Source organism: Conexibacter sp. W3-3-2 (assembly GCF_009707605.1).
GTDB lineage: Bacteria > Actinomycetota > Thermoleophilia > Solirubrobacterales > Solirubrobacteraceae > Paraconexibacter > Paraconexibacter algicola.
In genome coordinates, this window is sequence record NZ_WLYW01000001.1 from 673,661 (window position 1) to 728,984 (window position 55,324).

The 55,324-nt window shown below is 74.2% G+C and carries 56 protein-coding genes and 1 pseudogene (2 of these 57 cut by a window edge); 14 read left to right on the forward strand and 43 right to left on the reverse strand.

Features of this window, described 5'->3' with window-relative positions; all coding sequences use genetic code 11:
* From ilvC to GKE82_RS03370, 4 genes are all read right to left on the reverse strand, one after another.
* A protein-coding gene (gene ilvC, locus GKE82_RS03355) for a ketol-acid reductoisomerase (RefSeq protein WP_349016830.1) crosses the window boundary here: on the reverse strand, positions 1–334 show its 5' portion. Its footprint begins 677 nt before the window's first position; 334 of the gene's 1,011 nt are visible here — the first part of the coding sequence; it begins with the start codon at positions 332–334; the stop codon falls past the left edge of the window.
* Between the two features lie 46 nt (positions 335–380).
* Positions 381–1,106, reverse strand: a complete 726-nt coding sequence (locus GKE82_RS03360; protein WP_154732324.1) for a class I SAM-dependent methyltransferase — start codon at positions 1,104–1,106, stop codon at positions 381–383.
* Between the two features lie 135 nt (positions 1,107–1,241).
* Complete coding sequence (locus tag GKE82_RS03365) at positions 1,242–3,341, reverse strand: PKD domain-containing protein (RefSeq protein ID WP_154732325.1); 2,100 nt, start codon at positions 3,339–3,341, stop codon at positions 1,242–1,244.
* A 50-nt stretch (positions 3,342–3,391) separates the two neighbouring features.
* Positions 3,392–4,696: a class I adenylate-forming enzyme family protein gene (locus GKE82_RS03370; protein ID WP_154732326.1), complete on the reverse strand. Its 1,305-nt coding sequence runs from the start codon at positions 4,694–4,696 to the stop codon at positions 3,392–3,394.
* Between the two features lie 24 nt (positions 4,697–4,720).
* Here GKE82_RS03370 and menB point away from each other — a divergent pair, with 24 nt between their 5' ends.
* The 3 genes from menB to GKE82_RS03385 are packed head-to-tail and all read left to right on the forward strand — an operon-like array spanning position 4,721 to position 7,511.
* Positions 4,721–5,554, forward strand: a complete 834-nt coding sequence (gene menB, locus GKE82_RS03375; protein WP_107571427.1) for a 1,4-dihydroxy-2-naphthoyl-CoA synthase — start codon at positions 4,721–4,723, stop codon at positions 5,552–5,554.
* Complete coding sequence (locus GKE82_RS03380) at positions 5,551–6,447, forward strand: 1,4-dihydroxy-2-naphthoate polyprenyltransferase (protein WP_107571426.1); 897 nt, start codon at positions 5,551–5,553, stop codon at positions 6,445–6,447. The genes menB and GKE82_RS03380 overlap by 4 nt, the downstream gene beginning before the upstream one ends.
* 29 nt (positions 6,448–6,476) lie before the next feature.
* Complete coding sequence (locus GKE82_RS03385) at positions 6,477–7,511, forward strand: enolase C-terminal domain-like protein (RefSeq protein WP_154732327.1); 1,035 nt, start codon at positions 6,477–6,479, stop codon at positions 7,509–7,511.
* Positions 7,512–7,520: 9 nt separating this feature from the next.
* Here GKE82_RS03385 and GKE82_RS03390 read toward each other — a convergent pair whose 3' ends face one another.
* Entirely contained in the window at positions 7,521–8,240 is a 720-nt protein-coding gene (locus tag GKE82_RS03390; RefSeq protein ID WP_158277007.1) for an alpha/beta fold hydrolase, read from the reverse strand.
* On the opposite strand from GKE82_RS03390, the gene menD reads away from it, so the two are divergent.
* Positions 8,239–9,420, forward strand: a complete 1,182-nt coding sequence (menD, locus tag GKE82_RS03395; RefSeq protein ID WP_154732328.1) for a 2-succinyl-5-enolpyruvyl-6-hydroxy-3-cyclohexene-1-carboxylic-acid synthase — start codon at positions 8,239–8,241, stop codon at positions 9,418–9,420. The two genes, GKE82_RS03390 and menD, sit on opposite strands and share 2 nt — an antisense overlap.
* Before the next feature lie 71 nt (positions 9,421–9,491).
* A complete protein-coding gene (locus tag GKE82_RS27800) occupies positions 9,492–10,001 on the forward strand; it encodes a thiamine pyrophosphate-binding protein (RefSeq protein WP_230316396.1) in 510 nt (169 codons plus the stop codon).
* Positions 10,002–10,004: 3 nt separating this feature from the next.
* On the opposite strand, the gene GKE82_RS03405 is transcribed toward GKE82_RS27800, so the two are convergent.
* The 19 genes and pseudogenes from GKE82_RS03405 to GKE82_RS03495 form a co-directional block, all read right to left on the reverse strand.
* The gene (locus GKE82_RS03405) at positions 10,005–11,477 is read right to left on the reverse strand and encodes an isochorismate synthase MenF (protein ID WP_154732330.1); all 1,473 of its coding nucleotides are present in this window, start codon (positions 11,475–11,477) and stop codon (positions 10,005–10,007) included.
* A 39-nt stretch (positions 11,478–11,516) separates the two neighbouring features.
* The gene (locus GKE82_RS03410; protein ID WP_154732331.1) at positions 11,517–13,052 is read right to left on the reverse strand and encodes an alkaline phosphatase PhoX; all 1,536 of its coding nucleotides are present in this window, start codon (positions 13,050–13,052) and stop codon (positions 11,517–11,519) included.
* 102 nt (positions 13,053–13,154) lie between these two features.
* A complete protein-coding gene (gene ilvN / locus GKE82_RS03415; RefSeq protein ID WP_146175503.1) occupies positions 13,155–13,649 on the reverse strand; it encodes an acetolactate synthase small subunit in 495 nt (164 codons plus the stop codon).
* 69 nt (positions 13,650–13,718) lie between these two features.
* Positions 13,719–15,395 (reverse strand): biosynthetic-type acetolactate synthase large subunit, encoded by a 1,677-nt coding sequence (ilvB, locus tag GKE82_RS03420; RefSeq protein WP_154732332.1) that lies wholly within the window; start codon positions 15,393–15,395, stop codon positions 13,719–13,721.
* 129 nt (positions 15,396–15,524) lie between these two features.
* Positions 15,525–15,803 (reverse strand): hypothetical protein, encoded by a 279-nt coding sequence (locus tag GKE82_RS03425; RefSeq protein WP_107571418.1) that lies wholly within the window; start codon positions 15,801–15,803, stop codon positions 15,525–15,527.
* 13 nt (positions 15,804–15,816) lie between these two features.
* The gene (locus GKE82_RS03430; protein WP_154732333.1) at positions 15,817–15,987 is read right to left on the reverse strand and encodes a hypothetical protein; all 171 of its coding nucleotides are present in this window, start codon (positions 15,985–15,987) and stop codon (positions 15,817–15,819) included.
* A gap of 129 nt (positions 15,988–16,116) precedes the next feature.
* Entirely contained in the window at positions 16,117–16,290 is a 174-nt protein-coding gene (locus GKE82_RS03435) for a hypothetical protein (RefSeq protein ID WP_154732334.1), read from the reverse strand.
* A 98-nt stretch (positions 16,291–16,388) separates the two neighbouring features.
* Positions 16,389–17,045 (reverse strand): hypothetical protein, encoded by a 657-nt coding sequence (locus GKE82_RS03440; protein WP_146175499.1) that lies wholly within the window; start codon positions 17,043–17,045, stop codon positions 16,389–16,391.
* A complete protein-coding gene (locus tag GKE82_RS03445; protein ID WP_146175498.1) occupies positions 17,042–17,266 on the reverse strand; it encodes a hypothetical protein in 225 nt (74 codons plus the stop codon). The genes GKE82_RS03440 and GKE82_RS03445 overlap by 4 nt, the downstream gene beginning before the upstream one ends.
* A gap of 356 nt (positions 17,267–17,622) precedes the next feature.
* Positions 17,623–18,258, reverse strand: a pseudogene (locus GKE82_RS31185) (phosphotransferase); the annotation flags it as partial.
* On the reverse strand, positions 18,255–19,682 hold the full coding sequence (gene gatB / locus GKE82_RS03455) for an Asp-tRNA(Asn)/Glu-tRNA(Gln) amidotransferase subunit GatB (RefSeq protein WP_107571416.1): 1,428 nt from the start codon (positions 19,680–19,682) through the stop codon (positions 18,255–18,257). The gene gatB and the pseudogene GKE82_RS31185, both read right to left, overlap by 4 nt.
* Positions 19,679–21,112 (reverse strand): Asp-tRNA(Asn)/Glu-tRNA(Gln) amidotransferase subunit GatA, encoded by a 1,434-nt coding sequence (gatA, locus tag GKE82_RS03460; RefSeq protein ID WP_154732335.1) that lies wholly within the window; start codon positions 21,110–21,112, stop codon positions 19,679–19,681. The genes gatB and gatA overlap by 4 nt, the downstream gene beginning before the upstream one ends.
* A complete protein-coding gene (gatC, locus tag GKE82_RS03465) occupies positions 21,109–21,393 on the reverse strand; it encodes an Asp-tRNA(Asn)/Glu-tRNA(Gln) amidotransferase subunit GatC (protein WP_154732336.1) in 285 nt (94 codons plus the stop codon). Before gatC ends, gatA begins: the two co-directional genes overlap by 4 nt.
* Before the next feature lie 39 nt (positions 21,394–21,432).
* The gene (locus GKE82_RS03470; RefSeq protein WP_154732337.1) at positions 21,433–21,846 is read right to left on the reverse strand and encodes a hypothetical protein; all 414 of its coding nucleotides are present in this window, start codon (positions 21,844–21,846) and stop codon (positions 21,433–21,435) included.
* Entirely contained in the window at positions 21,843–22,376 is a 534-nt protein-coding gene (locus GKE82_RS03475; protein ID WP_154732338.1) for a hypothetical protein, read from the reverse strand. Before GKE82_RS03475 ends, GKE82_RS03470 begins: the two co-directional genes overlap by 4 nt.
* Positions 22,376–23,236: a bifunctional methylenetetrahydrofolate dehydrogenase/methenyltetrahydrofolate cyclohydrolase FolD gene (gene folD / locus GKE82_RS03480; protein WP_154732339.1), complete on the reverse strand. Its 861-nt coding sequence runs from the start codon at positions 23,234–23,236 to the stop codon at positions 22,376–22,378. Before folD ends, GKE82_RS03475 begins: the two co-directional genes overlap by 1 nt.
* Before the next feature lie 41 nt (positions 23,237–23,277).
* The gene (locus tag GKE82_RS03485; protein WP_107571410.1) at positions 23,278–23,712 is read right to left on the reverse strand and encodes an SRPBCC family protein; all 435 of its coding nucleotides are present in this window, start codon (positions 23,710–23,712) and stop codon (positions 23,278–23,280) included.
* A 73-nt stretch (positions 23,713–23,785) separates the two neighbouring features.
* The gene (locus GKE82_RS03490; RefSeq protein ID WP_230316082.1) at positions 23,786–24,667 is read right to left on the reverse strand and encodes an SDR family NAD(P)-dependent oxidoreductase; all 882 of its coding nucleotides are present in this window, start codon (positions 24,665–24,667) and stop codon (positions 23,786–23,788) included.
* Positions 24,668–24,700: 33 nt separating this feature from the next.
* Entirely contained in the window at positions 24,701–26,953 is a 2,253-nt protein-coding gene (locus tag GKE82_RS03495) for an ATP-dependent helicase (RefSeq protein ID WP_154732340.1), read from the reverse strand.
* Positions 26,954–27,006: 53 nt separating this feature from the next.
* Here GKE82_RS03495 and GKE82_RS03500 point away from each other — a divergent pair, with 53 nt between their 5' ends.
* Both GKE82_RS03500 and GKE82_RS03505 read left to right on the forward strand, forming a co-directional pair.
* Positions 27,007–27,903, forward strand: a complete 897-nt coding sequence (locus GKE82_RS03500; RefSeq protein WP_309233373.1) for a queuosine salvage family protein — start codon at positions 27,007–27,009, stop codon at positions 27,901–27,903.
* Between the two features lie 4 nt (positions 27,904–27,907).
* Positions 27,908–28,657: a class I SAM-dependent methyltransferase gene (locus tag GKE82_RS03505; RefSeq protein ID WP_154732342.1), complete on the forward strand. Its 750-nt coding sequence runs from the start codon at positions 27,908–27,910 to the stop codon at positions 28,655–28,657.
* An 18-nt stretch (positions 28,658–28,675) separates the two neighbouring features.
* Here GKE82_RS03505 and epsC read toward each other — a convergent pair whose 3' ends face one another.
* Positions 28,676–29,323, reverse strand: coding sequence for a serine O-acetyltransferase EpsC (gene epsC / locus GKE82_RS03510; protein ID WP_375336985.1), 648 nt, complete (start codon positions 29,321–29,323; stop codon positions 28,676–28,678).
* 133 nt (positions 29,324–29,456) lie between these two features.
* Here epsC and GKE82_RS03515 point away from each other — a divergent pair, with 133 nt between their 5' ends.
* Both GKE82_RS03515 and corA read left to right on the forward strand, forming a co-directional pair.
* A complete protein-coding gene (locus GKE82_RS03515; RefSeq protein ID WP_309233374.1) occupies positions 29,457–30,023 on the forward strand; it encodes an alpha/beta hydrolase in 567 nt (188 codons plus the stop codon).
* Positions 30,020–30,997 (forward strand): magnesium/cobalt transporter CorA, encoded by a 978-nt coding sequence (gene corA / locus GKE82_RS03520; protein ID WP_309233375.1) that lies wholly within the window; start codon positions 30,020–30,022, stop codon positions 30,995–30,997. The genes GKE82_RS03515 and corA overlap by 4 nt, the downstream gene beginning before the upstream one ends.
* Positions 30,998–31,031: 34 nt before the next feature.
* On the opposite strand, the gene cysK is transcribed toward corA, so the two are convergent.
* On the reverse strand, positions 31,032–31,970 hold the full coding sequence (gene cysK, locus GKE82_RS03525) for a cysteine synthase A (RefSeq protein ID WP_154732344.1): 939 nt from the start codon (positions 31,968–31,970) through the stop codon (positions 31,032–31,034).
* A gap of 134 nt (positions 31,971–32,104) precedes the next feature.
* On the opposite strand from cysK, the gene GKE82_RS03530 reads away from it, so the two are divergent.
* Both GKE82_RS03530 and GKE82_RS03535 read left to right on the forward strand, forming a co-directional pair.
* Positions 32,105–32,548 (forward strand): hypothetical protein, encoded by a 444-nt coding sequence (locus tag GKE82_RS03530; protein WP_154732345.1) that lies wholly within the window; start codon positions 32,105–32,107, stop codon positions 32,546–32,548.
* A 68-nt stretch (positions 32,549–32,616) separates the two neighbouring features.
* On the forward strand, positions 32,617–32,781 hold the full coding sequence (locus tag GKE82_RS03535; RefSeq protein ID WP_154732346.1) for a hypothetical protein: 165 nt from the start codon (positions 32,617–32,619) through the stop codon (positions 32,779–32,781).
* A gap of 351 nt (positions 32,782–33,132) precedes the next feature.
* On the opposite strand, the gene GKE82_RS03540 is transcribed toward GKE82_RS03535, so the two are convergent.
* Positions 33,133–33,525, reverse strand: a complete 393-nt coding sequence (locus GKE82_RS03540; protein ID WP_107571400.1) for an Rrf2 family transcriptional regulator — start codon at positions 33,523–33,525, stop codon at positions 33,133–33,135.
* A 35-nt stretch (positions 33,526–33,560) separates the two neighbouring features.
* Here GKE82_RS03540 and GKE82_RS03545 point away from each other — a divergent pair, with 35 nt between their 5' ends.
* Entirely contained in the window at positions 33,561–33,932 is a 372-nt protein-coding gene (locus GKE82_RS03545) for a VanZ family protein (protein ID WP_154732347.1), read from the forward strand.
* Between the two features lie 7 nt (positions 33,933–33,939).
* Here the strand turns inward: GKE82_RS03545 and GKE82_RS03550 are convergent, their stop codons facing one another.
* Both GKE82_RS03550 and gltX read right to left on the reverse strand, forming a co-directional pair.
* A complete protein-coding gene (locus tag GKE82_RS03550) occupies positions 33,940–35,028 on the reverse strand; it encodes an HDOD domain-containing protein (protein ID WP_154732348.1) in 1,089 nt (362 codons plus the stop codon).
* Between the two features lie 125 nt (positions 35,029–35,153).
* Positions 35,154–36,488, reverse strand: coding sequence for a glutamate--tRNA ligase (gene gltX / locus GKE82_RS03555; protein WP_154732349.1), 1,335 nt, complete (start codon positions 36,486–36,488; stop codon positions 35,154–35,156).
* Positions 36,489–36,512: 24 nt separating this feature from the next.
* On the opposite strand from gltX, the gene GKE82_RS03560 reads away from it, so the two are divergent.
* Positions 36,513–37,382 (forward strand): deoxyribonuclease IV, encoded by an 870-nt coding sequence (locus GKE82_RS03560; protein WP_107571396.1) that lies wholly within the window; start codon positions 36,513–36,515, stop codon positions 37,380–37,382.
* Between the two features lie 39 nt (positions 37,383–37,421).
* On the opposite strand, the gene dnaE is transcribed toward GKE82_RS03560, so the two are convergent.
* Both dnaE and GKE82_RS03570 read right to left on the reverse strand, forming a co-directional pair.
* Positions 37,422–40,949, reverse strand: coding sequence for a DNA polymerase III subunit alpha (gene dnaE, locus GKE82_RS03565; RefSeq protein WP_309233376.1), 3,528 nt, complete (start codon positions 40,947–40,949; stop codon positions 37,422–37,424).
* 41 nt (positions 40,950–40,990) lie between these two features.
* Complete coding sequence (locus tag GKE82_RS03570; protein WP_154732350.1) at positions 40,991–42,601, reverse strand: hypothetical protein; 1,611 nt, start codon at positions 42,599–42,601, stop codon at positions 40,991–40,993.
* A gap of 229 nt (positions 42,602–42,830) precedes the next feature.
* Between GKE82_RS03570 and GKE82_RS03575 the strand changes: the two genes are divergently transcribed.
* Positions 42,831–44,267 (forward strand): hypothetical protein, encoded by a 1,437-nt coding sequence (locus GKE82_RS03575; protein WP_154732351.1) that lies wholly within the window; start codon positions 42,831–42,833, stop codon positions 44,265–44,267.
* A gap of 64 nt (positions 44,268–44,331) precedes the next feature.
* On the opposite strand, the gene GKE82_RS03580 is transcribed toward GKE82_RS03575, so the two are convergent.
* The 12 genes from GKE82_RS03580 to infC form a co-directional block, all read right to left on the reverse strand.
* Entirely contained in the window at positions 44,332–44,517 is a 186-nt protein-coding gene (locus tag GKE82_RS03580; protein WP_107571393.1) for a hypothetical protein, read from the reverse strand.
* A gap of 43 nt (positions 44,518–44,560) precedes the next feature.
* Entirely contained in the window at positions 44,561–45,811 is a 1,251-nt protein-coding gene (locus GKE82_RS03585) for an argininosuccinate synthase (RefSeq protein WP_107571392.1), read from the reverse strand.
* A gap of 13 nt (positions 45,812–45,824) precedes the next feature.
* Entirely contained in the window at positions 45,825–47,021 is a 1,197-nt protein-coding gene (locus GKE82_RS03590) for an aspartate aminotransferase family protein (protein WP_154732352.1), read from the reverse strand.
* Entirely contained in the window at positions 47,018–47,881 is an 864-nt protein-coding gene (gene argB / locus GKE82_RS03595; protein WP_107571390.1) for an acetylglutamate kinase, read from the reverse strand. Before argB ends, GKE82_RS03590 begins: the two co-directional genes overlap by 4 nt.
* Positions 47,878–49,131, reverse strand: coding sequence for a bifunctional glutamate N-acetyltransferase/amino-acid acetyltransferase ArgJ (gene argJ, locus GKE82_RS03600; protein ID WP_309233377.1), 1,254 nt, complete (start codon positions 49,129–49,131; stop codon positions 47,878–47,880). The genes argB and argJ overlap by 4 nt, the downstream gene beginning before the upstream one ends.
* Complete coding sequence (gene argC, locus GKE82_RS03605) at positions 49,128–50,186, reverse strand: N-acetyl-gamma-glutamyl-phosphate reductase (protein WP_233243963.1); 1,059 nt, start codon at positions 50,184–50,186, stop codon at positions 49,128–49,130. The genes argJ and argC overlap by 4 nt, the downstream gene beginning before the upstream one ends.
* Entirely contained in the window at positions 50,179–52,710 is a 2,532-nt protein-coding gene (gene pheT / locus GKE82_RS03610) for a phenylalanine--tRNA ligase subunit beta (protein ID WP_154732353.1), read from the reverse strand. Before pheT ends, argC begins: the two co-directional genes overlap by 8 nt.
* A complete protein-coding gene (pheS, locus tag GKE82_RS03615) occupies positions 52,707–53,798 on the reverse strand; it encodes a phenylalanine--tRNA ligase subunit alpha (RefSeq protein ID WP_154732354.1) in 1,092 nt (363 codons plus the stop codon). The genes pheT and pheS overlap by 4 nt, the downstream gene beginning before the upstream one ends.
* A complete protein-coding gene (locus tag GKE82_RS03620; RefSeq protein WP_196189042.1) occupies positions 53,791–54,342 on the reverse strand; it encodes an RNA methyltransferase in 552 nt (183 codons plus the stop codon). The genes pheS and GKE82_RS03620 overlap by 8 nt, the downstream gene beginning before the upstream one ends.
* A gap of 258 nt (positions 54,343–54,600) precedes the next feature.
* A complete protein-coding gene (gene rplT / locus GKE82_RS03625) occupies positions 54,601–54,966 on the reverse strand; it encodes a 50S ribosomal protein L20 (RefSeq protein ID WP_107571384.1) in 366 nt (121 codons plus the stop codon).
* Positions 54,963–55,163, reverse strand: coding sequence for a 50S ribosomal protein L35 (rpmI, locus tag GKE82_RS03630; protein ID WP_107571383.1), 201 nt, complete (start codon positions 55,161–55,163; stop codon positions 54,963–54,965). Before rpmI ends, rplT begins: the two co-directional genes overlap by 4 nt.
* Positions 55,164–55,294: 131 nt before the next feature.
* Positions 55,295–55,324: the end of a translation initiation factor IF-3 gene (gene infC, locus GKE82_RS03635; protein WP_309233378.1), read on the reverse strand. It continues 759 nt past the right edge of the window; only the last 30 of its 789 coding nucleotides appear in the window; its start codon lies off the right edge, out of view; its stop codon occupies positions 55,295–55,297.

Genomic DNA, 55,324 nt, shown 5'->3' on the forward strand with positions numbered 1-55,324 from the left:
CGCTGAAGCCGTGACCGAACAGGAGCAGGTTGCCCTCGGCGATGCCGTCGCGGACCTCCTCCTCCCAGACCTGCCGGTGCAGCTCGTCGGGGACGAGCAGCATCACGACGTCGCCCTGCGAGGCGGCGTCGGCGATCGACAGGACCTCCAGGCCGGCGTCCTTGGCCTTCTGGACCGAGGAGCTGTCGGGGCGCAGGCCTACGACGACGTTCACGCCCGAGTCCTTCAGGTTCTGGGCGTGGGCGTGGCCCTGCGAGCCGAAGCCGATGATCGCGACGGTCTTGCCGTCGAGGAGACCGAGGTCTGCGTCGTCGTCGTAGTACATGCCGCGCAGGATATGCGGCGGCGGCCCTCGCGCGGCGTGCGGTCCCCGTGCCGGGTCAGGCGCTGGCCGCGGCGACGAGCGCGCGGGCCGGGATGCGCAGCGACCCGTCGGGCTGGGCGAAGGCCGCCAGCTCGGCGTCCACGGCGTCCCGCAGCGCGTAGTGCTCGGCCGGGCTGAGCTTCGCCGTCGTCGACCGCAGGCTCGGCGAGCAGTGCAGCTGCTGGTCCCACCAGGCGTCGGTGTCGGCGGCGGTGAACGCGAAGTCCAGCGGCTCGACCTCGACGTCCTCGAACCCGACGCCCCACAGGAGGTCGGCGAGCTGCTCGGGGTCCGGGAGCGCGAACGGGCCCGGCTCGCCGCCGCCGGACGCGGGCACGGCGCCGAGCCGCACGAGCAGCCGGCCCATGCTCCACGGGTTGTGCTCGGCGGCCGCCCAGGTCGCGATCGCCAGGCGCCCGGCGGACTTGAGCGTGCGGCGCGCCTCGCGCAGCGCCGACTCGGGGTCCGCGAGCAGCATGATCCCCCAGCGGCAGAGGATCGCGTCCAGGGACGCGGCGGGACGATCGATCCACTCGGCGTCCATCGGCTCGAACTCGACGTTGTCGAGCCCGAGCTCGGCGGCACGCGCCTTCGCCACCTCGACCATCGCGAGTGCGGTGTCGGTGCAGACGAGCGTGCCGCCGGGGCGGATGAGCTCCGCGGCGAGGAACCCGGTGTCCCCCGGCCCGGCCGCCAGCTCGAGCACGGTGTGCCCGGGCTGCGGCCGGATCAGCTCGACCATCCGGTGGGAGACCGGCGCGGCCGCCCCCTGGAAGGCCGCGCGCGCCGCCGCCCAGCCGGCCGCCGCGTCCTCCCAGCGGGCGCGGCTGTCGGCGCGGAAGGCGTCGGCCTCCTCCGGGGGATGCTCACCGCGGCGTCACGAGACCTTGACGGTGAACGTGACCTTGACCGGCTCGGACGTCGTGCCCGTCGCGTCGGTGGCGCGGACGAGCAGCTCGTACGTGCCGGCCCGCAGCTTCGGGAACGCCGTCGACTTGAGGTTGTACGCCCAGCGCCCGTCCTTGACCGCGACGTTCGTGTACCGCGGCTTCTTGCAGGACAGGACCTTGAACGCGGCCGTCTTCACGTCGAAGAACGTGCACGAGCCGGACTGCGCGCTCGTGGCCGTCTTCTTCGTCGTCTTCGGGGCGAGCTTCACGCGACGGATCGCGATCTGCACGCCGCCGATGCCCGACGCGTCCTGCGCCGTGCCGGAGAAGGCGACCTTGCGGGCCTTCTTCGTCGTGCGCCTGACGGTCTTGCCGTTGCGGCGCGTCGTGGTCGTGCGGACCGTGTAGAGCTTCACCGTGGCGTTCGCCTTCGGCGCCGCGATCGTGACGGTCGGCGGCGTGCCGTCGGAGCCCGCCCCGGCGCCGCCGACGTTCACCGTCACGGAGGCGAGGGTCGTGGAGATCGCGTCCTGCCGGTCCACCACGACGAGGCGCGTGGTGTAGGAGCCGGCCTTGGCGTAGGCGTGCTGCACGGTCGGGGTGACCGTGGAGACGCGCGGCGAGCCGTCGCCGAAGTCCCACGCGTAGCTCTTGATGCCGCCGCCGGCCAGCGCCTCGGGGTCGACCGACTTCGAGCCGTCGAAGGTCACGGTCTCGTTGATCGCGTAGTCGGTCTTGGCGACCGCGATCGACGGGGTCGGCGGCTTGTTGTAGTACTCGTCGGCGCCGCGGTCGGCGGCCGGGGCGCCGACGCGCGGCTCGCCGTCGACGTCGGTCGTGGACTCGCCCTCGACCTGGGCGCCCGCCTTGTCGATCGCCGGCGAGCCGACGCGCAGGTGGAAGTCCTCCTTGCCGGGATCGGCGAACAGCGCCTCGGGCTGGTTGCTCTCGTTGCCCGACGCGGTGATCGTCACGCCGCCCGCGGAGGTCGCCGTCGCGGCGGCGTCGGAGTTCTTCACGTCGATCGCGACGGTGGGGCCGGTGAGCAGCAGCGGCACGCTCGGGGCGGCCTCGCCGGTGATCGAGCCCTTCACGATCGAGCGGTCGACCTTGACGTCGACGTTGCCGACCGAGCCGCCGAGGACGGCGGCGGCCTGCGCGTCGACGGCGATGCCCTTGGCCGACCCGGCGACGGTGACATGCCGCAGGTCGAGCGCGATGTCGCCCGCGGTGGCGGCCAGGCCACTGGCGATCGTGACGTTCACGCCCGCGCCCGTGGTGCCGCCGGAGAAGATCGACGAGTCGGCCCGGAGCACCTTGTCGACCGCGCTGGAGGCCGTGGAGCTGACGAGCAGGCCGTCGGCGGCGGGACGCTGCGCGTTGGCCGTGCTGCGGACGATGCGGTTGGGGACGCCCGCCGCGGCGCCGGTGAGCTGGATCGCCGGGCCCTGCTCGGGGCCGGAGATGACGAGCGTGTCCTCGATCAGCAGCGAGGACGCGGCGCCGCCCTTGAGCGCCGCCTGCGTCTGGCCGCTGGTGCCGCTGGGCTGGTTGATGATGAAGGACTTGCGGACGGTGACGGTGCCGCCGACGGCGTCGTCGACGAGCAGCGCCGGGGCGTCCTCGCCGCTGGCGGCGGCGCGCGCGAGGAACGAGGAGTCGAACGTCGTGCCGGTCGCGCTGACCCGGACGACCGGGCCGCCCTGCGCCTGCCCGCTGAGGAAGAGGTTCTTCAGGACGGTGCCCTCGCCCGTGCCGGCGGTGCCGTTGCCGACCCGCAGGACCGGCGTGCCGGCCGCCGTGCTCGAGCTGGTGACGACCGCGCCGCCCGGCTGCGCCTCGATCGTGACGTTCTTCTTCGTCACGACGATCGGCGCCTCGACGTACGGCGTCCTGCTCGCCTTCAGCGAGATCGTGTCGCCGTCCGCGACGGCGGCGTTCGCGTCGGCGATCGTCCGGCAGACGTTCCCGGCGCACCCCGCGGGCGCGGCCTGGTCGACCGTGAAGGTGGTGGCGGCGGAGGCCGTGGCGGGCAGCGCGAGGGCGCTGCCGGCGACGACGAGGAGCTTGCTGACCCGTCCTGGCATAGCGGGGGATGCTAACCGCGCCCGCAGCGGAACGCGCCGGGAAACGCAGATCAGTCCAGCGCGCGCCGCAACAGCTTCCCGGACGCGGTCCGCGGCAGCGGCGTCGGACGCAGCTCGACGGTCTTGGGGACCTTGTGCCCGGCCAGCAGCGACCCGCAGTGCTCTCGCAGCTCCGCGGCGCTGGGATCGGTGCCCGGGCGGGGCACGACGACGGCGACGACCGCCTCGCCCCACTCAGGGTCCGGGCGGCCGAGCACGGCGGCCTCGAGCACGGCGGGGTGCCGTTCGAGCGCGGCCTCCACCTCCGCGGGCGCGACGTTCTCGCCCCCGCTGATGATCGTGTCCGCGGTGCGGCCCACGACCGTGAGCCGTCCGTCGCCGTCGAGGCGGCCGAGGTCGCCCGTGCGCAGCACGCCGTCCTCCCCCGCGGCGCTGCGCGACACCGTCGGTCCGGCGAGCAGGATCTCGCCGTCGTCGGCGACCGTTACGCGCGTGCAGAACAGCGGCGGGCCCGCGTCGGGCTGCGGGTCGCCCGGTCGCTGGATCGTCGCCATCGCGGTGCTCTCGGTCATCCCGTAGGTCTGGGCGACCGGGACCCCGGCCGCCCGGGCGCGCTCGACGAGGACCGGCGGGATCGGGCCGCCGCCGGCGACCGCGGCGCGCAGCCGCGGGGGCTCGCGCAGCCCGGCGTCGAGCAGGCGCGAGAGCGTCGTGGCGACGACGCTGATGACCGTCGGGCCGTCCGCCGCCGCCAGGCGGGCGGCGATCCGCTCCGCGTCGAAGCCGTCGTGCACCTCCGCGGTCGTCCCGGCGATCGCCGACCGCACGAGGATCGACAGGCCACCGACGTGGTTGAACGGGAGCGCCGAGAGCCAGCGCTCGTCCGCGGGGTGCCCGATCGCGGCGGCGCTGCCCTGGGCGGCCCACAGCAGGTTGCGCAACGTCAGGACGACCGGCTTGGGCGTGCTCGTCGTGCCGGAGGTGTGCAGCAGCACCGCGGCGTCGTGCTCGTCGCGGGCGAGCGGGTCGGGCGCGGTCAGCACGCGGGTCGGCAGCGGCTCGTCGACGACCAGGACGCACGATCCGGTCTGGTGCGCGACCTCCGGGGCGGCGAGCTTCGGCGACACCGGGACCGCGGTCGCGCCCAGTCGCAGCGCGCCCCAGAACGCGGCCGCGAACGCCGGCCCCGGCGGGAGCAGCAGGCCGACGCGGTCGCCGCGCCGCACGCCGCGTCCGGCCAGCGCACCGGCCGCCGCCCCCGCGAGCCGGTCGAGCTCCGCGTACGGCACGCCCTGGAGCGCCTCCACGTGCGGACGCGCGCGCGCCGAGCGCCGGACCCAGCAGCCGATCTGCATGTCCCAGAGGCTAGCCTCCAGGGCATGTCAGTCACCTGGACCGAGGCCGCACCGGACGCGCAGTACACGGACATCCGCTACGAGAAGGACGGTGCGGGGATCGCGAAGATCACCATCGACCGGCCCGAGGTCCGCAACGCGTTCCGCCCCAAGACCCTGATCGACGTGGGCGACGCGCTCGAGCGCGCCCGCGAGGACCAGGAGGTCGGGGTCATCATCCTCTGCGGCGAGGGCCCGCACGCCTTCTGCTCCGGCGGCGACCAGAACGTCCGCGGCGACACCGGCTACATCGAGGAGGGCGCGTCGGTCGGGCGCTTCCACGTCACCGACCTGCAGGTCCAGATGCGCCGCCTGCCCAAGCCGGTCATCGCGATGGTCGCGGGCTACGCGATCGGCGGCGGCCACGTGCTGCACCTCTGCTGCGACCTGACGATCGCCGCCGACAACGCCCGCTTCGGGCAGACCGGCCCGCGCGTCGGCTCCTGGGACGGCGGCTTCGGCGCCTCGCTGCTGCGCGACCTCGTCGGCCCGAAGAAGGCGAAGGAGTTCTGGATGCTCTGCCGCCAGTACGACGCCCAGCAGGCCCTCGACATGGGGCTCGTCAACACGGTCGTGCCGCTCGAGCGCCTCGAGGAGGAGACCGTCGCCTGGTGCCGGGAGATGCTCGCGCTCTCCCCCTTCGCGCTGCGGCTGGTGAAGTCGAGCTTCCACGCGCACGAGGACGGCTACGCCGGCATCCAGCAGCTCGCGCACGACGCGAACCTCCTGTTCTACGGGGCGCCCGAGGCGCAGGAGGGCCGCGACGCCTACAAGGAGAAGCGCACCCCGGACTTCTCGAAGTTCCCGCGCCGCGCATGAGCACCTCGATGAGCCCGGTGCGCATCTGGGTCATGGCGGCCCGGCTGCGCACGCTCCCCGCCGCCGTCGCACCCGTGCTCGTCGGCACCGCCGTCGCCGTCCAGGCGACCGACGACCTGCGGATCGGGACGTTCGTCGCCGCGCTGCTGGGCGCGATCTTCATCCAGGTCGGCACGAACCTCTCCAACGACTACTCCGACGCGCGGCGCGGCGCGGACACCGAGGACCGCCTCGGTCCCGTGCGGGTCACCGCGGGTGGCCTGGTGCCGCCCCAGCGCGTGCTCGTGGCGACCTACGTGACGTTCGGCCTGGCCGTCCTGTGCGGCGTCTACCTCGTGGCGGTCGCCGGCTGGGAGCTGCTCGTCGTCGGCGTGCTGTCGATCGCCGCCGGGGTCCTGTACACGGGCGGCCCGCGGCCCTACGGGTACGAGGGTCTCGGCGAGGTCTTCGTGTTCCTGTTCTTCGGCGTCGCCGCGGTCGCCGGGTCGACGTTCGCGCAGATCGAGGAGTGGCCCTGGGAGTCGCTCGTGCTCGCGGTGCCGGTCGGCCTGCTCGCCAGCGCGATCCTCGTCGTCAACAACGTGCGCGACATGGACACCGACAAGCGCGTCGGGAAGCGGACCTCCGCCGTGCGGCTGGGCCGCGAGCGCTCCCGGGACCTGTTCGCCGCCATGGTCTACCTGTCGTTCCCGGCGGCGCTCATCCCGTGGATCGGCGGCTCGCTGGGCCCCGCGACGCTGCTCGTGCTGCTCGCGCTGCCGCTGGCCGTGCCGCTCGTGCGGACGGTCCGCACGCACACCGACGGGCCGACGCTCAACGGGGCGCTCGCGCAGACCGGCCAGGTCCAGCTCGTGTTCTGCGTGCTGCTCTCGGCGGGGATCCTGCTCAGCTGAGCGGGCTGCTCGGGTAGGTTCGTCGCACCGTGCTGGACGTCTCGGTCGACACCGTCGAACTGCCGCTGCGCACCCCGCTGCGCACCGCCTGGGGGACGCTGCGCACGCGCTCGATCCTCGTGCTGACGATCGTCGGCAGCGACGGGGTCGTCGGGCGCGGCGAGGCCGCCCCGCTGGAGCCCTACGACGGCGTGCCGTTCCCGGCGGTCGCCGCCGCGCTGGAGCAGTACGCGGAGATCCTGCGCCGCTCCCGCGGTCGCAGCGGCGCCGGGCTCGTCGACGCGTGCCGGGACGCGGTCGACCTCCCGCAGGCGCTCGCCGCGGTCGACATGGCGCTGTGGGATCGCGCCGGACGCCGCGAGGGCCGGCCGGTCGCCGCGCTCCTGACCGACCGTGCCGCCGCCTCCGTGCCCGTCAACGCCACGATCGGCGCCGACGGCCCGGACGCCGCGGCCCGCGCGGCCGCGGCCGCGGTCGAGGCGGGCTTCGACACCGTGAAGGTGAAGGTCGGGGTCGGCGACGACCTCGCGCGGCTGCAGGCGATCCGGGCCGCCGTCGGCGACCGGCTCGCGCTGCGCCTGGACGCCAACGGCGCCTGGTCGGTCGACGAGGCGGTCGCGCGGATCGAGGAGCTCGCCACCGTCGGCCTCGAGCTCGTCGAGGAGCCGGTCCACGGCGTTCCCGAGCTGCGGGAGGTGCGCGAGCGGGTGCCGGTGCGGATCGCGATGGACGAGACCGCCGCGCTGCCCGGGGCGGTCGGGGCCGGCGCCGCGGACGCGATCTGCCTGAAGGTCTCGCGCGGGGGCGGGATCGGTGCGCTGACCGTGCAGGCGGCGCTGATCCGCGCGGTCGGTGGCGAGCCGTACCTGGCGTCCACCTACGACGGGCCGCTCGGGATCGCGGCCGCGGTCCACGTGGCGGCCGCGCTGGGCGTCGAGACGCCGTGCGGCCTCGCGACGCTCGACGCGTTCGACCTGCCGATGCCCGCGGCGCTCCTGCCGGTCGACGGGCGCATCGCCGTGCCCCCGGGGCCCGGGCTGGGCGTCGACGGGCCGCTCGGCTGAGCGCGCCGCTCAGCCGCCCCGCAGGACGGCGGCGACCGCTGCGGGCGCCTCGCGCAACAGGCCGTGCCCGGCCCCGTCGAGCACGTGCAGCCGGGCCTGCGGGAGCGCCGCGGCGAGCCGCTCGCCCAGCGCGCGGTACTTCGCGTCGCGGCCACCGACGACGACGTCGACCGGCAGGTCCAGGGCACCGAGACGGTCCCAGAGCGCGGGCACGCGACCGGGCGAGAGGCCGCGCAGCACCGCCGCCAGGGCCTGCGGGTCACCGGCGCGGACCTCGGCCTCCTGCGCGGCGCGCACCGCGGGCGGATCGTCGGCGAACAGCGGCTGCGCCGACCAGCGCGCCGCGAACGCGTCGAGGCCCCCCGCGAGGAGCGCGTCCGCCAGCCGGTCGTCGGCGGCGCGCCGCGCCGCACGCTCCTGCTCGTCGGCGATCCCGGCGGTCGTCGCGACGAGCACCAGCCGCGAGAACCGCTGCGGTGCGGCCACCGCGGCGTGCAGCGCGACGCGGCCTCCGAGCGAGTAGCCGGACAGACCGACCGGTCGGTCGGGCAGCGCGCCGAGCACGTCGGCGACGCACGCCTCGACGTCGACCGGACGGACGTGCGCCCGGTCCCCGTGCCCGCGCAGGTCGAGCGGGAGCGCCGGATAGGCTTCGCCGCCCGCGGCCGCGCGCACGGCGTCCCACGACGCCCGGGAGCCGGCGAACCCGTGCAGGAGCACCATCGTCATGACCGCCACCGTAGACATGTACCTCCTGCTCCGCGCCTTCGTGGACGAGCTCGTCCGCGGCGGGGCCTGCGCCGCGGTCACCTCCCCGGGCTCCCGCTCCACCCCGCTGGTGCTGTCGCTCGTCCGCGACGGGCGGCTGCCGTGCGTCTCGAGCATCGACGAGCGCTCCGCCGGGTTCCTCGCGCTCGGCATGGCGAAGGCCAGCGGCCACCCCGCGGTCCTCGCGTGCACGTCGGGCACGGCGGCCGCGAACTACCTGCCCGCGGTGATCGAGGCGCACGAGTCGGGCGTGCCACTGATCGTCCTCACCGCCGACCGCCCACCGGAGCTGCGCGCCACGGGCGCGGGCCAGACGATCGACCAGCTGAAGCTCTACGGGAGCGCCGCGCGCTGGTTCCAGGAGGTCGGCGTCCACGACGCGACACCCGAGCGGCTGCGTTGGATCCGCGCGCTCGCGGGCCGGGCGATCGCCGTCAGCGTCGGCGCGGGCGGCCCGGCCGGCCCGGTGCACCTGAACTGGCCGCTGCGCGAGCCGCTCGGGCTGGACGGCCCGCTCCCCGAGCAGGAGCCGGGCGGCGGCGGCCGCGCCGACGGGCGCGCCTGGGTGTCCGTGGCGACCGCGCCGACGGACCCCTCGGGCGCCGTCGCCCCCGTCGCGGGCCTCGCGCGCGCCGCCGCCCGCGGCCTGATCGTCGCCGGCCGCGACGAGGCGGTCCCGGCGGGTGGCTGGCGCTCCCCCTCCCCGCTCGCGGCCGCGGTCACCGCGCTGTCGGAGGCGACCGGCTGGCCGGTGCTGGCCGACCCGCTCTCCGGGGCGCGCACCGGCCCCGGGGCGATCGCCCACTACGAGGCGCTCCTGCGGCACGAGCCGTTCGCGCGGGAGCACCGGCCCGCCGTCGTCCTGCGCGTCGGCGACCTGCCGACCTCAAGCCGCTGCGCGCCTGGCTGGCGGGCCTCGAGGCCGTGCAGGTCGCCGTCGACGAGCGGCTGCGCTGGCAGGACCCCGACCAGGTCGCGGACCTCGTGCTCCCCTACCCCGCCGCCCCGACGCTCGCCGCGCTCGCCGCCGCCGTCACCGCGGGCCGGGACGAGCCCGTCGACGGGACGTGGCGCGCCGCGTGGCGCGATGCGGACGCGCGCGCCGCGAGCGCGATCGCGCACACGCTCGGGGAGGAGCTGACCGAGCCGCGCATCGCCGCGGAGCTCACGGCGTCGCTGCCGCCCGAGGCGACCCTCGTGGTCGCCGCCTCGATGCCGATCCGCGACGTCGAGTGGTTCGCCCCCGTGCGGGACAGCCCGGCGCGGGTGCTGGCCAACCGCGGCGCCAACGGGATCGACGGGACGATCGCCACCGCCTACGGCGTTAGCGCGATGAGCGCCGGGCCGACCGTCCTGCTCGTCGGGGACGTGACGCTCGCGCACGACATCGGCTCGCTGCTGACCGCGCGGCGCACCGGGATCCCGCTGACGATCGTGCTGCTCGACAACGGGGGCGGCGGGATCTTCGACTTCCTCCCGGTCAGCGGAGAGCAGGACGCCTACGAGGCGCACGTCCTCACCCCCACCGGGCTCGACCCCGAGAAGGTCGCCGACCTCTACGGGCTCGCGTACCAGCCCGTCCCGGACCTCGCCGCGCTGAAGCTCGCGCTCGAGGCGTCGCTGGAGTTCCACGGCACCGCGCTGCTGCACCTGCGCACCGACCGCGCGCGCAACGTCGAGCTGCACCGGCAGGTCTGGGACGCGGTGGCCGCCGTCCTCTAGCGGTCAGAGCGCGAGGACCGGGAGCAGCGCCTGCAGCTTGATCTCGGTCTCGGCCAGCTCGGCGGCCGGGTCGCTGTCGCGCACCACGCCGACGCCGGCGAAGCAGCGCGCGACGCCCCCGGTCAGGAGCGCCGAGCGCAGCGCGACGCAGAACTCACCGTCCTCCCCCGTGTCCGCCCAGCCGACCGGGCCGGCGTACCAGCCGCGGTCGAACCCCTCGAGCTCCGGGATCATCGGCGCGGCCACGGGCAGCGGCTCGCCGCCGACGGCGGGCGTCGGGTGCAGCAGCCCGGCCAGCTCGATCACGCCGACGTGCGAGGCGAGCTGCGCGCGGATCGGCGTGCCGAGGTGCTGGATGTTCGCGACCTTCACGACGATCGGCTCCTCCGCCGACGTCACCCAGACGCTGTGCGGGGCGAGCGTGCGCTCGATGCGGCGCGTGACGATCGCCTGCTCCTCGCGGTCCTTGGTCGAGCGCAGGAGCGCCTCGCCGAGGTGGTCGTCGACCGCCGGGTCGGCGCTGCGCCGCGTCGACCCCGCGAGCGCGAGCGTCCCGGCGCGCAGGCCGTCGCGCTGGATCAGCAGCTCCGGGCTCGCGGCGAGGAACGCGCTGTCGCCGCGACCGGCGCAGACGATGTAGCAGGACGGGAACGCGTCGCGCAGGACGCCCAGCACGCCGCCCGGGTCGTGCGGGGCGGCGCCCGGACCGGTGTGCACCTGCACCTCGCGGGCGAGGACGACCTTCTGCAGGCGCCCCGCCCGGATCCGCTCGACCGCCCGCTGCACCGCTCCCTCGTAGTGCTCCGGCGGCATCGTGCTCGCGACCCGGGTCCGTGACACGGGCGACGGGTCGAGCACCGGCGGCGGCGCGTCGCGCAGCTCCCGCAGCCGGGCGTCGAGCCGGGCGAGCACGTCGGCGACGTCGTCGTCGGCGTGCACGAGCGCGGTGACGGTCAGCCGCAGGTCGCCGCCACGGCGGACGATCGCGACCTCGGGAACCTGCAGCGACGCGGGCGCGAAGCCCTCCCAGTGCGGGGCGCGCCCCCCGTCGGGCGCGAACGAGAACCCACCGACCGCGACCGGGCCGCTGCCCCGCGGGCCGTCCCCGCGCGGGTCGCAGACGGCGTCGGCGGCCAGTCGCCGCCAGCGGGCGGCCACGACCGCGAACCGGTCCTCGCCGCGGGCCTCGAGCGCCACCGCGCAGCCGAGCGCGGTCAGCGCGGCGCCGTCGCGGTCGGGCTGCTCGAACACGAACCACGGCTCCCCGGACCGGCGGGAGGCGACGACCGTGCCGGTCGGGTCGACGTCCGGCGGCAGCGCCCACGTCGCGGCGGCGAGCACCGCCCCACCGCGGACGGTGCGGGCACGGCGACAGGCGATCTCGAGGTGGTGCTGCAGCCGCGCGCGATCGCCGGGCGCGGGCAGGAAGGGGCTCGCGTCGGTGTCGGTGGCGGTGTGGCCGAGGACGGTGCGCATCCCCTGCACATTCTAGAAGGCCGCCGTCGGCGGCCCGGGTCAGGCGGCGCGCGTCAGCTCGATCGGGCGCGTCGCCCTGCGGCGGCCCGTCGTCACGACGATCTGCGCCTCGGTCCGGCGGGCGCGCAGCCGCGCCAGCGTGGCGCGCGCCTGCTCCGGCACGCGGGCCCGCACGCGGAAGGTGCCCGCCGCCGTGACGGTCCGGCGCGCGGTGGCGAGCGTGACCGTGCGGCCGCCGATGCGCGCGACGAGCCGGACCGCGTACGTGCCGGGACGGTCGGCGTCGACGCTGACGAGCAGCCCGTCGCGGCGCACCGTCGTGATGCGGGCGGCGGGCTTGGCGCGCACGGCGAGCGGGACCGGCCCGGTCATCGAGGGTGGCAGCGCACTGGACGGGCTGGCCGGCGCCCGGAACGGGCCGGTGACCTCGAACGTCATGCCGGTCGCGACGCCGCCGCGCTGCGAGCTGAAGTACAGCCGCCGGCCCGACGGGTCGAAGGTCACGCCGGCGATCTCGGTCTCGGCGCCGTGCAGCGGCCCGCTGAGCTGCAGGAACGGCGCGACCTCGCGCTGCGCGGTCACGAGGACGACCTGGAGGTCGTCGGCGTCCTCCCCGACGAACAGGTCCCCGGACGGGGCGTGGACGCAGATCGCGTCCGGGTCCTTCAGCGGCGCCTGCGGACCGATCGCGACCCCGTCGTAGAGCAGCGCGAGCCGCTCGGTCGCGCACTCGTACGCCCAGACGCGGTCGTCGCGGGTCGAGGTGAAGTACACGACCCCGGTGTCGAACCACATGCCCTCGCCGCGCTGGAACTTCAGGCTCTCGGGCACCTGCCGGCGGGTCGGGGTGCCGCGCTGGAACAGCGGATCGGGGACCGGCACCCAGCGGATCGTCTCGCCCCGGCCCGGCGTGGCGATCTCGAGGATCCCCGCGGACAGGTCGGGGTAGCGGTCGGGGGTGAAGCGGTAGAAGCCGGAGTCGCCCTCGTCCTCGGTCATGTAGAGGCGCTTGCCGACCGGGTCGACGACCGCCGCCTCGTGGGTGAAGACGCCCAGTGCGGGCCGCACGACGGCGCGCTGGGCGCCGAGCGGGTCGCACTCCCAGACGCGGCCGGTGTCGATCTCCTCGCAGGAGAGCCACGTCCCCCACGGGGTCGAGCCGCCACCGCAGTTCGTGCTCGTGTTGGCGAGGATCCGGCGGGCGCCGGTGACGCGGCCGTCGCGGTCGAAGGAGACCGAGGAGACGCCGCCGACGGCGGGGATCTCCGAGTTGACGGTCAGGACGTAGCCGCCGTCGGGCTGCGCGAACGTCGCGGCGCCGTCGGGGAACGGCGGCCACACGTAGGTGGTCCCGAGGACCGGGGTTCCCGCCGCGGCGATCAGGCGCGAGGAGAAGCCCTGCGGCAGCGCGATCCCCAGCGGGTCGGCCGCGCCGAGCGGCCCGTACGGTCCGACGCCCGGGGTCGCGGGCGACTGGGCCAGCGCCTGCCTCCAGAACGCGGGCCCCATCGCCAGGGCTCCCATGGTGAGCGCGGTCCCCCGGAGGAACCCGCGCCGGTCGACGACGTGCGGCATGGGGCCAGCATCCCACCGCGGCCCGGGGCCGCGGTGAATGCCTGGTGAACGGTCACGTTCAGGCGGGTCGGGGCGGGCCCCCGACCCGACCGGGCCGCGGGACTAGGTCTCCTGGCGGCCGCGCGCGATGGCGATCTCGCCCGTGCGCATCATCTCGATCAGGCCGAACGGGCGGACCATCCGCTCGAACGCCGCGACCTTGTCGGTCGTGCCGGTGATCTCGATGATGATCGACCGCTTGCCGACGTCCACGACCTTGCCGCGGAAGATCTCGCAGATCTGCAGCACCTCGGCGCGCGCGGTGCCGTCGGCGGCGACCTTGAAGAGCGCGAGCTCGCGGGCGACCGTGTCGGCCGGCTCGAGGTCGCGGATCTTCAGCACGTTGATGAGCTTGTGCAGCTGCTTGGTGACCTGGTCGATCGGGTGCAGCGCCCCGTCGACGGTGAGCGTCACGCGCGAGATCTGGTCGTCGTCCGTGGGGCCGACGGTCAGCGTGTCGATGTTGAACCCGCGCCGGGCGAACAGGCCCGCGATGCGGGTCAGGACGCCGGGCTTGTTCTCGACGAGGATCGACAGGACGTGCTTGCGCCCCGTCATCAGGCCGCCACTGGCCTCGAGCTCCTCGAGGCTCAGCAGCTGGTCCTTGGTTCCGGGCTCACCCATCGCTCAGCCCACCATGTCCCGCGCCGCGGCGCCCGGGGCGATCATCGGGTAGACGTTCTCCTCGGCGGTGACGCGCGCGTCGACCACGACCGGGCCGGGGACCGCGAAGGCCGCCTTGAGGTCGTCGACGAGCGTGGTCTTGTCGGTCAGGCGCACGCCGTGGCAGCCGTAGGCCTCCGCGAGCTTCACGAAGTCCGGGAACTGGCCGAGGTCGACCTGCGAGTAGCGGCGGTCCCAGAACAGCTCCTGCCACTGGCGGACCATGCCGAGGTAGCCGTTGTTGGAGATCACGACCTTGACCGGGATGCCCTCCTGGGCGCAGGTCGCGAGCTCCTGGGCGTTCATCTGGATCGACCCGTCACCGGAGATGCAGACGACGGTCCTGTCCGGGCACCCGATCGCCGCGCCCATCGCGGCCGGCAGGCCGAAGCCCATCGTGCCCAGGCCGCCGGAGTTGATCCAGCGCCGCGGCTCCGGGAAGTCGTAGTACTGGGCCGTCCACATCTGGTGCTGGCCGACGTCGGACGTGATGATCGCGTCGCCGCCGGTGGCCTCGTAGACCGCCTGGATCAGCCGCTGCGGCTTGATCTCCGTGCCCTCGCTGTCGTCGTAGCGCAGCGGGTAGCGGGTCTTCCACTCCTCGATCCGGCCGTTCCACTCGTCCAGCCGGCCGCTGTCGGCGTCCAGCGCACGGTACTCCTCGACGAGCTTCGCCAGGACCGACTTGCAGTCCCCGACGATCGGGATGTGCGCGGGGATGTTCTTGCTGATCTCCGCGGGGTCGATGTCGATGTGGATGAACTTCGCGCGCGGGGCGAACTCGCTGAGCTTGCCGGTGATCCGGTCGTCGAACCGGGCGCCGACGCAGCAGATGAGGTCCGCCTCGTCCATCGCGTAGTTCGCCGCGCGGGTCCCGTGCATGCCGAGCATGCCGAGCCACTGCGGGTCGGGCGCCGGGAACGCCCCGAGGCCCATCAGCGTGCAGGTGCACGGGAAGCGGTCGGCCCGCACGAGCGCGCGGAGCTCCTCGCTGGCGTTCGCGTTGACGACGCCGCCACCCGCGTAGATCACGGGACGGCGCGCGGCGGCGAGCGCCTTGGCGGCCTGCCGGATCTGCTTGGTGTTGCCCTCGGTGTTGGGCTGGTAGCCCGGCAGGCGCACGTCGGTGACCGGCTCGTACGGGATGTCCACGCGCGAGAGGTCGGTCGGGATGTCCACGACGACGGGGCCCGGGCGGCCGGTGCGCGCGAGGTAGAACGCCTCGTGCAGCGCCCGCGGGATCTCCGTCGGGTGGGTGATCATGATCGAGTGCTTGACGCCGGGCATGGTCATGCCCATGACGTCGGCCTCCTGGAAGCCGTCGGTGCCGAGCAGCTCGGTGCGGACCTGACCGGTGATGAAGACGACGGGGACCGAGTCCATCATCGCGTCGACGATCGGCGTGATCAGGTTCGTCGCGCCCGGGCCGCTGGTGCCCAGGGACACGCCGACCCTTCCGGTCGCCTTGGCGTAGCCCTCGGCCGCGTGGCCGCCGCCCGCCTCGTGGCGGACGAGGACGTGGCGGATCCCGGCGTCGTACAGGGCGTCGTACGTCGGGATGTTGGCGCCGCCGGGAAGCCCGAATACGACCTCGACGCCCTCTGCCTTCAAGCACTCCATCACTGCGTCAACTGCACGCATGCTGCGCTCAACCTCCTTCCGACATGACTCGCGGGACTCGATGAGATGACGAGAGCCGCACCGGGGCGGCTCTCAGAGCGACGAGTGTACCAACGGGTTTGGGCGTCGCCGCGCCCCGCACGGCGCGCTTCAGCGCGTGGCCGCCGAGACCTCGGTCGTGTAGTCGAGCTCGTTGCCGCAGCCGACGCACAGCGCGTCGTGCAGCATGCACTCGCGGCCGCAACGCGGGCACGGCCGCCGCGGCTCCTCCCCGTCGTTGCGGTAGGCCATCGCGACGAGCAGCCCGATCCCGGGCACGATCGCCCCGATCATGAACCACAGCGTCACCGAGCTGCCCTTCGTGCGGCCGATCACCGCGGTCGCTATGCCGAAGGCGACCGCGAGGAAGATGTAGATGCTGCCGCCCACGCGATCCTCCGGGTCAGAGGGTCCGCAGCGCCCAGACGACGGCGACGAGCGCGAGGACCACGGCGAGCATCGTGGCGACGCCCGCGACGATCCCGATCACGATCTTGAAGAGGACCCAGGCAGCGACCGCGAGGACGAGGATCGCGAGTGCACGCTGCTTCAGCGAACTGCGGGACTCGGACATGGATCGAGGGTACTACGCGGCTCCCCCCGGCCTCCCGGGAACGGGCCGGGGCCCGCCGTGACGCCGATCCCCATCATCGTCACGGCGGGCCCATGGTCGGCCCACAACACCCTCAGGAGGAGAGAGCGGTCAGTGCTCGCGTCGGTCAGCGCCCTGCCGGGTGTCACCGGCCGGCCGGGTGCTGGCGAGCTTCGCGAGCCGGTAGCGCCGGATCTTCGGCGCGTACGGCGAGCGGTCCTGCTGCTCGGTGACCGCCAGCAGCTGGAGCCGGCTGATCGCGTTGGCGTGGCTGCTGGAGGTCATGGACAGCATGGTGCCGGGACCTCGCTCTCCGCGGCATGGGCAGCCGGTCGGGAATCCCTGCGGTGTCCTTCGCCCTGCGGTCGAACGCCGTCGCCGCGTCAGTGCGCGCGGGCGATCGCGCCGGCGGCGTCGAGCGCGGGCCGCATCGGCGCCGGGATCCGGCGGCGCACCCGCCAGCGGGCCCCGGAGAAGGAGTGGTTGGCGACGGTCGCGAACCCCGCCTCGTCCTCGCGCAGGGCGAGCAGCAGGTGCGAGATCCGGTCGGCGGACGGCAGGTCCGGGTGGTTGACCCGGATGCAGTAGCAGTGCACGCGCCGGCCGCGGTCGCGGACCAGGAGCGCCCCGCCCTCCCCCAGCAGCCAGACGCCGAGACGCCCACGCTCGAGCACGAGGCCGGTCCGGGCGTGCAGCTCGCGGGCCTCGTGCCCGACGAGGTCGCCGAGGAGGCCGAGCGCGGTGCGCTCCGGGCCGTCGGCCGCGCGCCGCTTGGGCCGCACGACGTTCGCCCCGCGCTGCGCGTAGAGCTCGGGGATGATCCAGCCCTGCGCGAACGCCATCAGCGCCACGGGCGCGGTGAGCGGCTCGACGAGCAGCAGGACGATCCCGGTGACGGTGAACGGGATCACGTAGCCGAGCGTCGAGAGCGTCCAGCCGTGCCCGCGGCGGCGGAGCTGTCGCTCGTCGACCCGCGGGCGCCACGAGACGGACGCCGTCTCCGGGAGGACGGCGTCGGCGGGCTTCGCGGAGGTGCTCACCCGCCGGAGATCGGCAGGCGCATGATCACGAGGTCGGCGTCGATCGGCAGCTCGCGGACCTGCTCGGCGTGCCCCTCCCCGGTCGAGACGATCGCGTAGTAGCCGCGGTCGAGCTCGGCGCGGAAGGCGGTCGCGGCCGCCTCGATCGCGGCCTCGTCGGTCGCGGTCCACTCGGCGAGGGTGGTGTGGCCGGTGCGGTCCATGCGGACGAGTCGTGACATGTCCCGATGGTACGCCCCGCGGCCGGGCGCGTCACGCCCCTGGCGCGCCCGCGCCACGTGCGCCGGTGACGGCAGGCCGCGCGGCGGCCGGCGCGGGCCGCGATCAGTCCCGGACGGCGGCCAGCCGCGCGAGGGTGGCGCGCGCGACGGCGGCGAACGCCGGATCGTCGTCGCGGTGCGCGACGTGCACGATCGTCGCGAACACCAGCGCCCAGCCGCGTGCCCGGTCCTCGAGCGCCGGGTCGACCGGCCCGTAGGCCGACAGGAACGCGGCCTCGTGCGCCGCCGGGACGGTCGTCCACCGGGCGGAGAGGTCGACGGCCGGGTCGCCCGCGCAGAGGTCCCCCCCAGTCGAGGACCGCGGCGAGGTCGCCGTCGGGGCCGGTGAGGACGTTGCGGACGTGCACGTCCCCGTGGATCCAGCGGCGTCCCGGCGCGGGTGGTGCGGCGCAGGCGCGCTCCCAGACCCGCGCGAGCGCCCCGGTGTCGGTCCCCGGCGCGGGACCGCCGGCCGCGGCGAGCAGCGGCAGCGGCGCGGGCCGCACCGCGACGTGCCCGTCGCGGTGCGGGTTGGCCGGCGCGTCCGGCGGGGCCGCGGCGTGCAGGCGGGCGAGGACTGCCCCGAGCCGCCGTGCCCCGGCGGCCGACAGCGGCCGCCGGTCGGCGGTGCTGCCGGGCAGCCACGGGGCGACGTGCCAGCGCCAGGGGTAGCCGGGGGCGGGCTCGCCGAGATGACGCGGGACCGGCACGGGCACGCCGAGGCGATCGGCGAGCTGCGGCAGCCAGCGCTGCTCGTGCTCGACGAGCGTCGCGCCCAGGGCGCGGCGCGGCAGCCGCACGACGAGGTCGTCGCCCAGGCGCCACAGCTCGTTGTCCCAGCCCGATCCCGCGTGGCGCAGCGGACGCTCGGCGAGCCCGGGGTGCTGCGCGCGCAGCAGACCCCGGACGAGCGCCTCGTCGATCGCGACCTCGGCGGGCGGGACCCCGGTCAGAGCCCGAGGGTGCTGCGGACGATCCTCGTCACTTCCTTGCCGTCGGCGCGGCCCTTCGTCTCCTTCATCACGAAGCCGATGATGACCCCCATCGGCTTCATGTCGCCGCCTCGGAGCCGCTCGGCGATGTCGGGGTTCGCGTCCAGGGCGGCCTGCACGACCGGGACGAGCTCGTCCTCCCCGCCGACCGCGCCGAGGCCGAGCGCCTCGACGACCTGCGCCGGGTCGCCACCCTCCGCGACGAGCTGGTCGAGGACCTTCTTGGCGCCGGTGATCGTGACCGCCCGGGCGGCGACCAGGTCGGCGAGCGCCGCGAGGGCGTCGGCCGGGACCTTCGAGTCCGCCGGGTCGCTGTCGGCCTCCAGGCGCTGCAGCAGCTCGTTGGCGACGAGGTTCGCGACCGCGACGCCGTCGGCCTGCGTGGCCGCGGCGGCCGCCTGCTCGTAGTAGTCGCCCAGCTCCGGCCGCCAGGCGAGCAGCTTGGCGGTGTCGGGGTGCAGGCCGAGCGCCTCGAAGCGGGCGGTGCGCGCCGCGGGCAGCTCCGGGAGCGCGGCCTTCGCGCGCTCGAGCATCTGCGGCGTGATCGTCACCGGCGTGAGGTCGGGCTCGGGGAAGTACCGGTAGTCGTGCGCCTCCTCCTTCGAGCGCATCGACGTGAGGCTGCCGGTCTGCGGGTCGAAGTGCAGGGTCTCCTGCTCGACCTTCTCGCCCGCGCGGACGAGCCCGACCTGCCGGGCGACCTCGGCGCGGATGCCCTGCTCGATGAACCGGAACGAGTTCATGTTCTTCAGCTCGGTCTTCGTGCCGAGCTCGGTCGACCCGGCGGGGCGGATCGAGATGTTCGCGTCGCAGCGCAGCGAGCCCTGGGACATGTCGACGTCGCTGACCCCGATCGTCTTCAGGGTCGTGCGCAGCAGCCGCAGGAACTCGCCCGCCTGCTCGGCGGAGCGGATGTCGGGCTCGGTGACGATCTCGGCCAGCGGCGTGCCCGCGCGGTTGAAGTCGACGACGCTCGTCGTCGAGCCGTCGATGCGGCCGCTGGAGCCCCCGTGGATCGTCTTGGCCGCGTCGTCCTCGAGGTGGACGCGGTGGATCGCCACGCCGCCGAGCTCGCCCGCGCCGCAGAGCGGTTCGTCGTACTGGCTGATCTGGTAGCCCTTGGGCGAGTCGGGATAGAAGTAGTTCTTGCGGTGGAAGATCGACCGCGGCGCCAGCTCGCAGCCGAGCGCCATGCCGATCAGCAGGCCGAGGTGGATCGCCTCCGCGTTGGCCACCGGCAGCGCCCCGGGCAGGCCCAGGCACGTCGGGCAGGTGCGCGTGTTGGGCTCCTCGGCGAACCCGAGCAGGCACGAGCAGAACATCTTCGTGCGGGTCTTCAGCTGGACGTGGATCTCCAGGCCGATGACGGTCTCGAACTCGGTCATGCGGCGCCTCCCTTCCGCGCGACGGAGCCGTCGAAGCCCAGCGCGCCCTCCAGCGCGAACGCGGCGTCGAGGATGCGGTTCTCGCTGAACGCGGGACCGGCGAGCTGCAGCCCGACCGGCAGGCCCTCCGAGAGGCCGCACGGGATCGAGATCGCCGGGACGCCGGCGAGCGAGAACGGCACGGTGAAGTAGTCCTCCAGGTACATGGAGAGCGGGTCGTCGGTCTTCGACCCCAGCGGGAACGCGACGCCCGGGGTCGTCGGGGTGACGATGAGGTCGACGTCGGCGAACGCGGCGTCGAGGTCGCGGCGGATCAGCGTGCGGACCTTCTGCGCGGACGCGTAGTAGGCGTCGTAGTAGCCGCTGGACAGGGCGTAGGTGCCGATGAGGATGCGCCGCTTGACCTCGGGGCCGAAGCCGTCGTGGCGGGTCCGGGTGTACATCGACAGGAGGTCCGGCGCCTCGGTCCGCAGGCCGTAGCGGACGCCGTCGAAGCGCGCGAGGTTGCTCGACGCCTCCGCCGGGGCGAGCACGTAGTACGCGGCGATGCCGTACTCGGCGTGCGGGAGCTCGACCTCGCGGATCTCCGCGCCGAGGTCCCGTGCGGTCTGGAGGGCGGCGTCGAACGCGGCACGGACCCCGGGCTCGATGCCGTCGCGCTCGACGTCCTTGGGGACCCCGAGCGTGATGCCGTCCAGGCGCTGCGCGGTCGGCAGGACGGTCGCCTCCGGGAGGCCGACCGAGGTCGCGTCGCGCGGGTCGCGCCCGTGCATGTGCGCGTAGAGCAGCGCGGTGTCGGTGACGTCGCGCGCGAACGGACCGGCCTGGTCCAGCGACGAGGCGAAGGCGATCATCCCGAAGCGGCTGCAGGCGCCGTAGGTGGGCTTCAGGCCGACGATGCCGCAGAGCGCGGCCGGCTGGCGGATCGAGCCGCCCGTGTCGGTGCCCAGCGCCCACGGCGCGAGCCCGGCGGCGACCGCGGCGGAGCTGCCGCCCGAGGAGCCACCGGGCACGCGCGAGGTGTCCCACGGGTTGCGGGTGGGACCGAAGGCGCAGTTCTCGGTGGAGGAGCCCATCGCGAACTCGTCCTGGTGGGTCTTGGAGAGCAGGCTGGAGCCCGCGTCCTGGAGCCGCTGCACGACCGTCGCGGTGTAGGGCGGCAGGTAGCCCTCGAGGATCTTCGAGCCCGCCTGGGAGGGCACCCCCTCGGTGCAGAAGAGGTCCTTGACGGCGAGCGGCAGGCCGCGCAGCGACTGCTCGCGCAGGGCGGCGAGGTCGGCGGGGGCGGCGTCCGCGACCCAGCTCAGCGCGCCGAGGTCCTCGGCGGCGCTGGCGGCGCGGTAGGCCTCGAACAGGTCCGCGGGATCGAGCTCGCCCGCGTCGATCGCGGCGATCGCCTGTGCCGCGCTGAGATCGAGGATGTCGCTCATGCCTGCGGGCTCGGGACGCGGTAGCCGTCGTCGGCGACGTCGGGCGCCTGGGAGAAGGCGACCTCGCGCGGCAGCGACTCGTGCGGGACGTCGGGCCGCAGCGCGCTGTCGACGTCGACGACGTGCGCGGTGGGCTCGACGGCCGAGAGGTCGAGCGCGCTGAGCGTCTCGATGTGGCCGAGGATCTTGGACAGCTCGCCGCTGGCCTTCTGCACCTCGTCCTCGGAGAGCTCGAGGCGGGCCAGGCGCGCGACGTGGAGGACCTGCTCACGATCGATCATGCGTGACGCAGGGTACGTGAGCGGACCGGGGCCCCGCCGTCAGGGGCGTCGGGACGCGGCCACGGCGGCGAGCCCCGTGGCGGCCGTGAGCACGGCGAGCGCGACGGCCAGGGGCGGCTCCCGCTGCACGACCTCCCGGCCGAGCCCGAGGTCGGGCGGGGCGACGACGAACCGCAGCACGAGCGCGAGCAGCGCCAGTACTCCGAGCGGCGCGACCGCCCGGCCGGCCGGTGCGGCGAGCGCGGCGATGACGAACAGCCCCAGCGGGACGATCGCGAGCCCGGCGGTCGCGACGGCGCTGCCGGAGCCCTCGACCAGGAAGGAGCCGCCCTCCTGCGCCGTGCCGGTCGGCGGGAGCACCGCCCGGTCGAGGTCGTAGCTGATCCACTCCGGGACGCAGAGGCCGACGAGCAGGACCGCCAGCAGCCGGACGGCGAGCTCGACGCGGCTCACGCCACGGCGTCGGCGGGCGGTGCGGGGCGCGGCTCGAGGTCCGGCGCGGCGCTGTAGGGCGCGGACTGGCGCTCGTCCTTCATCGTGATCCAGCCCCCGGCGGCGCACAGCACGACGCCGAGCAGCGACAGGTAGGCGCCGAGCTGCAGCGTGACGTTCTCGTCGCCCAGTCCGGCGTCCGGCTGGAACAGCGCGAGCCGCAGGAGCGTCAGGACCGAGACGAGGATCCCGAAGAACGCGGTCGCGACCGCGCTGGCCATCGTCAGGCCGACCGGCTCGACCGCCACGGTCAGGACCACGAGCGTCAGCGCGAGCGCGGCGACGAGCAGCAGCAGCGCGATCAGCGCCCAGCCGGCGATGTCGAAGCCAGAGGCGGACGCGCCTATGCTCGACACGACAGCGCCGTAGCCGCGGAGCACGTAGTCTGCCGCGCCCGCGACCTCCACCCAGTCCAGGAACAGCGACACGACCACGACGGCCGCGCCGATCAGCGCCAGCGCCTCGCCGACCCGGATCCGGTTGAGCTGCATCAGGCGACCCCCGCCTGCGCCCGCGCCGCCTCCAGCGTGTTGCGCAGCAGGAACGCGATCGTCGTCGGGCCGACCCCGCCGGGCACCGGCGTGATCGCCGAGGCGACCTCGGAGGCGGCCGCGAAGTCCACGTCCCCGGTGAGCTTGCCGTCCAGGCGGTTCATCCCGACGTCGACGACGACGGCGCCCGGCTTGACCCAGTCGCCCTTGACGAGGTGCGCGACCCCGACCGCCGCGATCAGGACGTCCGCGCCACGGCAGGTCGCCGCGAGGTCCTTCGTGCGCGAGTGGCAGATCGTCACCGTGGCGTTGTGCTGCAGCAGCAGCTGCGCCATCGGCTTGCCGAACAGGTTCGACCGGCCGATCACGACGCACTCCGCGCCCTGCAGCTCGGTGCCGGCCTCCGCGAGCAGCTCGATCACGCCCGACGGGGTGCACGGCCGCAGCCCCGGCATCCCGAGCGCCAGCCGCCCGGCGGAGGCGATCGTCAGCCCGTCGACGTCCTTCGCGGCGGAGATCGCGTTGGTGATCTCGACGCCGTCCAGGTGGCCCGGGAGCGGCAGCTGGCACAGCACGCCGCTGACCTCCGGGTCGGCGTTCAGCTGCTCGACGAGCGCCAGCAGGTCCTCGCGGGAGGTGTCGGCGGGCAGGCGGTGGTCGAAGCCGCGGATCCCGACCTCGGCGCACGCCTTCTGCTTGCCGCCGACGTACACGGCGGACGCCGCGTCGTCACCGACGAGGATCGTGGCCAGCCCGGGCGGGGTCCCGCCCCGCTGCGCGGTGAACTCCGCGACCTCCGTCGCGACCTGGGCGCGGACCCGGGCCGCGACCGCCTTGCCGTCGATCATGCGAGCGCTCATGTGTGGCGCCGAGGGTACGCGACCCGGCGGCGCGGGCGCGGTCAGGCGATCGTCTCGCGCAGCCCCGCGGCCGCCTTGTCCCCGATGCTCTTGAAGGACAGCTTGAGGATCGGGTCGAGCAGGCGCAGCGGGCCGCGGAAGACGAGATCGGCGTCGTAGGTGACCTCCGAGCCGCTGCCGTCCGCCGACGGCGAGACCGAGATCTCGTCGACCGAGATCACGAGCGCGTTCGTGCCCCGGAGCACGAGCCGGCGGGCGGCCGCGTCGTACTCGGTGATCTCGTAGACAAGCGAGGACTCGCGCAGCGACTTCACGGTGATCTTGAAGCGCGACCCCAGGCCGATCGGCCCGTCGTCCAGGCGCTCGCCCCGGACGACGCCGGGGTCCCACTCCTGGGCGTTGGTGAAGTCGGCCATGTAGGCGAAGGCGGCGTCCGCGTCACGGGAGGACGGGACGGTGGCGACGTAGCGGGCCATCAGACGGGCTCCGTTCCTGCGAGGCGATGGACGGCGTCCCAGAGTCTCGTCCGGTCCTCCTCGCGTTCGCGGGTCATCGGGACGCGGTGGGTGGGGCGCGTGCGGCGGTCGTGCCAGAAGCGCCCGGTGGTGCGCAGCGGCTCGTCGGCGGCGCCGAGCCAGACGATCGTGTCGGCCCCCTGGTCGGCGTCGCGCAGCAGCGGGCCCATGACCTTGTTGAAGCGCGGCAGCGAGGTCTCGACCCCGGGGGTCGCGACCCAGCCGGGGTGCATGCTGTGGACGACCACGCCCGCGGGCCGCAGGCGCTCCCCCACTGCTCGGTGAGGATCACCTGCATGCGCTTGGTGTGGGCGTAGACGGCGGCGCCGTCGAAGTCGCCGTGCTCGGCCTCGAGGTCGTCGACGTCGAGCTTGGCGGTGTACATGCCGCCCGAGGAGACGTTGATGATCCGTGACGGCGCGGTGGCCACCAGCCGCGGCAGCAGCCCCTCGGTCAGCGCGACCATGCCGAGGACGTTCGTGGCGAAGGTCAGCTCGTGGCCGTCGACGCTGAGCTCGCGCGCGGGCGGCAGGACGCCCGCGTTGTTGACGAGCACGTCGACCGCCGCCTCCTGCTCGACGATCGTCGCGGCGGCGGCCTTGACCGACGCCAGGGACGCGAGGTCCCCGACGACGACCGCGACCTCGCCGTTGCCGGTCGCGGCGCGGATCTCGGCGGCGGCGCGCTCGCCGCGCTCCTGGGACCGGGCGATCAGGACGACGCGCGCGCCGAGCGCCGCGAACCGCTGCGCGGCCGCGCGACCGATCCCGGACGTCGCGCCGGTCACGACGACCGTGCGGCCGGTCAGCGATGGCAGGTCCTCGGCCCAGTCGCGCTGGCGCAGCGCGTAGCCGGTCTTGGTGTAGCCGGGCAGGACCGTGAGGTCGAGCGCGCGGTCGATCAGGGTGGCAACCATGCAGATGATGTCCGGGCGCCAGGCCCGACGGGATCACCGCTTCGTGATCGGCGCGTACTCGGCCATGAGCTTGCGCTCCGAGCCGTCGCCCGCGAACCGGATCACGACGACCCCGCCCGGCTCCACGCCGGTGACGACACCCTCGCCGAACGCGGCGTGCACGACGTCGTCCCCGGTCATGAACGAGGCGCCGCCCGAGCCGCCCCGGTCGCGCTCGGCCGCCGCGGACCCGGATGCCGCCGAGCCCCACGACATCGCGCGGGGCCGGGTCGCCTGCCCGCCGCCCAGGCCGCTCCCGTAGGAGGGCTGCGGGGTGTCCTCGTCGAGCAGGTGCGACGGGATCTCCGACAGGAACCGGCTCGGCAGCCCGTACGTCGTGCTGCCGAACACCGCGCGACGCCGCGCGTAGGTGAGCGTGAGGTCGCGCATCGCCCGGGTGATCCCGACGTAGAAGAGCCGGCGCTCCTCCTCGAGGGTCCCCTCGTCGAGCGAGCGCGAGTGCGGGAAGACGCCCTCCTCGCAGCCGACGATGAAGACGATCGGGTACTCGAGCCCCTTCGCGTTGTGGAGCGTCATCAGCGTCACGAGCGACTCGTCCTCGCTGCGCGCGTCCGCGTCGGCCACGAGCGAGATCTGCTGCAGGAACGCGGCGAGGTCGGTGTCGCCGGGCGGGCGGGTGTCCCCCATCGCGTCGAACTCGCGGCCCACCTCGACCATCTGCTCGAGGTTCTCCAGGCGGCCCTGCGCCTCGATCGTCCGCTCCGCCTCGAGGAAGTCGATGTAGCCCGACTCGTGCAGGACCGCGTCGAGCAGGTCCCCGATCGGGACGCCGTCCTGCGCGCGCGCCCGCAGCGACTGCATCGTGTCCATGAACCGCGTGAACGCCTTCACCGCCGCGGCCCCGAGACCGGGCACGGACGCCGGGTCCTCGGCCGCCTCCCAGACGCTGATGCCCTGCGTCTCCGCGTGCGCGATGACCCGCGACAGCGAGGTCTGGCCGATCCCGCGACGGGGCGAGTTGACGATCCGCGTGAACGACACGACGTCCTGCGGGTTGGCGAGCACCTGCAGGTACGCGACCGCGTCCTTGACCTCGGCGCGCTCGTAGAACTTCGTCCCGCCGATCACCTGGTAGCCGACGTCCCGGCGCACGAGCGTGTCCTCGATGACCCGCGACATCGCGTTGGTCCGGTAGAAGACCGCGATCTCCGACCGGGAGACCCCCTCGTCGATCAGCCGCTCGATCGCGCCGACGACGTAGCGGGCCTCCGCGTGCTCGTCGTCGAGCTCGCGCAGCGCGATCGGGTCGCCCTGCCCGAGCTGCGTGAAGAGCGTCTTCTCCATGCGGCCGCGGTTGTAGGCGATCACGCCGTTGGCGGCGTCGAGGATCGTCTGCGTGGAGCGGTAGTTCTCCTCGAGCTTGATGACGTCCGCGGTCGGGAAGTCGTCCTGGAAGTTCAGGATGTTCGTGATGTCCGCGCTGCGGAACGAGTAGATCGACTGGTCGGGATCACCGACGGCCATCAGCTGCTGATGGCCGTCCTCGCCGCCGGCGAGCAGCTGCAGCCACCGGTACTGGGCGTGGTTGGTGTCCTGGTACTCGTCGACGAGCACGTGCCGGAAGGTCTGCGTGTAGCGCGCCCGGACCTCCGGGAACAGCTCCATCACGTTCACCGCGCGCACGAGCAGGTCGTCGAAGTCCATCGCGTTCATGCGGTGCATCTCGCGCTCGTAGTGCTCGTAGACGTCCGCGACGGTCTGCTCGAAGTAGCCGCCGACGAGCTGGCGGTAGCCGTCCGCGTCGCGGAGCTTGTTCTTTGCGTCGGAGATCTGGTGGTGGACCGCGGCGGGCGTGAAGCGCTTCGTGTCGACGTCGAGGTCGTCGAGGCACTTCTTGACCATCCGGCGCGTGTCGGACTGGTCGTAGATCGTGAAGCCGCGCGTGTACCCGAGCCGGTCGGCCTCGGCGCGCAGCATCCGCACGCACGCGGAGTGGAACGTCAGCACCCACATCGCACGGGTCGAGCGGCCCAGCAGCAGCTCGACGCGCTCGCGCATCTCCTGCGCGGCCTTGTTCGTGAACGTGATCGCGAGGATCTCCCCCGGGCGCGCCTGCCCGGTGCGCACGAGGTACGCGATCCGGTGGGTGAGCACGCGGGTCTTGCCCGAGCCCGCGCCGGCGAGCACCAGCACCGGTCCGCCGGGGTGCTCGACCGCCGCCCGCTGCTCGGGGTTCAGGCCCTCGAGCAGGCCGGAGACGTCGGGGTGCAGGGGCGCGTCGGGCATCCTCTCCGAGGATAGGCACCGGCCCGGCGCACCGGGCGGCTAGGCTGCGGCGCGTGTCGTTCTGCGACGAGATCCGCGCCGCGTGCGCCCGCATCGCCCGCGACGCGGAGGCCGTGCGCATCGACCTCGGGGCGCTCGAGCGGTTCGCCGCCGCCGAGGAGGTCGCCGAGCCGACGCTCGACCCCGAGCGCCACCACCTCGACGGCCCGCCCGAGGAGATCGCCCGCTACCTGCTGACGCTCGACGCGATCAACTTCGGGTCCGGCTGGTTCCCGACGCTCGCCAAGCGCACCGACGCCACCGGCCGACCGGTGAGCGGCTACTTCACGGTCGCCTGGAACCTCGCCGACCACCACCGCGCCCACGGCGCCTGGACCAACGCGCAGCTGCGGGCGATGCGCACCGACGAGCTCGCCGCGATCCTCGGCCAGCGCGCCGACCACGAACTGCTGTCGCTCTACGCGCAGGCGCTGCGCGAGCTCGGGCGCTTCCTCGGCGACCGGGACGTCCTGGCGGTCGTCGCGGACGCCCGCGGATCCGCGGAGCGCCTGGCGCGGACGCTGGCGACCGGCATGACGCTGTTCGCCGACCCGGGCTTCGCCAAGCGCGCCCAGATCGTGCCCAACGACCTCGCGCTCGCCGGGGTGGCGGGCTTCGCCGACCTCGACCGGCTGACGATCTTCGCCGACAACCTCGTGCCCCACGTGCTGCGCCGCGACGGCGTGCTCGTTTACGCGCCCGGCCTGGCGGAGTGGATCGACGCCGGGAGGCTGCTGCCGTCCGGTCGCTGGGAGCGGGAGATCCGCGCCTGCGCGCTGCACGCGTGCGTGCTGCTGAGCCGCCGCACCGGGGTGCCGGAGCGGACCCTCGACACGTGGCTGTGGCAGCGCGGGCAGGCGCCGGAGTACAAGGCCCATCCGCGCCACCGCTGCCGCAGCGTGTACTACTGACCCCGTGGCCCACCTGCACCGCAACGTCGACGGGTTCGGCGAGGACGCCGCCGAGGCCTACGAGCGCGGCCGGGCCGGGTTCCCGCCCGTGGTGCTCGACGCGCTCGGGCTCGCCCCCGGCTCCCGGGTCCTGGACCTCGCCGCCGGCACCGGCCTGCTCGCGGGCGCCCTCCAGGACGCCGGGCACGACGTGGTGGCGGTCGAGCCGATGCCCGCGATGCGCTCGCGCCTCGCGCGACGGATCGGGGAGCGCCGGACCCTCGACGGGACCGCCGAGGCGATCCCGCTGGACGACGCGACCGTCGACGCGGTCGTGGTCGCCGACGCCTTCCACTGGTTCGACGGTCCGGCGGCCGTGGCGGAGATCCACCGCGTGCTGCGTCCGGACGGCCGCTGCGTCCTGGTGTGGCGGGCGGCCGAGTGGCCGGACGCCCCGGAGTGGTGGCGGCGGCTGTGGGCGCGCATGGACCGGCTGCGCGGCGACCATCCGGGCTTCGTCGGGGACCAGGGGCGCGGGGCGTTCGACCGTCACGGGGGCTTCACCGCGCTGCAGCACACGACCGTCGACTTCGACAAGACCACCGACGTCGAGGGGATGCTGGCGAACCTGCGCTCGATCTCCTACGTCGGGCTGCTGCCGGAGAACGTGCGGCGCGCGCTGCTGGACGACGTGCGCGCCGACCTGAAGGACGCGCGCGTCGGGACGTTCGTCGAGCCGCAGCGCGCCCACCTGTGGGCGACGCGACGGCGTTAGGAGGGTCCTCCGAGCGGCTCAGCCGCCGGCCGGGTTCGGGCCGCGGACGGGCCGCAGCGGCCGGACCTCGCCGACCTCGGCCTGGTCGGGGTCCTCCCCCGCCCGCTCGGCGACCGCGCGCTCCAGGGCGCCGATCCGCGCGGCGAGCCCCTTCAGGGCGTCGGCGACCGGATCGGGCAGGTGCACCCAGTCGGCGTCCGGCCCGGTCGGGCGCCGTCCGTCGATGCGGACCGGGTGTCCGGGGTTGCCGACGACCGTGGAGTTCGGCGGCACGTCGTGGATGACGACCGTGTTGGCCCCGATCTTCGCGCCGTGCCCGACGGTGATCGGGCCGAGCAGCTTCGCGCCCGACCCGATCGTGACGTTGGAGCCGACGGTCGGATGGCGCTTGCCGGTCGCGAACCCGGTCCCGCCCAGCGTGACGCCCTGGTAGAGCGTCACGTCCTCGCCGACCTCGGCGGTCTCCCCGATCACGACGCCCATGCCGTGGTCGATGAACAGCCCGCGCCCGACGCGGGCGGCCGGGTGGATCTCGATGCCGGTGACCGTGCGCGTGACGTTCGCGATCGCGCGCGGGACCACGGGCACGCCGACCTCGTCGAGGGCGTGCGCGACGCGGTGGGCGAGCAGGGCGTGGACGCCGGGCCAGCTGGCGAGGATCTCCACCGACGAGACGCCTCGCGCCGCGGGGTCGCGCTCGTGGACGGCGCGGACGTCGCGGCGGACCTCCCCGCGACCCGGGCCAACGTGCCGAGGCCGAACATGCCGGATACCGTAGCGAGCCGATGACCTCCCCCACGTGCTGATCCTCCACGGCTGGCAGGGCTCCGGGCCCGAGCACTGGCAGACCTGGCTCGCGGGACGGCTCGCCGCGCGCGGCCTGGACGTCCGCTACCCCGAGCTGCCGGACTGCGACACGCCCTGCCCGGACCGCTGGGGGATCGCGCTGCACGAGGAGCTCGCAGCGCTCGGGCACGACGGCGAGCGCGTCGTGGTCTGCCACTCGCTCGGCTGCGTGCTGTGGCTGCGCGAGGCGCGCCGCGTGCGCCCGGAGCATCGCGCCGACCGCGTGCTGCTCGTCGCCCCGCCGTGCCCCGGGGAGCACGTCGCCGAGCTCGCCGGCTTCTTCCCCACCGACGCGCGCCCCGACGAGGTCCGCGGCGCGGCCGACCGGACGCGGCTGGTCTGCGCCGAGAACGACCCGTACTGCCCCGGGGTCGGGGCCGCCGAGCACTGGGGCGCGCCGCTGGAGCTGCCCGTCGACCTGCTGCGCGGCGGCGGCCACCTCAACCCGGACGCCGGCTACGGGCCGTGGCCGGCGATCGAGAAATGGGTGCTCGGGGAGCGCGAGGGGCTCATCGCGTGATCGTCGACTGCGCCCTGTACGAGGACGGCGTCCGCCGCCCGGGGACGATCGAGCTCGCCGACGCGCTCGAGTCGTGCCGCCACGACGGCCGCGCGTTCGTGTGGATCGGGCTGCACGAGCCCGACGAGGCCGAGTTCGACGCGGTCCGCGACGAGTTCCGCCTGCACGAGCTGGCGATCGAGGACGCGGTGGTCGCCCACCAGCGCCCGAAGCTCGAGGTCTACGGCGACCACGTCTTCGTCGTGCTCAAGACCGTGGAGTACCGCGATCCGGACGAGGTGATCGACGTCGGCGAGATCCTCATGTTCGTCGCCCGCGAGTTCATCGTGACCGTCCGGCACGGGCGGCCGAGCCCGCTCTCGGAGGTCCGCGGCCGCCTGGAGGCGCGACCCGAGCTGCTGAAGCTCGGACCCAGCGCGGTCTTCCACGCGATCGTCGACCGGATCGTCGACGACTACGAGCCGGCCGTCCTGGGGGTCGAGAACGACATCCAGGAGGTCGAGGCGCAGGTCTTCACCGACGACCGCACGAGCAACCCGACCGAGCGGATCTTCCGGCTCGAGCGCGAGGTGCTGCAGTTCCAGCGCGCGGTGGTCCCGCTGGCGACCCCGCTGGACCGGCTGGCGCGCGGGCAGTTCGACGCGGTCCACGACGACCTGCACTCGTACTTCCGCGACGTCCACGACCACCTGCTGCGCGTCAGCTCGCAGATCGACACGCAGCGGCAGCTGCTCTCCAGCGCCCTGCAGGCCTACCTGGCACAGGTGTCGGTCCGGCAGAACGACGACATGCGCCGGATCGCGGCGTGGGCGGCGATCCTCGCGGTCCCCACCGCCCTCGCGGGGATCTACGGCATGAACTTCGAGCACATGCCCGAGCTGCGCTGGCAGTACGGGTACCCGCTGGTCATCGCGGTCATGGCGACGATCTGCGGCCTGCTGTACCGGCGCCTGCGCCGCGCCGGCTGGCTCTGAGCGGCGCCGGGGCGCCGCGCCCGGGTCCGCGGGGTCAGCGCGGCTCGGGCTGGAAGAACGGGGCCGACACGTACCGCTCCCCGGAGTCCGGGAGGACGGTGGCGATCCGCTTGCCGCGCGACTCGGGCCGCGCGGCGACCTGCAGGGCGCCCCAGACGGCGGCGCCGCACGACATGCCGGCGAGGACGCCCTCGGTGCGCGCGAGCGCCCAGGCGGTCTCGATCGCGTCGTCGTCGGGGCAGCTGAGGATCTCGTCCACCAGCTCGCGGTCGAAGACCGGTGGGACGAAGCCGGCGCCCATCCCCTGGATGCGGTGCGGGCCGGGCCGGCCGCCGGAGAGGACCGGGGAGCTCAGCGGCTCGACCGCCACGACCTGGATCGTCGGGTCGCGGTCCTTGAGGAACGACGCGACGCCGGTGATCGTGCCGCCGGTGCCGACCCCGGCGACGAAGACGTCGATGTCGCCGTCGAGGGCCTCCCAGATCTCCGGGCCGGTGGTGGCGCGGTGCGCCGCCGGGTTGGCCGGGTTGGCGAACTGCTCGGGCAGCCAGGTGTCGGGACCGGACGCGAGCCGGCGGGCGGCGTCGACCGCCTCGTTCATCCCGCCCATCGACTCGATGATCTCGACGCGCGCGCCGTAGAGGCGCAGGAGCGACTCGCGCTCGCGGCTCATGCCCTGCGGGAGCGTGATGACGAGGTCGTAGCCCTTGGCGGCGCAGACGAACGCGAGCGCGATGCCCGTGTTGCCGGAGGTCGCCTCGACGATCGTGGTGCGGCCGGGCTCGATGCGGCCCTCCGCCTCGGCGGTCTCGACCATCGCGAGGCCGATGCGGTCCTTGACCGAGCCACCGGGGTTGAACGCCTCGAGCTTCCCGAAGAGCTGCACGTCGTGCTCGGCCGGGACGATGCGGCTGAGCTGCACCATCGGGGTCCGACCGATGTGTTCCGCGATGTTGATCGGGATTCGCCCCATTGCGATCGAGTCTAGAGGGTGGGCCGGGCGGGCCCTCATACCGGTTCCCTACGTGGCTCCATCCGCAGGACGACGCGAGCTGCCGATGATGCTCCCAGGCAGCACCCTCCCCCTCTCCCGACCGGAACAGCACCATGGCTCTCGTGATCGTCGCGACGCTCGTCGCCCTTCCCCTCGTCCTGCTCGTCGTCGACCTGCTCCGGCCGCGCCGGACCGGGACCGACCGGTTCGCCGGCGCGCCGCTCCAGGCCGCCGCCGACACGCCGGCCGTCGCCGCCACCGCGGACCCCGTGGTCGCGGCCGCCTCGCCGGTGCGCGCGCCGATCGCCGCGGCGCAGCGCGCGAGCACGACGGTCGCGCGCAGCGAGCCGCAGGTCGTGCTCCCGGCGGCGCACGTCGACGCGCGCCCGGCCGTCCCCGCCGCCCTGCTGGGCGCCCTGCCCGCGACCGCCGGGGCGGCGCCCGCCCAGCTCGAGGGCCAGCGCGAGCGCCGCCGCGGGCGGACCGCGACGCGCCGCGACTACTTCGGTGACGGACTGCTCGCCAGCACGGTCGCGCAGCGCAGCGACGCGGCCTAGAGCCGTCGCTGCCCGGACGGGCCGGGCGCGTCCCGGTCCCCGTCCAGCTGGCATCATCCGGCGAGCCCGTGCTGCTCGCCACCCTGCTCCTGACGCTCGCCGCGTCGTCCGTCACCGATCAGATCGAGCGCTGGTCGCCGGTCGTCCTGATGCTCATCGCCGGCGGGATCCTCTACCTGCGCCACCGGGACCGCCAGCGCGGTCCCGACGAGGACGACGACGAGGACTGGTAGGCCGCGCGGCCTGGGCGATCCGCCGTCGCGCGCTCCGGGTGGCCCCGGCCGGTCGGCTGCGGCGCACGCCCGGTCCTCGCACGCCTCCCCCGACCGAGCGCACCCGTGCCCATCCGGCGACCGCCGTACGAACCACCGCGCTGAGCGCGGGTTTCGCACGGCGGTCCGTCGAGCGGCCGGTCCACGACGCACGGCACCCGGACACGGACGGACCGTCCGCAGCGCCCCAGGCGCCCGTAGCCCTGCGCGTCGGCGCCCCCGAGCGGCGCACGTGACCGGGAAACCGCGCCGCGCGAGAAGCGCAGCGAGCTCAGGAGCGCTTCGCGGCCGCCGGTCCGACGGTCGGCGCGTCTAGATGTAGTACATCGTCTGGCCGCCGGCGCGCGCCTCGCGCTCGACGACGTCGGCGATCGTCAGACCGCCGAGCACCTGGCGCGCCGCGGCCGCCGCATCCTCGAAGACGCCCTCGGCGTCGCGACCCAGCGGGCCCTCGAGCGTCTCGACGACCTCGAGCACCGTGATCGTCGACGGATCGCGCGCGAACGAGTAGCCGCCCTTGACGCCACGCTGGGACTTCAGCAGGCCCGCACGGCGCAGGACGGCGAAGAGCTGCTCGAGGAACTGCACCGGCACGTCGCGGCGGCGGGCGAGCTCCCCGATCGGGATCGGCGCCTCGTCGCCCGCGCGGGCGAGCTCGGCGAGCGCCTTCAGCGCGTACGGGCTCTTGGTGGTGATGGAGATCATCGGCGGGCGGCGGCGACTACCGTTGCGACGATCGTATGGCACTGATCGGCCGTCTCGCCCCGCCCCTGGCCCTGATGGGCCTGATCTTCTTCCTCTCGGCGCAGGAGGACCTGAGCTCCGGGCTCGGCACCGCCGACCTGATCCTCCGCAAGCTCGCCCACATGACCGAGTACGGGCTGCTGTTCCTGCTGTGGCTGCGCGCGCTGGGCCGGCCGTGGCGCCCGGGCGCGGCCGCGCTCGTCACCGTGCTGTACGCGGCCAGCGACGAGTGGCACCAGAGCTTCGTCACCGGCCGCCACGGCACGCCCGTCGACGTGCTCATCGACGCGACCGGGGTGCTGCTCGCCTGGCTGGCCTGGCGCGGCGGGCTGCTCGCCGCCGTCTGGCGGCGCGTCCGCCGGGCCTGAGGGCCGATCAGAGCCAGCCGCGCTCCGTCGCCATCAGCACGGCCTGCGCGCGGTCGACCGCGCCGAGCTTGCCGTAGATGTTGTGCAGGTGGGTGCGGACCGTGGAGGTCGACAGCGACAGCTCCAGCGCGATCTGCTTGTAGACCTTGCCCTCGGCCAGGCGCTTGAGCACCTCGACCTCGCGGCCGGAGAGCGGGCACGGATCGATCTGCCGGGTCCGCCCGGTCGTCGGGTACGGCAGGTCGTACATCACGGCGCGCAGCTCGGTCGGCCCGAGGCCGATCACCCGCGCGGTCTTGAGCAGCTCCGTCGGCGACACGGGCAGGCCCTGCGCGTAGTGCGCGAGCATGTCCGCGAGGCGCACGAACGCGGCCTCGCCGGTCGCGTCGTCGGCGTGGTGGCGCTCGATGACCGACGCCACCGCCTTCGGCAGGCCCCAGCGGCGCGCGAGGACGCCGCCGACGAGCGCGTGGTCGACGCCGAGCTCACGCCGCTCGCGGTGGATGCGCTCCTCCGGCGTGCGGGCGTCCCCGTGGACCTTCGCCGGGTAGCCCGGGTAGGCGTGCATGAGGACGAGCTTGCCGATGTCGTGCAGCAGCGCCGTGACCATCAGGCGGTCGCGGTCCTCGTAGCCGGCCTCGGTGGCGAGCCGGTCGGCGGCGCGCTGGGTGGCGACGCCGTGCAGCCGGAAGCGCTCGGGCGCCGCGTCCCAGACGGCGCTGCGCTCGAAGAAGTCGAAGGTGCGGGCGCGGCTCGCGAGGCCCTGCACGGCCTCCGGGGAGAGCAGCTCGACCGCCTGCACGACGCTCTCGACCTTGCCGCGGGTCTTGCCCTCGACCTGGTTGCCCAGGCGCAGCACCGCGATCACGAGCGCGACGTCGCTCTCCACCGCGGCGACGACGTCGCTGGTCGAGACGCGCTCCTGCTGCACGAGCGCGAGGAGGCGGTTGCGGGACTCGGCCAGGGCGGGGAACGCCTCGAGCGCCTCGAACGCGGCGGTGAGCCGGCGGCCGTGGCCCTCGTTGTGGTGGCGCTGCGCTCCGGCCGTCTCGGCGGTGGCGGGCGACATGGCGGCGGCGGTGGGACTCAGGGTCATCGGGGGACGTCTCCGGTGGCGTGCAGGGGGGACGTCCCGGTTATCGGCAGGGATGGACGGATGATTGAGCGCGGATCGGAGGATCGCCCGGGCGACCGGCCGGGATGGCGCGCCGCCGCTCTCGTTCAGTCCGTGATCGCCGCGTCGATGCGGCGCAGCGTCTCGTCGCGGCCGAGCACCACGACGGTCTCGAAGATCCCCGGGGACACGGTCGTGCCGGCGAGCGCGACGCGGAGCGGCTGGAAGACCTGCTTGGGCTTGGCCTCCCGGGCCGCGACGACCCCGCGGAGCGTCTCGTCGACCGCCTCGACGGTGAACCCGTCCGGCGGCAGGGCCGCCAGCGCGGCACGGACGTCGGCGAGCGCCGCCCGGCCCGCGTCGTCGAGCCACTGCGCGCGGGACTTCTCGTCCTCGGTGGTCGGCCCGTCGAAGAAGAACCCGACGAGCGGCCAGAAGTCCGCGAACGTCTGGATCTTCTCGTGGCTGATCTCGACGACCGCGCGCAGCCCCTCGCGGCCGGTGAACCGCTCGAGCTCCGCGGTCAGCTCGTCGAGCGACAGCTCCCGCAGGTAGCGGCCGTTGAGCCAGCGCAGCTTCTGCTCGTCGAACCGCGCCGGGTTCTTCGACACGCGCGAGATGTCGAACCGCTTCACGAGCTCGTCGGTGGCGATGATCGTCTCGTCGTCCTCGTCGCCCCAGCCGAGCAGCGCGAGGTAGTTGCGGATCGCCGCCGGCAGGTAGCCCGCGTCGCGGAGCTCCTGCACCGACGCGGCCCCGTGGCGCTTGCTGAGCTTCTTGCCGTCCGGCCCGTGCAGCAGCGGCAGGTGCGCGAACTGCGGCGGCTCCGCCCCCAGCGCCCGGTAGACGAGCAGCTGCTTGGGCGTGTTGGAGAGGTGGTCCTCCCCGCGGATGACGTGGGTGATGCCGGCGTCGAGGTCGTCGACCGCGACCGCGAAGTTGTAGAGCACGCGACCGTCGGCCCGGGCGATCACCGGGTCGTCGAGGTGGACGGTCCGGAAGGTCGTGTCACCGCGCACGAGGTCGTGGACGACGAGCTCCTCGTCGTCCGGGACCCGCAGGCGCACCGCCCCCTCCCCCTCGTCCTGCCCGCGGAACCCGCGGTCGTGACCGTGCTGCTCCTTGTAGGCCTTGACGTCGTCGGCGGTCGCGGTCGTGCGGTACGCGAGGCCCGCGTCGAGCAGCTGCTGCAGCGCCTCGCCGTGCCGGTCGGCGCGCGCGACCTGGCTGATCGGGCCCTCGTCCCAGTCGAGCTCCAGCCACCGCAGCGCGTCGAGGATCTGCTCCACGTTCTCGGGGGTGGAGCGCTCCAGGTCGGTATCTTCGATGCGCAGCACGAACGTGCCGCCGGAGCCGCGGGCGACGAACCAGTTGTAGAGCGCAGCGCGCGCGCCGCCGATGTGCAGCGCGCCCGTGGGAGATGGAGCGAAGCGAACCCTCATGAGCCTGGACACTACGAGGCCGACGTGCTGATCGGCTGCCACGTCTCGACCGCCGGTGGTCTGCACGAGGCGGTGAAGCGCGGCGAGGAGGTCGGCTGCGACGCCATCCAGATCTTCAACCAGTCGCCGCGGATGTGGAAGCCGACCGCGTACTCCGAGGACGACTTCGCCGCGTTCCGCGAGGCGATGGCCGCCTCGCGCGTGCAGTCGGTGGTCATCCACGCCGTGTACCTGATCAACAGCGCCTCCGACGATCCCGAGCTGCGCGCGAAGTCCCTGACCTCGCTGGTGCAGGCGCTGACGATCGGTGCGGGGATCGGCGCCGACGGCGTCGTGCTGCACCCGGGCTCGGCCAAGACCGGGGACGTCGGCGAGGCGATCGCCCGCTGCGGCGAGACGCTGAAGGAGGCGCTCGCGCAGACCGCCGGGTGCGACCTGCTGCTCGAGGACACCGCCGGCACCGGCGGCACGCTCGGCCGGTCGTTCGCGGAGCTGCAGGCGCTGATCGACGCGTCGGGTGGCGACGAGCGCCTGGGCCTGTGCCTGGACTCCTGCCACCTGCTGGCCTCCGGCTACGACGTGCGCACCCAGGAGGGCCTCACCGCGGTCCTCGACGACTGCGACGAGGTCGTCGGCCTCGACCGGCTGCGCTGCCTGCACGTCAACGACTCGCAGACGCCGCTGGGCTCCAACCGCGACCGGCACGCCCCGCTGGGCGAGGGCGAGATCGGGCGCGCCGGCTGCGCCGCGTTCTTCAGCGAGCCGCGGTTCGAGGGCCTGCCGATGATCTTCGAGGGCCCCGGTGTGGAGGGCAAGGGCGTCGTCGCGCGCGACCTCGAGATCGCCCGGGAGCTGCGCGCCGAGGGGCGCGCCGCCCGCGGACTCGACGGCTGACACCGACCGGCCTGCGCGCCGCCGAGGGCGGCGCGGGCGTCAGGCGATGGGCGTGGAGACGGCCGAGGACCGGATCGCCCGGTCGAGCTCGGCGCGCAGGGTCGGCGTGTTGTTGCCGCGGTAATCGGCGCCGAGGCGCAGGTGCCGCAGGCCCGAGGTGGTGCTGACCTCGAGCACGACCTCGCTCTCGCCGGGGAAGTTGCCGAGCACGTACTTCAGCTCGTCGATCACGGACGCCTGCACCTGCGTGGCGTCGAGCTTGACGCGGATGTCCTCGGGACCGCGCTGCAGCTCGGCGAGCTGCACCTCGGCGGCGGCGACCTGCGCCTCGGAGGGCTCGAACTTCTCCATCGAGGAGATCACCATCGAGGTGCCGCGGTCGCCGTGCTCGACCTTGCCCTTGACGAGCACGACCGTGTCGACGGTCAGCAGGTCCCCGTACTCGGTGATCGTCTTCTCGAACGCGATCGCCTCCAGCGTGCCCTCGAGGTCGTCGACGGTCACGAACATCATCTGGCTGCCGGTGCGGGTGCGCAGCTGCCGGGTCGCGGCGATGATCCCGCCGACCGTCACCCAGTCGCCGTGCTTGACCTTCTCGATGTCGCCCAGCGACACGTCGGCCTTCACCTGCAGCGCGGCGCGGACGTCCTTGAGCGGGTGCGCGGAGACAAAGACGCCGATCGCCTCCTTCTCGAACGCGAGCAGCTCGTTCTTCTCGAACTCCTCGGCCGGGATCGGCGGGTGCTGCACCGCGAACGGGTTGGCGCCCCGGGCGGTCCCGCCCACCCCGTCGTCCATTCCGAGGTCGAAGATCGAGCCCTGGCCGATCTGCGCGTCCTGCTGGACCTTCTGGCCGGCGGCCTGCGCCTGCTCGAGCACCTCGAGCATGCCCTTGCGGCTGTGCCCGGTCTGGTCGAACGCGCCGGACTTGATCAGCGCCTCGATCGTCTTGCGGTTCGCGGAGCGGTAGTCGACGCGCTCGCAGAAGTCCCACAGGGAGGCGAACGGCCCGCCGTCGTCGCGCGCCTTCTTGATCGCCTCGACCGCGCCGTGACCGACGCCCTTCACGGCGTCGAGGCCGAAGCGGATCGCGCCGTCGACGACGACGAACTCGTGGTCGGAGACGTTCACGCACGGCGGCAGGATCGCGATCCCCATCTCGTCGCAGCGCGCGACGAAGAACGGGACCTTGTCCTTCGTGTTCATGACCGAGCTGATCAGCGCGGCCATGTACTCGGCGGGATGGTTGGCCTTCAGCCACGCCGTCCGGTACGAGATCAGGGCGTAGCAGGCGGCGTGGGACTTGTTGAACGAGTAGTCGGCGGACTTCTCGTTGGTCGTCCACAGCTGCTCGATCAGCCCGCGGTCGACCCCGTTCCTGGCGCAGCCCTCGAAGAAGACCGGCTTGAGCTTGGCCATCGCCTCGCGGTTCTTCTTGCCGATCGCCTTGCGCAGGTCGTCGGCCTGCGCGCCCGTGAACCCGGCGAGCTCCTTGGAGATGAGCATCGCCTGCTCCTGGTACAGGATGACCCCGTACGTCGGACCGATGATCGGCTCGAGCCGCTCGTCCTCGATGCGGACGGTGCTCGGGTCCTTCTTGCCCCGCGCGTACGTGGGGATCTGGTCCATGGCGCCCGGCCGGTACAGCGACACGAGCGCGACGAGGTCGTCGAAGACGGTCGGCTTGACCTTCTTCAGGGCCTCGCGCATGCCCTCGGACTCGAACTGGAACACGCCGACCGAGTCGCCGCGGGCGAGCATGTCGTAGGTCTTGCCGTCGTCGAGCGGCAGCGTGTTCATGTCCGGCCGCTCGCCGGTGGACCGCTCGATGATGTCCAGCGCGTCCTCGATGACGTCGAGGTTGCGCAGGCCCAGGAAGTCCATCTTCAGGAGGCCGAGCTCCTCGACGGGCTTCATCGAGAACTGCGTGACGAGCTTGTAGTTGCGCTCGCCGCCGGGCAGCGACGGCCCCGACTTGTCCTCCGTGAGCTGCACCGGGACGACGTCGGTCAGCGGCATGCCGGCGATGACGACCGCGGCGGCGTGGATCGAGTTGTTGCGCACGACGCCCTCGAGACCGCGGGCGACGTCGATGACCTGCTTGGCGGTGGGGTCGCTGTCGTAGCGGACGCGCAGCGGCTCGCCCTCGGCCATGCAGGACTCGAAGCTCGGGTTGCGGCCCTGCTCGGGCTCCGGCACGAGCTGGGAGATCTCCTCCCCCACCTGGTACGGGTGGCCGAGCACGCGGGCGGCGTCCTTCGTGGCCGCGCGCGGGGCCATCTTGCCGAAGGTGATGATCTGCGCGACCGACTCGCGGCCGTACTTGCCCACGACGTACTGCATGACCTTCTCCCGGCCGCGGACCGAGAAGTCGATGTCGATATCGGGCATGGACACGCGCTCGGGGTTCAGGAACCGCTCGAACAGCAGGTCGTACTTCAGGGGGTCGAGGTCGGTGATGCGCAGCGAGTACGCGATCAGCGAGCCGGCGGCCGAGCCGCGGCCGGGCCCGACCGCGATGCCGTGGTCCTTCGCGTACTTGACGAAGTCCCAGACGATCAGGAAGTAGGCGTTGAAGCCCATGCGGTCGATGACCCCGAGCTCCATCTCCATCCGCTCGATCGCGTCCGCGGGGATCGGCGCGCCGTAGCGCTCGACCAGCCCGGCGAGCACGAGCTCGCGCAGGTACGCCTTCTCGTCCTCCCCCTCGGGCAGGAACCGCGGGATGAGCTGGCCGCCGAGCGGGATCTCGACCTCGCAGCGCTCGGCGATCTCGAGCGTCGACGCGAGCGCCTCGGGATGGTCCGCGAAGTCGCTGGCCATCTCCTCGTTGCTCTTGAGGAAGAACTCGTTCGTGTCGAACGACAGCTTCGGCTCGGCGAGCGTCGACTTCGTGTTGACGCACAGCAGCGCCGCGTGGTGGTGGTAGTCCTCGCGCCGCAGGTAGTGGACGTCACCGGTGCCGACGAGGCGGCCGCCGAGCTCGCGCGCGAGCTTCACGACGCCCTCGTTGACGACCGTCTGCTCCGGGATCCCGTTCTGCTGGATCTCGAAGTAGACGTTCTCCTTGCCGAACGCGGCCTGGAGGTCGCCGACGTGCGCGCGCGCCTCCTCGTAGGCGCCGTCCACCAGCCGCTGCGAGGAGCGCGAGGCGAGGCAGCCCGTCAGCGCGATGACCCCGCCGCCGTAGGTCTGCAGCTGCCCCATGTCGATCTGGGGCTTGCCCATGTTCAGGCCCTCGGTGAAGCCCATCGAGGAGAGCCGCACGAGGTTCTGGTAGCCCTCGTTCGTGCGGGCGAGCAGCGTCAGGTGGTTGCGCTCGCCACGGCCACGGTGCGCGTGGTCGTCGACGTAGTAGATCTCGCAGCCGAGGATCGGCTTGATCCCGTGCTTGCGGCACGCCTTGTAGTGCTCGACCGCGCCGTTCATCACGCCGTGGTCGGTGAGCCCGAGGGCGGGCTGCCCGAACTCGGCGGCGCGCTTGGCGAGCCCGTCGATCTTGCAGTGCCCGTCGAGCAGCGAGTACTCGGAGTGGACGTGGAGATGCGCGACGGTCGGGGCGGACACGGGCTAGCGAGGGTACGGGTCGCAGCGGACGGCTCGGCCCGTCACCGGCGCAGCCCCTGCGCCGCGTGGAACAGGCCGTGCAGGCGCTCGGCGGCGTCCCCGTCACCGTGCAGCGCGACCCGCTCGCCGGGCGGCGGGACGGCCCCGCCGAGCAGCGCCGGGAGCGTGCGCCCGTCGAGCTCGACGCGCGCGGCCGCGCCCCCGGAGGCGGGCCCGTCGTCGACCCGGACCGCGCCGTCGACGGCGACGTGGAGCGTGCTGCCGTCCGCGAGCGCGTAGTCGACGGCGAACGCGGGACCGGCGACCGCCGCGGGGTCGACCGCGGCCGCGAGCAGGCGCAGCAGGTCGCCGCCCTGGACCGGGACGCCAGCGGCGGCGATCTCGGCGATGCCGACCGGGATCCGCAGGTCCTTCACGAGTCGCCGCAGGCGGCGACGGCGGCCACCGACGTGCAGGTCGCCGGGCCGGCGGCCGATGCCCCCGGCGGCGAACGCGACGATCGAGGCGAGCGGGCCACGGACGGCGAAGTCGACGTCCCCGCCGGTCCCGGCGTCGCGGCGGTCGACCGTCGCCGTGCCGGCCTTCAGCCGCACGTGCCAGGTCTCCTCCTCGCCGACGGTCACGTCGTAGGCGAGGTCGCGCCGCGAGCGCTGCGCGTGGGTCGCCAGGACGGCGGGCAGCACGCGGGCGGCGAGCGCCGGGTCCGTGGCGGCCGCGGCGACGAGCGCCGGCCCCAGCCACGCGGCGGGCGGGCCGCCCGCCGCGACCAGCTCGACGAAGCGCGGCGTGCCCGCGGGCGGCGACGGGACGGCCGGGAGCACGGGCGCGGGGCCGACGGGCGACGCGACCGCGTCGGGCCCGTCCTCGCCGGCGGCGAGCGGCGGCGACGACGCGTCGCCGGAGGGTTCGTCCGCGCCCCGATCGGCGCCGTCAGCCACGGCCGGCGGGTCGGCCGGCGGGGCCTCCACCGGCGCCGCGGTCGCGCGCGTCCCGGCGGCGGCCGTCGGCGGCTCGGGGGTGACGGGGACGCGGCCGGCGGCGATCTCCTCGAGCTCGCGCAGCACGGCGTCCTCGGAGACGGGGGTCGACGCGCCCGCCGCGGCGGTCACCGGCGGCGCGGCGTCCGGTCCGTCCGACGACGCGGGCTCGTCCGCGGGCGCCGCGGGCGGGACGGGGGTCTCCGCGGCGGCCGTGTGCGCCACGCGGGAGCGCAGGCGGTCGGCGGCGGCCTGCAGGTCCCCGATCAGCGCGGCCGTGTCGGCGTCGAGGTCCGCCACGTCGAGCCGCGCGGGCGCCCGCAGCGGCGCCTCGGGCTCCTCGGGCGCGGCCTGCGGCGCCCCGAGCGCGCTCGCGCGCTGCGCCTCGGCCGCGTCCTGGGCGGCGCGGACGCGGTCGAGCTCCGCACGCACCGTCTCGAGCGCCTCGCGCGCCGCCGCCTCCGACGCCACCCGGGCGGCGAGCTCGCGCTCGAGGTCCTCGCGCACGCGTCCCGCCTCGGCCGCCAGCTCGCGGTCCTCCCGGTGGGCGGCGCGCTCGGCCTCCAGCTGCGCCTCGAGCGCGTGGCGGGCGATCCGCTCCGCCTCGAGCTGCTCGCGCAGCTCCTCCGCCGCGCCGCCGAGCTGACCGCGCAGGGCGGCGATCCGCTCCTCCATCGCCTCGAGCTCGTGCGCGAAGCGCAGACGCTCCCTCCTCGACCTGGCCCCGCAGGCGCCGGCGCGTCTCCTCGAGCTCCTGCTCGAAGCCCGCCCGCAGCGTCGCCGCCGTGTCGACGAGCTCGGCGACGAGCGCCTCGACCGCGGCGTCCCGCTCGACGCGCGCCGCCTCCTGGGCGTCGACCTCCTGCAGGCGGCCGCGCAGCTCGGTGATCGCGTCGCGGACCTGGTGCTCGAGCTCGACCCGCCGCCGCAGCTCCTCGACGAGCGCCTCGTGGGCGGCGGTCGCCTCCGCCGCGTCCTGGCGCGCGCGCTGCGCCTCGGCCCGGGCGGCGTCGGCCTCGACGGCGAGCCGGTCGCGCTCGGCGGTCAGCGCCTCCCGCTCCAGCGCGGCGCGGTCCTCCACGCGGCCGCGCTCCTGCTCGAGCGCCGCGATCGCCGCCTCCTTGGCGACCCGCTCGGCCACGAGGCGCGCCTCGAGCTCCTCGGTCGCGCCGTGGACCTGCGTGTGCAGGCCGGAGGCCCTCGCCTCCAGGTCGGCGACGCGCTGCGCGAACTCCTGGCGCTGCACCTCGAGCTCGGTCCGCAGCGCCTCCTCGCGGGCGCGCAGCTCGTCGCGGCCGCGCTGCCGCGCGGTCTCCAGCTCGATGCCCAGCTGCTCCTCGCGGGCCCGCCACGAGGCCCGCTCGGCGTCCAGGCGGCCCTGGAGCGCGACGGCGTCCGCGGCGGTCCGCGGCTCCTGCAGCAGCCGCTCGCGCTCGGCCAGCCCCGCGCGCGCGGTGGCGAGCTCGCCGCGGACGGCCTCGAGCTCGGCGAGCAGCCGCTCGCGCTCGGCGGACGCCGCGTCGCGCTCCTGGGTGCGCCGGTCGAGCTCGTGCTGCAGCAGCGTGATCTCGGCGGCGGCCCGCTCGCGCTCGGCGGCGAGCTGGTCCTCCAGCGCGGCGCGGCGCTCGCGCTCGGCGCGCAGCGTGCCGTCGAGCTCGTCGGCGAACGACTGCAGCGCGACGATCTCGGCCTCGAGGCTCTCGCGCCGGCGGTCGAGCTCCAGGCCCGCCTCGCGCGCCTGCTGCTCCAGCCGCTCGACCTCGGCGACGCGGCGGCGCAGGTCCTCCTCCTGCTCGGCCAGGAGCGCGCGGCGCTCGCCGCCACCGGTCTCGCGACGGGTCGCCCGGGCGCGCTCGTGGGCGGCGACGCGCGCGGCCTCGACCGCCTCGCGGCGGGCCTGCTCCAGCTCGACCGTCAGCTCGTGGACGCGCTCCTCGGCGTCGGCGAGACGGCGGCGCAGCGCGTCGAGCTCCTCGCGGCCGGTCCTGCGGGCCGCGGCGGCCTCGTCCTCGGCCTCCACCCGCCGCTGCTGCTCGGCGAACTCCCGCTGCTCGGCGGTGCGCAGCGCGATCTCCCGGCGCTGCAGCTCCGCCGCGAGCGTCTCCTGCTCGGTCCGCGCGCGCTGCAGCTCGTGCTCGGCCTCCGCGAGGCGGGTGGCGAGCAGGACGCGGTCCTGCTCGGCGCGGTTGACGCGGCTGAGCAGGGACTCCTCCGCGATCTCGGCGCGCCGCGCCCGGCGTTCGGCGAGCACCGCCGGGTCGACGACGCTGCGCTCGTCGGACGCCGTGGCGTCCTCGTCTCCGGGGGGCTGACCGACGGGGTTCATTCACCCCAAGGGTAGGTGGCCCGGCAAGGATGCGCGCCGAAATTCCCGCACCGTGCGGGTTTTTCCCCGGACCGGTCGGTCAGGCGCCTGCAGCGGCGCTCTCACGCCGCGACTCGGCGACCGCGATCGCGACGATCGCGCCGCCGACGACCCCGGCCGCGACGACGCGACGCGAGGGCACGAGCCAGCCGTAGCGGCGGCGCACGTACCACTTCGCGCCGTGCCAGACGGCGAAGCCCAGGAGCTCGTAGCCGGAGCGCTTCATGCCCCGCGACCTACCCGGCCCCGGGGCTGCGCGAACGCGCCGCTCACCGGTTGCGCAGCCGATGGGCCATCCGCGACTGCAGCGACCACAGCTCGATGAAGCCCGGGGACGCCTGCTGGCTGAAGAGGCCGCCCGAGGTCTCGAACGTGGCGAGCGCCGCGTCGTAGACCGCGTTGGGGCTCTCGCGCGTCACCGCGCGGCAGTTGCCCTTGAAGAGCTTCAGGCCGATCGTGCCGGTCACCTGCTCGTTGACCGAGTCCATGTACGCGTCGAGGTTCTCGCGCAGCGGCTCCCACCACAGGCCGGCGTACACGAGGTAGCCCCACTGGCGGTCGAGGTCGCCCTTGAACTGGTTCTGGTGGATCGTGCCGACGAGCCGCTCGAGCTCGGCGTGGGCGGTGAGGATGATCTTCGCCGCCGGGACCTCGTAGATGTCGCGGACCTTCAGCCCGACGATCCGGTCCTCGATGTGGTCGACGATGCCGACGCCGTGCTTCATGCCCGCCTCGGCCGCCGTCTCCAGCAGCTCGACGAGCCCCATCTCCTGGCCGTTCCAGGCGACCGGGACGCCCTGCTCGAAGGTGACGGTGACGATCTCGGGCTCGTCGGGCGCGACCTCCGGCCGCGTCACGAGCTGGAAGACGTCGTCGTCCGGCGCGTGCGTGAGGTCCTCGATCCACTTGCCCTCCGAGGAGCGACCCCAGAGGTTGTCGTCGATCGAGTACGGCGTCGTCTCGGCGCCGCCCTTGATCGGGATCCCGTGCTCGCGCGCGTACGCGATCTCCTCCTCACGGCCCATCTGCCAGCCGCGGACCGGGGCGATGACCTTCAGCTCGGGGGCGAGCGTCGCGACCGTCGCCTCGATGCGGACCTGGTCGTTGCCCTTGCCCGTGCAGCCGTGGGCGATGGTGTCGCAGTTGTGCAGCCGCGCGTACTCGACCGCGAGCTTCGCGATCAGCGGCCGGCCGAGCGCGGTGAAGAGCGGGTAGTCCAGGCCGTAGTTCGCGTTGGCCTTGATCGCCGGGACGATGAAGTCGCGGGCGAACTCCTCGCGCGCGTCGACGACCTCGGCGGCGACCGCACCGAGCTGCGTGGCCTTGCCCTTGACGACGTCGTAGTCCTCGCCGGGCTGGCCGAGGTTGATCGTGAGCGCCACGACCTCCGCGTCGTACTCGTCCTGGATCCACTTGAGCATGACGCTCGTGTCGAGCCCGCCGCTGTACAGCAGCAGGACGCGGTGGACCTCGTCGGGCTCGGCGAGGTAGCTGGCGGTGCGGGTGCGGGGCTCGGTCATTCTGGGCTGGATCCTAGGAGAGGAGGGCGGCGAGGCGGGTCGTGGCCTCGTCGAGGTCGGCGGGGTCGATGGTCAGCGGCGGGAGCAGCCGCAGGGTCGAGGGCGAGGTGGCGTTGAGGACGAGCCGCTGCTCCTGCAGCGCGCGGCCGACGAGCGCGAACGCGTCGATCCCGTCGAGCTCGATCGCCTGCATGTAGCCGCGGCCACGGACCTCGGTGACGGCGGGCAGGTCACGCAGCCGCTCGCTCAGGCGCTCACCGGCGGCCCGCACGGCCGCCAGCAGCTCCGGGTCTCCGACGACGTCCAGCACCGCGAGCCCGGCCGCGCACTGCACGGGGCCCCCGGCGAACGTGGAGCCGTGGTCGCCGGGCTCGAAGACGTCGGCCATCGCGGGCCCGGCGACGAGCGCCCCGATCGGCAGGCCGCCGGCCAGCGCCTTCGCGACCGTGACCGCGTCCGGGACGACGCCGCTGTCCTCCCAGCCCCACAGGTGACCGGTGCGGCCGAGACCGCACTGGATCTCGTCGAACACGAGCGCGGCCCCGTGGGCGTCGCAGGCCGCGCGCGCGGCGCGCAGGACCTCGGCGGGCAGCGGGTAGACGCCGCTCTCGCCCTGCACGGTCTCGAGGATCACGGCGGCGGTCCCGCCGTCGACCGCGGCCGTGATCGCCTCGGCGGTCGGCTCGACCGCGACGAACCCGGGGACCAGGGGGGCGAACGGGGCCTGCTTGGACTCCTGCGGGGTCGCGCTGAGCGCCCCGTAGGTGCGGCCGTGGAAGCCGCGGTGCACGGAGACGATCGTGCCGGCGCGGCGGCGCTTGCGCGCGCACTTCAGTGCGGCCTCGACGGCCTCGGTCCCGGAGTTCGTGAAGAAGACCCTCGTGCCCTCGCCGAGCTTCGACGCCTGCGCCAGGCGCGCGGAGAGCCGCACCATCGGGTCGGTGTAGAAGAGGTTGCCGACGTGGATGAGCTGCGCGGACTGGGCGGCGATCGCCTCGACGACGGCCGGGTGGCAGTGGCCGACGGAGTTGACGGCCAGACCGGTCTGCAGGTCCAGGTACTCGTGGCCCTCCGCGTCCCACAGCCGGGCGCCGAGCCCGCGGACGAAGTTCACCGGCTGGCGCGCGTAGTTGGCGGTCAGGTGCCGGTCGCGCGGGCAGGGGCCGCCGCCCGCCGTGGAGCCGCCGCCGGGGCAGGTCGCGTCGCTCATGCCGACGCCCGGATCTTCGTGCCGATGCCGGCGTCGGTGAACAGCTCGAGCAGCAGCGAGTGCGGCACGCGTCCGTCGACGATGTGCGCGAACGACACGCCGCCGTGGATGGCGTCCAGGCACGACTGCAGCTTCGGCCGCATGCCACCGCCGATCGAGGTCAAGGCCGCTTCGACCTCGTCGGCGCGCGCCTCGGAGATCACGCTGTCGAGGTCCGCGGGGTCGCGCAGCCAGCCCTCGACGTCGGTGAGGAACATGACCTTGTACGCGCCCATCGCGCGGGCGACGGCACCGGCGACCTCGTCGGCGTTGACGTTGTAGGACTGCCCGTCGCGGTCCGCGCCGACCGACGCGATCACCGGGATGTAGTCCTGGGCGATGTGGTTGAGCACGTCGACGTCGACCTTGTCGATCTTGCCGACGAAGCCGATGTCCGCCCCGCCCGGCGAGTGCTGCTTGGAGACGCGCAGCAGCCGGCCGTCGTCCCCGCTGAGGCCGACCGCGGGCTGCCCGTGCCGGCCGATCCGCTGGACGATGTCCTTGTTGACCTTGCCGACGAGGACCATCTTGGCGACCTCGACGGTCTCGGCGTCGGAGACGCGCAGCCCGTCGACGAAGCGCACGTCCATCCCGAGGCGCTCCATGTAGCCGGTGATCTCCGGGCCGCCGCCGTGGACGACGACCGGGTTGATCCCGACGTACTTCAGCAGCACGATGTCGCGCGCGAAGTCCTCCTTGAGGGACGGGTCGGTCATCGCCGCCCCGCCGTACTTCACGACGACGGTCTTGCCGTGGAACTCGCGGATGTAGGGCAGCGCCTCGAGCAGGGTGCCGAGGTCGCGAGGGGGCCGGGGGGTCACGTCGTGTACTCCGCGTTGATGGTCACGTACTCGTGCGAGAGGTCGCTGAAGAACACCTCGGCCTCGACGGTCGGGGTGCCGCTCGCGGTGGGCAGGTCGACCGCGTAGTCGACCTCGGTGCCGGCGACGGCCGCGTCGAGCGCCGCCTGGTCGAACGGGACGGCGGCGCCGCGCGCGCAGACCGGGACGCCCTCGATCGTGATGTCGAGGTCGACGGGTGCGCGGTCGGTCATCGCCAGGCCGACGGCCTGGGCGATGCGTCCCCAGTTCGGGTCGCCGCCGTGCAGCGCCGCCTTGACCAGCGGCGAGTTGGCGACCGCGCGGGCGCACCGCTCGGCGTCGTCGCGGTCGTCGCCGCGCACGACGACGCGTCCGACGCGCCGCGAGCCCTCGCCGTCGCGGACGATCAGCAGCGCGAGCTGGCGCAGGAGCGCGTCGAGCGCCTCGCGCAGGATCGCCTCGTCCGGGGATCCGGCGGCGACCGCGACGCCCGAGGCGCCGCTGGCCTGCAGGATCGCCGTGTCGTTGGTGGACAGCTGCCCGTCGACGGAGATGCGGTCGAAGCTGCGCCGCACCCCGTCGCCGAGCAGTCGGTCGGCGGTCGCGGCGTCGAGCTGCGCGTCGGTCTGCACGAAGCAGAGCATCGTCGCGAACGACGGCTGGATCATCCCGGCGCCCTTGGCCTGGGCGGTGATGGTCACGGGGCCGCCGGGGAGCGCGACCTGCAGCCGGGCGCTCTTGGCGAACTTGTCGGTGGTGCGGATCGCCTCGCCGAAGGCGCCGTGCCCGTCGGCGCGCAGCTCGTGGGAGGCGGCGAGCAGCCCGGCGGTGACCTTGCGGCCGTCGAGCTGCACGCCGATGACGCCGGTGGAGGCGACGGCGACCCGGTCCTCGGGCACGCCGCAGACCATCGCGGCGGCGCCCTGCATGCGGGCCGCCTCGTCCATGCCGCGCCCGCCGGTGGCGGCGTTGGCGTTGCCGCTGTTGACCGCGACGGCGCGGATGGCGTCGAGCCGCGTGCGGGTCTTGCACACGACGACGGGGGCCGCCAGGACGCCGGAGCGGGTGAACCGGGCGGCGCTGGTGGTGTCGGGGCTGTCGGCGACGAGCAGGCCGACGTCGGTCAGGCCGCTCTCCTTGATCCCGGCGGCGACGCCGGCCGCGCGGAACCCCTGCGGCAGGGCGTCCCCGTCGAGCACGGTGACCGCCTCGGGCGCCGCGACCCAGCGGGAGTCGAAGAAGGCGCTCACCGCAGCCCCGCCGTCTCCGGGAGCCCCAGCGCGAGGTTCAGGTTCTGCACGGCCTGCGAGGCGGCGCCCTTGTAGACGTTGTCGATCGCGCAGAACACGAGGACCTTGCCGGTGCGCTCGTCCGCCCGGGCGGTGAGCCGCGCGTAGTTCGTGTCGCGCACGTCGCGGACGCCGGGCGAGGTGGCGACCACCTCGACGAACGGCTCCGCGTCGTAGGCGGTGGCGAACAGCTCGTCGACGTCGGCCTGGGTGACGGGCCGTGACGTGGTCACGTAGCAGGAGACGAGCTCGCCCTGGTCGAGCGGCAGCAGGTGCGGGATGAACGTGACGGGCGCGGTCGCCCCGAGCACGCCGAGCTCCTGCTGGATCTCCGGGAGGTGGCGGTGCCCGTCGATGCCGTAGGCGTCGACGTTCTCGTCCACGCGCGAGAAGTGCGTGCGCCACGACGCGCCGCGGCCGGCGCCCGAGACGCCGGTCTTCGCGTCGATGACGACGTCGGCGACGAGCCCTGCACGGGCGACGGGCGCGAGCGCGAGCAGCGCGGCGGTCGGGAAGCAGCCGGGGTTGGCGATCAGGCCCGCGCCGCGGAGCTCGTCCCGGTACAGCTCGGGCAGCCCGTAGACGGCCTCCTCCAGCAGCTGCGGGGCGACGTGCGGCACGTACCACCGCTCGTAGGTCTGCAGGTCGCGCAGCCGGAAGTCGGCGCTGAAGTCGACGACCGGGACCCCGCGCTCGCGCAGCCCGGCGACGACCGGGGCGCTGGCCCCGTGCGGGTAGGCGACGACGGCGGCGTCGATGCCGTCGGCGTGCCGGTCGAGGTCGAGCTCCTCGAGCACCACGGGCACGCGGTGGTGCGGGTAGACCTCGTCCAGGCGCGCGCCGGCGTCGCTGCGCGCGGTGGCGGCGGCGAGCTCGAGCCCGGGGTGGCGGTGCACGAGCGCGCAGGTGATGGCGCCCCCGAACCCGGCGGCCCCGGCGACGAGGATGCGCTTCGGGGTGCCGGAGGACCGCACGTGACCTCCGCCGGCGGGCCCCCGCCCCAGGCTGTCAGCCACGCAGCTCCCCTCCCACCTGCTCGGCGAGCGCGGCGACGATCTTCGCGCGCACCGGCGCGACGTCCTCGTCGGTCAGCGTGCGGTCGGGGGCGCGGAACTCGCAGTGCAGCGCCAGCGACACGCGCCCCTCCCCCAGCTGCGCGCCGCGGTACACGTCGAAGACGCGCACGTCGGCGAGCCGCTTGCCGCCCGCGCCGCGGACGACGTCGAGCACGCGCTGGGCGGGCACGTCGTCGGCGACGACGACCGCGAGGTCCTGGCGCAGCGCCGGGAAGCTCGTGAGGTCGCGGTAGCCGACGACCTCGGGCGCGAGCGCGGCGACCTTGCCGAGGTCGACCGCGAACGCCGCGACGGGACCGTCGAGGTCCCACGCCTGCGCGACGAGCGGGTGGACCTCGCCGAGGAACCCGATCCGGGCGCCGTCCGCGTCGAGGACCGCGCCGCTGCGGCCCGGGTGCAGGAACGGCCACGCGCCCTCCGGGGCGTCCCCGATCGAGAACGGGACGCGCAGGGTGCCGAGCACCGCCTCGAGGATCCCCTTGGCGGTGAAGACGTCGGCGGGGGCCGCGGAGCCCGCACCCTGCCAGGAGGCGGGCGCCGCCGCACCGTGCAGGAGCACCGCGAGGGCGTGGTGCTCGTCGGCGGGCGCGGGCCTCTGCCCGGCCCAGGCCTCCGGCGGCGCGGGGCGGGCCGCGTAGACCGAGCCGCTCTCGAACAGCTGCACGTCGGCGTGGCCGTGGGCGCGGTTGTGGGCGGCCGCGTCCAGCAGCGAGCCGAGGATGGTCGGGCGCAGGATCGACTGCGCCTCGCTCATCGGGTTCTCGAGCTGCACGACGGCACGCAGCGGGTGCTCGGCCGGGATCCGCAGGCGGTCGAGCACGGCGGGCTCGGTGAACGACCAGCCGCAGACCTCGTGCAGTCCGACGCCGACGAGCACGTCCTCGGCGCGGCGGCGGACCTTCTGGGCGTGCGTGAGCTGCGCGGCGTGCCCGGTGCGGTTCTCGGGCACGGTCGAGGGGAGCGTGTCGAGCGCCTCGAGCCGGGCGACCTCCTCGATGAGGTCGGCCTCGCGGGTCACGTCGATGCGCCGGAAGGCGGGCACGGTGACATCGAGGCCGTCCTCGGCGGGCGTGACGCCGAAGCCGAGGGTGGTGAGCACGGCGGCGCAGCGGTCGCGTGCGACGGGCGCGCCGAGCAGGGCGGTGACCTTCTCGTCGCGCAGCCGGATGACCGCGGGGGCCGGGCCGTCGCCGCCGAGGTCCAGGGTGCCGCCGACCGGGGTGGCGCCGCACAGCTCGACCATCAGCTGGTGGGCGACGGCCTGCGCCTCGAGCGTCTGCTCGGGCGCGAGGCCCTTCTCGAACCGGGAGCCCGCCTCGGAGCGCAGGCCGAGCTTCGCCATCGTGCGGTTGACGTTGGGCCCGTTCCAGGTCGCGACCTCCATCAGCACGCGGGTGGTCGTGGGCCGGGAGGTCCCCGGCTCGCCGGTCCCGGCGTCGTGGATCTCCGACCGGGCACCGCCCATGACGCCGGCGATCGACGTGGGGCCGTCGCCGTCGGCGAACAGGAGCATCTGGTCGTCGAGGGTGCGCTCGACCTCGTCGAGCGTCGTGATCGTCTCGCCGTCGGCGGCGCGCCGCAGGACGAGCGTGCCGCCCGCGATGCGGTCGGCGTCGAACGCGTGCAGCGGCTGGCCGGTGAGCAGCATCACGTAGTTGGTGATGTCGACGACGTTGTTGATCGGGCGTTGGCCGGCCGCGGTCAGCCGTGCCTTCAGCCACCGCGGCGACGGCGCGAGCGTGACGTCCTCGTAGAGCCGCCAGGTCATCCGCGGGCAGAGGTCCGGCGCCTCGTTGGTGATCGTGATGTCCCCGGCGGTGCCGGATCCGGCGGCGTCCTGGGTGCGCAGCTCGTCGAACGCGGGCCGGGCCGCCGGCGCCTCCCACGGTGGCGGCCCGAGCGGGGCGCCCGTGGCCGCCGCGACCTCGCGCGCCACGCCGTAGACGCCGAGGCAGTCGGGCCGGTTGGGGGTGATCTCGAGCTCGAGGACCTCGTCGCTGATCAGCAGCACGTCGGCGAGCGGCGTGCCCGCCACGAGGTCGTCCGGCAGCTCCATGATCCCGCCGGCGCGGTCGCTGGCGATGGCGACCTCGTCCTCGCTGAGGATCATCCCGGCGCTCGCGACGCCGCGCAGCTTCGCGGTCTTGAGCTTCGTGCCGTCGGGCATGATCGATCCGGGCCGCCCGACCGCGACGGTCTGGCCGGCGGCGACGTTCGGCGCGCCGCAGACGATCTGCGACGGCTCCGCCTCGCCCACGTCGACCGTGCAGACGGACAGCTTGTCGGCGTCCGGGTGCGGTGCGCGCTCCAGGACCTTGCCGACGACGAAGTGCTCGAGCGCGTCGACGCCGTGGTGGTGGATGACGTCGATCTCCGTGCCCGTCATCGCGAGCCGGGTCGCGAGCTCGCGCGTGCCGAGCTCCGGGGTGACGTGGTCGTGCAACCAGCTGAGGGGAAGCTTCATCCGAACTGCTCCAGGAACCGAAGGTCGTTCTCGTAGTAGAGGCGCAGGTCCGGCACGCCGTGCTTGAGCATCGCGATGCGCTCGATGCCCATCCCGAAGGCGAAGCCCTGCAGGTCCTCGTAGCCGTCGACGCCGCCCAGGACGTTCGGGTCGACCATGCCGGAGCCGAGGATCTCCAGCCAGCCGGTGCCCTTGCAGAGGTTGCAGCGGGCGCCGGTGCGCGGCAGTGCCCCGGTGCCCGAGCACTGGAAGCAGGTGACGTCGACCTCGACCGACGGCTCGGTGAACGGGAAGAAGTGCGGGCGCAGCCGGACCTCGCGCTCGTCGCCGAAGAGCGCGCGGGCGAACGCCAGCAGCACGCCCTTGAGGTCGGCGAGGGTGACGTCCTCGTCGACCCACAGGCCCTCGACCTGGTGGAACTGCGGCGTGTGGGTGGCGTCGCTGTCGCGCCGGTACACGCGTCCGGGCACGATCACGGCGATCGGCGGCTTCTGCGCCTCCATCGACCGGACCTGCATCGGCGAGGTGTGCGTGCGCAGGACGATCTCGTCGGGCGAGCCGAGCCCGGGTCCGGCGCCCCCGTCGGGCGGCTGCACATAGAAAGTGTCCGAGCGGCTGCGGGCCGGGTGCGCGGGCACGTGGTTGAGCGCGTCGAAGTTGTAGTGGACCCACTCCACCTCGGGGCCCTCGGCGACCCGGAACCCGAGGCCGAGGAAGACGTCCTCGATCTGGCGGCGGGTCTGCGTCAGCAGGTGCAGGCGGCCGACGGGCCGGGGCGGCGCCCCGGGCAGCGTGAGGTCGACGGCGTCGGCGACGAGCCGTGCGTCGAGCTCCCCGGCGGCGAGCTCCGCGACGCGCTCCTCGAGGCGGGCCTCGACCGCCTTGCGGGCGACGTTCGCCGCCTTGCCCACGGCCCCGCGCTGCTCGGGTGGCAGCTCGGCCACCCCGCGCAGGATGTTGGGCAGCTCCGCCTTGCGGCCGAGCACCCGGACCCGCAGATCCTCGAGCGCCGCGGTGTCGGCGGCGCCTTCGATCGCGGTCAGGGCCTCGGCGCGCAGCGCCTCGATCCGGTCAAGCACGTCACTCATCGCTCGTCACCATATGGATTCGCCGCAGTTCGTAGAGGGCGACGCCGGCGGCCATCGCGGCGTTCAGCGACTCGCCCTCGATCGGGATGTGGGCGACGTGGTCGCACGCGGCGACGACGTCGTCGGGCAGGCCGTCGCGCTCGGCGCCGACCAGCAGGGTCACGGGCCCGTCGGCGAGCTGCGCGCCGAGCCGCGGTAGCGCGGTCCCGGCGCGGGCCACGAGCGCCACGGTCGCGCCCGGGAGGTCGCCGACGCCGCCGTGTGCGCGCACGAGCGGGGTGGCGAACACGGCTCCCATGCTGGCGCGGACCGCCTTGGGACCGTAGGGGTCGGCGGTGCCGGGCCCGAGCGAGACGGCCGCCGCCCCGAAGGCGTGCGCGGCGCGCAGGACGGTGCCGACGTTGCCGGGGTCGTGGACGCCGTGCAGGTGCACGGTCAGCCCGTCGGTCGTGGCCGGCGCGTAGCGCTGGTCGTAGATCGCGAGCGTGCGGGTGCCGGAGCCCAGCTGGGACACGGCGTGCAGCAGCTCGGCCTCGACCTCCACCCCGGGCAGGCCGCTGCCGGCGACGCAGAGCCGGGCGCGCGGCTCCCAGCCGGCGGCGTCGGCGGCCTCGAGCAGGTCCTCCCCCCTCGGCGACGAACGCGCCCGCCCGTGCCCGCTCCCGCTTGGCGGCGAGCTTGCGGACCTGCTTGAGCGTCTCGTTGTGGGGGCTGGTGATGATCACGGGGGTGCGGAAAACAGAAAGGGCGCCGATCCCGGAGGAGTCGACGCCCGTGAAGGTCTGTGTCGGTGCGCTTCTGGCTAGGCAGCAGCAGCCGACGCCTCGCGGGCGGCGGCGACGAATCGCTTGAACGTCTCGGGGTCGCGGACGGCGATGTCGGCGAGCACCTTGCGGTCGAGCTCGATCTCGGCCAGCTTGAGACCGTGGATGAACTGCCCGTAGGTCATGCCCTCGAGTCGCGCGGCGGCGTTGATGCGGGTGATCCACAGACGGCGGAAGTCGCGCTTGCGGTTGCGGCGATCGCGGTACGCGTACGCGTCCGCCTTCATCACCGCTTCCTTGGCGCGCTTGTAGTTGGAGTTCGCCTCGCCGCGGAAGCCCTTGGCGCGCTCCAGCGTGGAGCGGCGCTTCTTCTTCGCGTGGAGGCTGCGCTTGACGCGGGTCACTTGCCCACCCCCAGAAGCTTCTTGACGCGCGGGGCGTCGTGATCGCTGAGGATCACCGGGTTCGAGAACGAGCGCTTGCGCTTCGGGGACTTCTTCTCGAGGATGTGGCTCGAGTGCGAGTGGCGGGCCTTGACCTTGCCGCTCGCCGTCACCTTGAAGCGCTTCTTCGCGCCGCTATGAGTCTTCTGCTTCGGCATGGGCGACGGGGGAGTATGCCAGAGACGACCCGCGGTGCGTCCTGCGCCTCCCCGGCGGCCCGCTCGGGCCCCTCCGCGGAGCCGCGAGGCGGGGCCCGCGCCACCCCGGGAGGTGGCGCGGATCCGAACGTCTAGCTCGCAGGCGCCGCGTCGTCGGACGC

What these genes read in the sequence shown, in the direction of transcription:
- GKE82_RS03360 (WP_154732324.1), bottom strand. Translation starts at nt 1,106, where the DNA reads ATGGTCGAGCTGATCCGGCCGCAGCCCGGGCACACCGTGCTCGAGCTG.
- GKE82_RS03365 (WP_154732325.1), bottom strand. Translation starts at nt 3,341, where the DNA reads ATGCCAGGACGGGTCAGCAAGCTCCTCGTCGTCGCCGGCAGCGCCCTC.
- GKE82_RS03370 (WP_154732326.1), bottom strand. Translation starts at nt 4,696, where the DNA reads ATGCAGATCGGCTGCTGGGTCCGGCGCTCGGCGCGCGCGCGTCCGCAC.
- menB (WP_107571427.1), top strand. Translation starts at nt 4,721, where the DNA reads ATGTCAGTCACCTGGACCGAGGCCGCACCGGACGCGCAGTACACGGAC.
- GKE82_RS03380 (WP_107571426.1), top strand. Translation starts at nt 5,551, where the DNA reads ATGAGCACCTCGATGAGCCCGGTGCGCATCTGGGTCATGGCGGCCCGG.
- menD (WP_154732328.1), top strand. Translation starts at nt 8,239, where the DNA reads ATGACCGCCACCGTAGACATGTACCTCCTGCTCCGCGCCTTCGTGGAC.
- GKE82_RS03390 (WP_158277007.1), bottom strand. Translation starts at nt 8,240, where the DNA reads ATGACGATGGTGCTCCTGCACGGGTTCGCCGGCTCCCGGGCGTCGTGG.
- GKE82_RS27800 (WP_230316396.1), top strand. Translation starts at nt 9,492, where the DNA reads ATGCCGATCCGCGACGTCGAGTGGTTCGCCCCCGTGCGGGACAGCCCG.
- GKE82_RS03405 (WP_154732330.1), bottom strand. Translation starts at nt 11,477, where the DNA reads ATGCGCACCGTCCTCGGCCACACCGCCACCGACACCGACGCGAGCCCC.
- GKE82_RS03410 (WP_154732331.1), bottom strand. Translation starts at nt 13,052, where the DNA reads ATGCCGCACGTCGTCGACCGGCGCGGGTTCCTCCGGGGGACCGCGCTC.
- ilvN (WP_146175503.1), bottom strand. Translation starts at nt 13,649, where the DNA reads ATGACGGGGCGCAAGCACGTCCTGTCGATCCTCGTCGAGAACAAGCCC.
- ilvB (WP_154732332.1), bottom strand. Translation starts at nt 15,395, where the DNA reads ATGCGTGCAGTTGACGCAGTGATGGAGTGCTTGAAGGCAGAGGGCGTC.
- GKE82_RS03430 (WP_154732333.1), bottom strand. Translation starts at nt 15,987, where the DNA reads ATGTCCGAGTCCCGCAGTTCGCTGAAGCAGCGTGCACTCGCGATCCTC.
- GKE82_RS03435 (WP_154732334.1), bottom strand. Translation starts at nt 16,290, where the DNA reads ATGACCTCCAGCAGCCACGCCAACGCGATCAGCCGGCTCCAGCTGCTG.
- GKE82_RS03445 (WP_146175498.1), bottom strand. Translation starts at nt 17,266, where the DNA reads ATGTCACGACTCGTCCGCATGGACCGCACCGGCCACACCACCCTCGCC.
- gatB (WP_107571416.1), bottom strand. Translation starts at nt 19,682, where the DNA reads ATGACCGAGTTCGAGACCGTCATCGGCCTGGAGATCCACGTCCAGCTG.
- gatA (WP_154732335.1), bottom strand. Translation starts at nt 21,112, where the DNA reads ATGAGCGACATCCTCGATCTCAGCGCGGCACAGGCGATCGCCGCGATC.
- gatC (WP_154732336.1), bottom strand. Translation starts at nt 21,393, where the DNA reads ATGATCGATCGTGAGCAGGTCCTCCACGTCGCGCGCCTGGCCCGCCTC.
- GKE82_RS03475 (WP_154732338.1), bottom strand. Translation starts at nt 22,376, where the DNA reads ATGCAGCTCAACCGGATCCGGGTCGGCGAGGCGCTGGCGCTGATCGGC.
- folD (WP_154732339.1), bottom strand. Translation starts at nt 23,236, where the DNA reads ATGAGCGCTCGCATGATCGACGGCAAGGCGGTCGCGGCCCGGGTCCGC.
- GKE82_RS03485 (WP_107571410.1), bottom strand. Translation starts at nt 23,712, where the DNA reads ATGGCCCGCTACGTCGCCACCGTCCCGTCCTCCCGTGACGCGGACGCC.
- GKE82_RS03490 (WP_230316082.1), bottom strand. Translation starts at nt 24,667, where the DNA reads ATGGTTGCCACCCTGATCGACCGCGCGCTCGACCTCACGGTCCTGCCC.
- GKE82_RS03495 (WP_154732340.1), bottom strand. Translation starts at nt 26,953, where the DNA reads ATGCCCGACGCGCCCCTGCACCCCGACGTCTCCGGCCTGCTCGAGGGC.
- cysK (WP_154732344.1), bottom strand. Translation starts at nt 31,970, where the DNA reads ATGGGGCGAATCCCGATCAACATCGCGGAACACATCGGTCGGACCCCG.
- GKE82_RS03530 (WP_154732345.1), top strand. Translation starts at nt 32,105, where the DNA reads ATGGCTCTCGTGATCGTCGCGACGCTCGTCGCCCTTCCCCTCGTCCTG.
- GKE82_RS03540 (WP_107571400.1), bottom strand. Translation starts at nt 33,525, where the DNA reads ATGATCTCCATCACCACCAAGAGCCCGTACGCGCTGAAGGCGCTCGCC.
- GKE82_RS03545 (WP_154732347.1), top strand. Translation starts at nt 33,561, where the DNA reads ATGGCACTGATCGGCCGTCTCGCCCCGCCCCTGGCCCTGATGGGCCTG.
- GKE82_RS03550 (WP_154732348.1), bottom strand. Translation starts at nt 35,028, where the DNA reads ATGACCCTGAGTCCCACCGCCGCCGCCATGTCGCCCGCCACCGCCGAG.
- gltX (WP_154732349.1), bottom strand. Translation starts at nt 36,488, where the DNA reads ATGAGGGTTCGCTTCGCTCCATCTCCCACGGGCGCGCTGCACATCGGC.
- GKE82_RS03570 (WP_154732350.1), bottom strand. Translation starts at nt 42,601, where the DNA reads ATGGAGGAGCGGATCGCCGCCCTGCGCGGTCAGCTCGGCGGCGCGGCG.
- GKE82_RS03580 (WP_107571393.1), bottom strand. Translation starts at nt 44,517, where the DNA reads ATGAAGCGCTCCGGCTACGAGCTCCTGGGCTTCGCCGTCTGGCACGGC.
- GKE82_RS03585 (WP_107571392.1), bottom strand. Translation starts at nt 45,811, where the DNA reads ATGACCGAGCCCCGCACCCGCACCGCCAGCTACCTCGCCGAGCCCGAC.
- GKE82_RS03590 (WP_154732352.1), bottom strand. Translation starts at nt 47,021, where the DNA reads ATGAGCGACGCGACCTGCCCCGGCGGCGGCTCCACGGCGGGCGGCGGC.
- pheT (WP_154732353.1), bottom strand. Translation starts at nt 52,710, where the DNA reads ATGAAGCTTCCCCTCAGCTGGTTGCACGACCACGTCACCCCGGAGCTC.
- pheS (WP_154732354.1), bottom strand. Translation starts at nt 53,798, where the DNA reads ATGAGTGACGTGCTTGACCGGATCGAGGCGCTGCGCGCCGAGGCCCTG.
- rpmI (WP_107571383.1), bottom strand. Translation starts at nt 55,163, where the DNA reads ATGCCGAAGCAGAAGACTCATAGCGGCGCGAAGAAGCGCTTCAAGGTG.